57 protein-coding genes, 1 tRNA gene and 1 other RNA gene (1 of these 59 cut by a window edge) are annotated in these 55338 nt (G+C 67.4%); 31 read left to right on the forward strand and 28 right to left on the reverse strand.

All coding sequences use genetic code 11. The annotated features are described in order from the left end of the window. Positions 1-22: 22 nt before the first annotated feature. Genes MRBLWO12_RS06680 through MRBLWO12_RS06690 form a run of 3 tightly spaced genes read right to left on the reverse strand, consistent with a single transcriptional unit; the run spans position 23 to position 1159 of the window. Positions 23-349 carry an SHOCT domain-containing protein gene (locus MRBLWO12_RS06680; protein ID WP_363553880.1) on the reverse strand — a complete coding sequence of 109 codons (327 nt, stop codon included), beginning with the start codon at positions 347-349 and terminating at the stop codon, positions 23-25. A gap of 1 nt (position 350) precedes the next feature. Beyond that, on the reverse strand, positions 351-788 hold the full coding sequence (locus MRBLWO12_RS06685) for a DUF6325 family protein (protein ID WP_363553882.1): 438 nt from the start codon (positions 786-788) through the stop codon (positions 351-353). After that, positions 785-1159 carry a PLDc N-terminal domain-containing protein gene (locus MRBLWO12_RS06690; RefSeq protein WP_363553884.1) on the reverse strand — a complete coding sequence of 125 codons (375 nt, stop codon included), beginning with the start codon at positions 1157-1159 and terminating at the stop codon, positions 785-787. Before MRBLWO12_RS06690 ends, MRBLWO12_RS06685 begins: the two co-directional genes overlap by 4 nt. A 190-nt stretch (positions 1160-1349) precedes the next feature. Here MRBLWO12_RS06690 and MRBLWO12_RS06695 point away from each other — a divergent pair, with 190 nt between their 5' ends. Then, positions 1350-2828: a LuxR C-terminal-related transcriptional regulator gene (locus MRBLWO12_RS06695; protein ID WP_363553886.1), complete on the forward strand. Its 1479-nt coding sequence runs from the start codon at positions 1350-1352 to the stop codon at positions 2826-2828. Between the two features lie 107 nt (positions 2829-2935). After that, positions 2936-3424, forward strand: a complete 489-nt coding sequence (locus MRBLWO12_RS06700; protein ID WP_363553888.1) for a pyridoxamine 5'-phosphate oxidase family protein — start codon at positions 2936-2938, stop codon at positions 3422-3424. 68 nt (positions 3425-3492) lie between these two features. Here the strand turns inward: MRBLWO12_RS06700 and MRBLWO12_RS06705 are convergent, their stop codons facing one another. Then, positions 3493-4161 (reverse strand): hypothetical protein, encoded by a 669-nt coding sequence (locus tag MRBLWO12_RS06705; RefSeq protein ID WP_363553890.1) that lies wholly within the window; start codon positions 4159-4161, stop codon positions 3493-3495. 231 nt (positions 4162-4392) lie between these two features. Beyond that, on the reverse strand, positions 4393-5049 hold the full coding sequence (locus MRBLWO12_RS06710; RefSeq protein WP_363553892.1) for a helix-turn-helix domain-containing protein: 657 nt from the start codon (positions 5047-5049) through the stop codon (positions 4393-4395). Between the two features lie 532 nt (positions 5050-5581). Between MRBLWO12_RS06710 and MRBLWO12_RS06715 the strand changes: the two genes are divergently transcribed. Continuing rightward, positions 5582-6730, forward strand: a complete 1149-nt coding sequence (locus MRBLWO12_RS06715; RefSeq protein ID WP_363553894.1) for an AI-2E family transporter — start codon at positions 5582-5584, stop codon at positions 6728-6730. Between the two features lie 19 nt (positions 6731-6749). On the opposite strand, the gene MRBLWO12_RS06720 is transcribed toward MRBLWO12_RS06715, so the two are convergent. The 4 genes from MRBLWO12_RS06720 to MRBLWO12_RS06735 are packed head-to-tail and all read right to left on the reverse strand — an operon-like array spanning position 6750 to position 12259. Next, complete coding sequence (locus tag MRBLWO12_RS06720) at positions 6750-7670, reverse strand: diacylglycerol/lipid kinase family protein (protein ID WP_363553896.1); 921 nt, start codon at positions 7668-7670, stop codon at positions 6750-6752. Positions 7671-7720: 50 nt separating this feature from the next. Continuing rightward, a complete protein-coding gene (locus MRBLWO12_RS06725) occupies positions 7721-10699 on the reverse strand; it encodes a bifunctional [glutamine synthetase] adenylyltransferase/[glutamine synthetase]-adenylyl-L-tyrosine phosphorylase (RefSeq protein WP_363553898.1) in 2979 nt (992 codons plus the stop codon). A gap of 7 nt (positions 10700-10706) precedes the next feature. Continuing rightward, the gene (locus tag MRBLWO12_RS06730; RefSeq protein ID WP_363553900.1) at positions 10707-12044 is read right to left on the reverse strand and encodes a glutamine synthetase family protein; all 1338 of its coding nucleotides are present in this window, start codon (positions 12042-12044) and stop codon (positions 10707-10709) included. A 2-nt stretch (positions 12045-12046) separates the two neighbouring features. Next, positions 12047-12259, reverse strand: a complete 213-nt coding sequence (locus MRBLWO12_RS06735; RefSeq protein WP_363553902.1) for an SPOR domain-containing protein — start codon at positions 12257-12259, stop codon at positions 12047-12049. A gap of 69 nt (positions 12260-12328) precedes the next feature. On the opposite strand from MRBLWO12_RS06735, the gene ppgK reads away from it, so the two are divergent. Continuing rightward, positions 12329-13075, forward strand: a complete 747-nt coding sequence (gene ppgK / locus MRBLWO12_RS06740; RefSeq protein ID WP_363553904.1) for a polyphosphate--glucose phosphotransferase — start codon at positions 12329-12331, stop codon at positions 13073-13075. A gap of 105 nt (positions 13076-13180) precedes the next feature. Here ppgK and MRBLWO12_RS06745 read toward each other — a convergent pair whose 3' ends face one another. The 6 genes from MRBLWO12_RS06745 to MRBLWO12_RS06770 form a co-directional block, all read right to left on the reverse strand. Next, complete coding sequence (locus MRBLWO12_RS06745; protein WP_363553906.1) at positions 13181-13405, reverse strand: hypothetical protein; 225 nt, start codon at positions 13403-13405, stop codon at positions 13181-13183. A gap of 277 nt (positions 13406-13682) precedes the next feature. Next, positions 13683-14084 carry a GNAT family N-acetyltransferase gene (locus MRBLWO12_RS06750; RefSeq protein ID WP_363553908.1) on the reverse strand — a complete coding sequence of 134 codons (402 nt, stop codon included), beginning with the start codon at positions 14082-14084 and terminating at the stop codon, positions 13683-13685. Between the two features lie 434 nt (positions 14085-14518). Next, an RNA gene (gene rnpB / locus MRBLWO12_RS06755) (RNase P RNA component class A) lies at positions 14519-14901 on the reverse strand. A gap of 25 nt (positions 14902-14926) precedes the next feature. Beyond that, positions 14927-16624, reverse strand: a complete 1698-nt coding sequence (locus MRBLWO12_RS06760; protein WP_363553910.1) for a bifunctional 3'-5' exonuclease/DNA polymerase — start codon at positions 16622-16624, stop codon at positions 14927-14929. A 22-nt stretch (positions 16625-16646) separates the two neighbouring features. Beyond that, the gene (locus MRBLWO12_RS06765; RefSeq protein ID WP_363553912.1) at positions 16647-17384 is read right to left on the reverse strand and encodes a zinc ribbon domain-containing protein; all 738 of its coding nucleotides are present in this window, start codon (positions 17382-17384) and stop codon (positions 16647-16649) included. A 35-nt stretch (positions 17385-17419) separates the two neighbouring features. Then, positions 17420-17842 carry a YchJ family protein gene (locus MRBLWO12_RS06770; protein WP_363553914.1) on the reverse strand — a complete coding sequence of 141 codons (423 nt, stop codon included), beginning with the start codon at positions 17840-17842 and terminating at the stop codon, positions 17420-17422. A gap of 41 nt (positions 17843-17883) precedes the next feature. On the opposite strand from MRBLWO12_RS06770, the gene MRBLWO12_RS06775 reads away from it, so the two are divergent. Continuing rightward, the gene (locus tag MRBLWO12_RS06775; RefSeq protein WP_363553916.1) at positions 17884-18732 is read left to right on the forward strand and encodes an aldo/keto reductase; all 849 of its coding nucleotides are present in this window, start codon (positions 17884-17886) and stop codon (positions 18730-18732) included. Positions 18733-18744: 12 nt separating this feature from the next. Here the strand turns inward: MRBLWO12_RS06775 and MRBLWO12_RS06780 are convergent, their stop codons facing one another. After that, on the reverse strand, positions 18745-19581 hold the full coding sequence (locus tag MRBLWO12_RS06780) for a helix-turn-helix transcriptional regulator (RefSeq protein WP_363553918.1): 837 nt from the start codon (positions 19579-19581) through the stop codon (positions 18745-18747). 100 nt (positions 19582-19681) lie between these two features. Between MRBLWO12_RS06780 and MRBLWO12_RS06785 the strand changes: the two genes are divergently transcribed. After that, positions 19682-20446, forward strand: coding sequence for an SDR family oxidoreductase (locus tag MRBLWO12_RS06785; protein WP_363553920.1), 765 nt, complete (start codon positions 19682-19684; stop codon positions 20444-20446). 25 nt (positions 20447-20471) lie between these two features. Here the strand turns inward: MRBLWO12_RS06785 and MRBLWO12_RS06790 are convergent, their stop codons facing one another. Together MRBLWO12_RS06790 and MRBLWO12_RS06795 are read right to left on the reverse strand one after the other, a co-directional pair. Further along, positions 20472-21425 (reverse strand): L-lactate dehydrogenase, encoded by a 954-nt coding sequence (locus MRBLWO12_RS06790; RefSeq protein WP_363553922.1) that lies wholly within the window; start codon positions 21423-21425, stop codon positions 20472-20474. A 49-nt stretch (positions 21426-21474) separates the two neighbouring features. After that, positions 21475-21720 carry a hypothetical protein gene (locus MRBLWO12_RS06795; RefSeq protein ID WP_363553924.1) on the reverse strand — a complete coding sequence of 82 codons (246 nt, stop codon included), beginning with the start codon at positions 21718-21720 and terminating at the stop codon, positions 21475-21477. A 610-nt stretch (positions 21721-22330) separates the two neighbouring features. Between MRBLWO12_RS06795 and MRBLWO12_RS06800 the strand changes: the two genes are divergently transcribed. The 6 genes from MRBLWO12_RS06800 to MRBLWO12_RS06825 all read left to right on the forward strand — a co-directional run bounded on the left by MRBLWO12_RS06800 (position 22331) and on the right by MRBLWO12_RS06825 (position 28033). Then, positions 22331-22954, forward strand: coding sequence for an ABC transporter ATP-binding protein (locus tag MRBLWO12_RS06800; protein WP_363553926.1), 624 nt, complete (start codon positions 22331-22333; stop codon positions 22952-22954). Beyond that, complete coding sequence (locus MRBLWO12_RS06805) at positions 22942-24291, forward strand: FtsX-like permease family protein (RefSeq protein WP_363553928.1); 1350 nt, start codon at positions 22942-22944, stop codon at positions 24289-24291. The genes MRBLWO12_RS06800 and MRBLWO12_RS06805 overlap by 13 nt, the downstream gene beginning before the upstream one ends. Positions 24292-24419: 128 nt before the next feature. After that, the gene (locus MRBLWO12_RS06810; RefSeq protein WP_363553930.1) at positions 24420-25328 is read left to right on the forward strand and encodes an ABC transporter ATP-binding protein; all 909 of its coding nucleotides are present in this window, start codon (positions 24420-24422) and stop codon (positions 25326-25328) included. A 26-nt stretch (positions 25329-25354) separates the two neighbouring features. Continuing rightward, positions 25355-26161, forward strand: coding sequence for an ABC transporter permease (locus MRBLWO12_RS06815; protein ID WP_363553932.1), 807 nt, complete (start codon positions 25355-25357; stop codon positions 26159-26161). A 16-nt stretch (positions 26162-26177) separates the two neighbouring features. Further along, positions 26178-27371 carry a sensor histidine kinase gene (locus MRBLWO12_RS06820; RefSeq protein ID WP_363553934.1) on the forward strand — a complete coding sequence of 398 codons (1194 nt, stop codon included), beginning with the start codon at positions 26178-26180 and terminating at the stop codon, positions 27369-27371. After that, on the forward strand, positions 27368-28033 hold the full coding sequence (locus MRBLWO12_RS06825; RefSeq protein ID WP_363553936.1) for a response regulator transcription factor: 666 nt from the start codon (positions 27368-27370) through the stop codon (positions 28031-28033). The genes MRBLWO12_RS06820 and MRBLWO12_RS06825 overlap by 4 nt, the downstream gene beginning before the upstream one ends. 43 nt (positions 28034-28076) lie before the next feature. Here the strand turns inward: MRBLWO12_RS06825 and MRBLWO12_RS06830 are convergent. After that, positions 28077-28149 (reverse strand) — tRNA-Val (locus MRBLWO12_RS06830). A 154-nt stretch (positions 28150-28303) separates the two neighbouring features. Between MRBLWO12_RS06830 and aceE the strand changes: the two genes are divergently transcribed. The 6 genes from aceE (at position 28304) to MRBLWO12_RS06860 (ending at position 35929) form a co-directional block, all read left to right on the forward strand. After that, entirely contained in the window at positions 28304-31030 is a 2727-nt protein-coding gene (aceE, locus tag MRBLWO12_RS06835) for a pyruvate dehydrogenase (acetyl-transferring), homodimeric type (RefSeq protein ID WP_363553938.1), read from the forward strand. Positions 31031-31061: 31 nt separating this feature from the next. Beyond that, positions 31062-32264: a PucR family transcriptional regulator gene (locus tag MRBLWO12_RS06840; RefSeq protein WP_141871838.1), complete on the forward strand. Its 1203-nt coding sequence runs from the start codon at positions 31062-31064 to the stop codon at positions 32262-32264. Positions 32265-32361: 97 nt separating this feature from the next. Next, positions 32362-33282 (forward strand): ACP S-malonyltransferase, encoded by a 921-nt coding sequence (locus tag MRBLWO12_RS06845; protein WP_363553940.1) that lies wholly within the window; start codon positions 32362-32364, stop codon positions 33280-33282. Continuing rightward, a complete protein-coding gene (locus MRBLWO12_RS06850) occupies positions 33279-34280 on the forward strand; it encodes a beta-ketoacyl-ACP synthase III (RefSeq protein ID WP_363553942.1) in 1002 nt (333 codons plus the stop codon). Before MRBLWO12_RS06845 ends, MRBLWO12_RS06850 begins: the two co-directional genes overlap by 4 nt. Before the next feature lie 68 nt (positions 34281-34348). After that, complete coding sequence (locus tag MRBLWO12_RS06855) at positions 34349-34597, forward strand: acyl carrier protein (RefSeq protein WP_017202249.1); 249 nt, start codon at positions 34349-34351, stop codon at positions 34595-34597. 93 nt (positions 34598-34690) lie between these two features. After that, positions 34691-35929: a beta-ketoacyl-[acyl-carrier-protein] synthase family protein gene (locus MRBLWO12_RS06860; RefSeq protein ID WP_363553944.1), complete on the forward strand. Its 1239-nt coding sequence runs from the start codon at positions 34691-34693 to the stop codon at positions 35927-35929. A gap of 63 nt (positions 35930-35992) precedes the next feature. Here MRBLWO12_RS06860 and MRBLWO12_RS06865 read toward each other — a convergent pair whose 3' ends face one another. Continuing rightward, on the reverse strand, positions 35993-36658 hold the full coding sequence (locus tag MRBLWO12_RS06865) for a YczE/YyaS/YitT family protein (RefSeq protein WP_363553946.1): 666 nt from the start codon (positions 36656-36658) through the stop codon (positions 35993-35995). 95 nt (positions 36659-36753) lie between these two features. On the opposite strand from MRBLWO12_RS06865, the gene MRBLWO12_RS06870 reads away from it, so the two are divergent. After that, on the forward strand, positions 36754-38157 hold the full coding sequence (locus tag MRBLWO12_RS06870) for a PLP-dependent aminotransferase family protein (protein WP_363553948.1): 1404 nt from the start codon (positions 36754-36756) through the stop codon (positions 38155-38157). A gap of 162 nt (positions 38158-38319) precedes the next feature. Here MRBLWO12_RS06870 and MRBLWO12_RS06875 read toward each other — a convergent pair whose 3' ends face one another. Both MRBLWO12_RS06875 and MRBLWO12_RS06880 read right to left on the reverse strand, forming a co-directional pair. Next, complete coding sequence (locus MRBLWO12_RS06875) at positions 38320-38823, reverse strand: DUF3145 domain-containing protein (protein WP_363553950.1); 504 nt, start codon at positions 38821-38823, stop codon at positions 38320-38322. Positions 38824-39030: 207 nt separating this feature from the next. Further along, entirely contained in the window at positions 39031-39804 is a 774-nt protein-coding gene (locus MRBLWO12_RS06880; protein WP_363553952.1) for a hypothetical protein, read from the reverse strand. 176 nt (positions 39805-39980) lie between these two features. Between MRBLWO12_RS06880 and MRBLWO12_RS06885 the strand changes: the two genes are divergently transcribed. The 3 genes from MRBLWO12_RS06885 to MRBLWO12_RS06895 are packed head-to-tail and all read left to right on the forward strand — an operon-like array spanning position 39981 to position 43617. Further along, on the forward strand, positions 39981-41981 hold the full coding sequence (locus tag MRBLWO12_RS06885; protein ID WP_363553954.1) for a DUF262 domain-containing protein: 2001 nt from the start codon (positions 39981-39983) through the stop codon (positions 41979-41981). Positions 41982-42027: 46 nt separating this feature from the next. Beyond that, a complete protein-coding gene (locus tag MRBLWO12_RS06890; RefSeq protein ID WP_363553956.1) occupies positions 42028-43275 on the forward strand; it encodes an alpha/beta fold hydrolase in 1248 nt (415 codons plus the stop codon). A gap of 57 nt (positions 43276-43332) precedes the next feature. Continuing rightward, complete coding sequence (locus MRBLWO12_RS06895; protein WP_363553958.1) at positions 43333-43617, forward strand: hypothetical protein; 285 nt, start codon at positions 43333-43335, stop codon at positions 43615-43617. Between the two features lie 55 nt (positions 43618-43672). On the opposite strand, the gene MRBLWO12_RS06900 is transcribed toward MRBLWO12_RS06895, so the two are convergent. The 3 genes from MRBLWO12_RS06900 to glgA all read right to left on the reverse strand — a co-directional run bounded on the left by MRBLWO12_RS06900 (position 43673) and on the right by glgA (position 46009). Next, entirely contained in the window at positions 43673-43930 is a 258-nt protein-coding gene (locus MRBLWO12_RS06900) for a type B 50S ribosomal protein L31 (protein ID WP_141871829.1), read from the reverse strand. Positions 43931-44021: 91 nt separating this feature from the next. Further along, positions 44022-44807 (reverse strand): ABC transporter ATP-binding protein, encoded by a 786-nt coding sequence (locus MRBLWO12_RS06905; RefSeq protein WP_363553960.1) that lies wholly within the window; start codon positions 44805-44807, stop codon positions 44022-44024. Between the two features lie 17 nt (positions 44808-44824). Further along, positions 44825-46009 (reverse strand): glycogen synthase, encoded by a 1185-nt coding sequence (gene glgA / locus MRBLWO12_RS06910; RefSeq protein WP_363553962.1) that lies wholly within the window; start codon positions 46007-46009, stop codon positions 44825-44827. Positions 46010-46055: 46 nt separating this feature from the next. Here glgA and MRBLWO12_RS06915 point away from each other — a divergent pair, with 46 nt between their 5' ends. The 4 genes from MRBLWO12_RS06915 to MRBLWO12_RS06930 all read left to right on the forward strand — a co-directional run bounded on the left by MRBLWO12_RS06915 (position 46056) and on the right by MRBLWO12_RS06930 (position 49707). Further along, positions 46056-47297, forward strand: coding sequence for a glucose-1-phosphate adenylyltransferase (locus MRBLWO12_RS06915; RefSeq protein ID WP_363553964.1), 1242 nt, complete (start codon positions 46056-46058; stop codon positions 47295-47297). Positions 47298-47361: 64 nt separating this feature from the next. Continuing rightward, the gene (gene serB, locus MRBLWO12_RS06920; RefSeq protein ID WP_363553966.1) at positions 47362-47997 is read left to right on the forward strand and encodes a phosphoserine phosphatase SerB; all 636 of its coding nucleotides are present in this window, start codon (positions 47362-47364) and stop codon (positions 47995-47997) included. Between the two features lie 68 nt (positions 47998-48065). Then, positions 48066-48893: a MerR family transcriptional regulator gene (locus tag MRBLWO12_RS06925; protein WP_363553968.1), complete on the forward strand. Its 828-nt coding sequence runs from the start codon at positions 48066-48068 to the stop codon at positions 48891-48893. 118 nt (positions 48894-49011) lie between these two features. Continuing rightward, positions 49012-49707 (forward strand): alpha/beta fold hydrolase, encoded by a 696-nt coding sequence (locus MRBLWO12_RS06930; RefSeq protein WP_363553970.1) that lies wholly within the window; start codon positions 49012-49014, stop codon positions 49705-49707. Positions 49708-49731: 24 nt separating this feature from the next. On the opposite strand, the gene MRBLWO12_RS06935 is transcribed toward MRBLWO12_RS06930, so the two are convergent. Continuing rightward, on the reverse strand, positions 49732-50442 hold the full coding sequence (locus tag MRBLWO12_RS06935; RefSeq protein ID WP_141871822.1) for a beta-ketoacyl-ACP reductase: 711 nt from the start codon (positions 50440-50442) through the stop codon (positions 49732-49734). Positions 50443-50584: 142 nt separating this feature from the next. Here MRBLWO12_RS06935 and MRBLWO12_RS06940 point away from each other — a divergent pair, with 142 nt between their 5' ends. From MRBLWO12_RS06940 to MRBLWO12_RS06955, 4 genes are read left to right on the forward strand one after another with little or no spacing between them, the layout of a single operon-like run. Then, entirely contained in the window at positions 50585-51265 is a 681-nt protein-coding gene (locus MRBLWO12_RS06940) for a DUF4190 domain-containing protein (protein ID WP_363553972.1), read from the forward strand. Between the two features lie 52 nt (positions 51266-51317). Continuing rightward, entirely contained in the window at positions 51318-51668 is a 351-nt protein-coding gene (locus tag MRBLWO12_RS06945; RefSeq protein ID WP_363553974.1) for a DUF3099 domain-containing protein, read from the forward strand. Then, positions 51665-51859, forward strand: a complete 195-nt coding sequence (locus tag MRBLWO12_RS06950) for a hypothetical protein (protein WP_363553976.1) — start codon at positions 51665-51667, stop codon at positions 51857-51859. The genes MRBLWO12_RS06945 and MRBLWO12_RS06950 overlap by 4 nt, the downstream gene beginning before the upstream one ends. After that, positions 51856-52671 (forward strand): SURF1 family protein, encoded by an 816-nt coding sequence (locus MRBLWO12_RS06955; protein ID WP_363553978.1) that lies wholly within the window; start codon positions 51856-51858, stop codon positions 52669-52671. The genes MRBLWO12_RS06950 and MRBLWO12_RS06955 overlap by 4 nt, the downstream gene beginning before the upstream one ends. Before the next feature lie 25 nt (positions 52672-52696). On the opposite strand, the gene MRBLWO12_RS06960 is transcribed toward MRBLWO12_RS06955, so the two are convergent. Together MRBLWO12_RS06960 and MRBLWO12_RS06965 are read right to left on the reverse strand one after the other, a co-directional pair. After that, a complete protein-coding gene (locus MRBLWO12_RS06960; RefSeq protein WP_363553980.1) occupies positions 52697-53281 on the reverse strand; it encodes a pyridoxamine 5'-phosphate oxidase family protein in 585 nt (194 codons plus the stop codon). Positions 53282-53312: 31 nt separating this feature from the next. Then, a complete protein-coding gene (locus MRBLWO12_RS06965; protein WP_363553982.1) occupies positions 53313-54911 on the reverse strand; it encodes an ABC-F family ATP-binding cassette domain-containing protein in 1599 nt (532 codons plus the stop codon). 172 nt (positions 54912-55083) lie between these two features. Between MRBLWO12_RS06965 and MRBLWO12_RS06970 the strand changes: the two genes are divergently transcribed. Continuing rightward, positions 55084-55338: the beginning of a DedA family protein gene (locus tag MRBLWO12_RS06970; RefSeq protein WP_363553984.1), read on the forward strand. 363 nt of this gene lie beyond the right edge of the window; only the first 255 of its 618 coding nucleotides appear in the window; its start codon is at positions 55084-55086; its stop codon lies off the right edge, out of view.

Genomic DNA, 55338 nt, shown 5'->3' on the forward strand with positions numbered 1-55338 from the left:
GGCGGACGGGATCGGCCGGTGCTCACGAGAGAAGTCGCGCTTTCGCGGCCGCGAACTCGGCATCGGTCAGAATCCCCTGCGACCGGAGCTGCCCGAGGTTCTGGAGCTCGGCGACGAGACCAGAAGAGGCTGGTGCCGGGGGGAGAGCTTCGGCGGCCGCGGCGGGCGGCGGCGCTGCCTCGCGGAGGTCGCGTGCCTCGTACTGCGCTGCCTCGTACTGCGTCTGCTCCCTGTTCTGACGATGCGCGGCGACAGCACCGCTCACGGCGGTCGCCGTGCCCGCGACGACCGCCGTGCGCGCGGCGAGGCCCAGCAGGCCGGGGCGGCCGATCCTCGGGATGAAAGGCATGTCAGATCTCCGTTCTCAGGAGCGAGGAATCCATCAGGGCGTTGACGACCTGCGCGGGGATGCGCTCGTGGCCGAGGAGCACCGCACCTGCCTGGACGGTCCGTGCCGACAGCTCGCGCTGGTAGACGAGCTCGACGGCGATCAGAAGAGCCGCAGTGCCGACGGGAACGGCCACGGCGAAGGCAGCGATGTCATCATGCCCCGCGAGGCCGGACACACCGAGCTGGTGCGCCTCGACTCCGTATGCGGGAGAGAGATCATCCACCTCCGTGACCGCGACCTCCCCGTCGTGCGACCGCGAGATGTGGACGAGGTCGAGCAGCCGCAACACGTCCGTCTCGACGAGGTCGAGAAGAGCCTGAAGCGCCGCCTGGTCGGGCTGACCGTCGGGGAGCCCGACCAGGTAGAGATCGACCGGTCCGTAACCGGCCAGCGTCACGACAGCGCCTTGGCCTTCAGCTGTTCGAACTCCGCCGTGCTGATGGATCCGGCTTCGAGGAGGGCGGCCGCTGCAGCGATCTCCTCGCTCGGCGACGTTCCCGCGATCTCGCGGAAGTAGGTCTGCGCGGCGTCCTCCGCTTCCCGGGCGGCACGACCACTGCGCTCGGCCATCCCCTGCCCCCGGGCGATCAGGTAGACCAACGCCGTGAGGAAGGGCAGGAAGATCAGGAAGACCACCCAGAGCGCCTTCCACCAGCCGCTGAGCTCACGATCGCGGAACAGGTCCGTGATGATCGCGAACAGCGCGAACAGATAGCCGATGAAGACCGTCGCCCAGAGCATCCAGACGAGAATTTCCCAGAAGAGCATGTCGGTGTGTTTCCGTTTCTTTCGTCGCTCTGCCGCGGCGGGACACGGCATCCGGATCCGGTCCGGCGAGAGGCATATCGCTGACAGTCTGGCGAGCACGCGGACCCCGCGGCGGCGAACTCATCCTCCGCGGATGACATCGGACGTCAGCAGCGCGCCCCGCCTGGCCCGACGCCGATATTCTGGAGCCGTGATCGAAGCCTTGCGCCAGGAGCTCGCATCCGGCGATCCGGAACAGGCTCGGCGCGCCCTGCGGCGCAACTGGCTCCGCCTCATCCTCGAATCCCACACCGCCGAACTCGAGCGGCTGTGCCTCGAAGCGCCCGATCCGCACGACCCCCATGTGCTCCTGATCCGCGCCTGCTGTCGCGACCTGCTGGGCGATACGTTCGGTGCGACCTTCCTGCGCGGCCAGGGGATGCGTGTGGCATCCGACGACTTCGTCGCCTGCTTCACGGAGCTGCTGCTTGCACCGGACACGCCCACCAAGGCCGCGCTCGCCGACCGTGCGCGTGAGGCTCTCTCACAGTGCGGCCCCGACGACGACTACCCCTCGGCACTGTTCCTGTTGGGATGGACAGAGGTGCGATTGCGCCGCGACCCCGCCGGAGCGATCGGGATGCTCCGATCGGCCGCAGACGAGGCTCGCCTACGCGGACATGCCGAAACCCTCCGCCTCGCGCAGTCCAACCTGGCCTTCGCCCTCACCCATGCCGGCCTCTTCACCGAAGCCGAACAGGTCCTCGATGCGCTCCCGGCATCGGCACCACCCTCCGATTGGGACCGATTCGAGGGCGGCCTGCCCCAGGCGAACCGCGGATGCATCGCCTACTGGCGGGGCGACTTCGAGGAGGCGATCGTCCATCTCGACGCGGTCATCGCCGACGGAGCGCCGGGCAACAACTTCGAGGCACTCGCCCGCCTCTATCTCGCGATGAGCCTCATCGCCCTCCGCCGTCAGGATCGCTACTACAACGCGAGTACCCTCCTGCAGGGTGTGAGCAGAGCCGACAAGCACGGTGTCCCCTGGGACACCCTTCGCCGGGTCGTGTCGGCATGGCTCTTCCACGCCGAAGGCAAGGACGACCATGCGCTCGGCGTCGCCGCACCGGTGCTCGCCGCCCGGACGGGCGCACCCGTGGCGCACGCGCGACTCGCCGAGCTCTACCGCGTGCTGGCGGAACCCGCGCTCGCCGCTCAGGCGCTCCGGCTCGCGAGCACCACAGCGCTCCCCCGGTACGCACTGGTCAATACCCTGGTCACGTCGGCGGCGCTCAACGCGGAGGCCGGCCGCGGACCTCAGGCTCACGAGCAGCTCGACCGCGCCCTCGAGGCAGCGACCGCAGAGAAGATCCTCGCGCCGTTCCTGGCGGACGACGAGGTGATCGGCGACCTGCTCGGAGCTCACGTACATCGAGGCTCACGCCATCGCGCACTCCTGCGGAGCATCCTGGAGCGCCGCGGGCGACTCGCCGGCCAGCTCGACGGCGTGCTCACCCGACGAGAGAACGAGATCCTCGCCTGCCTGCGCACCGAGATGACTGCCGAAGAGATCGCGACGCATCTGGGAATCTCCTACCCGACGGTGAAGACGCACATCCAGTCCGTCTATCGCAAGCTCGGCGTCACCAGTCGCCGTGCCGCCGTGCACTCCGTCGATGCACGCTAGCCCGTAACGCGGGTCCCGCAGAATCGCAACCCCCTGGGAGGCGTCGCACCACGCGGTGATGATGGGATCTCCGCCCGCACCGGGCCCGCGCGAAAGGGACGATTCTCATGACCGACACCACCCCCACCCAGCGTCTCGCGGAGCTGATCAAGGACTTCCGCTTCGCGATGTTCACCACGCGCAATGCACAAGGCCGTCTGGTCGCGCATCCGCTCACCGTGCAGGAGACAGAGTTTGACGGCGACCTGTGGTTCCTCGTCTCGCGTAGCGCATCATTCGTCGAAGACCTCCGGCGAGACGACCGAGCTGGCGTCTCTCTCAGTTCCAACGGCTCCTGGGTATCGCTGTCCGGCACGGCCGCTCTCGTCGAAGATGCCGCGAAGGTACGTGAGTTGTGGAGCCCGATGGTGGAGGCATGGTTCACGGATGGTCCGAACGATCCCGATGTGGGTCTGCTCCAGTTCTCCGCCGAGTCCGCAGAGTACTGGGACAGCCCCGGCGGCAAGCTCGCTTCCCTCTTCAGCTTCGTGAAGGCCAAGGTCACCGGCGAACCGTACGATGCCGAGAACGAGAAGGTCGATCTCCCTGACAGCTGAATCACCCCGACGCACGAGAGCCCGCCCCGCAGACGCGGGGCGGGCTCTCGTGCAGAGAGGATGCGGGTTTACGGAACGCGCGCGCCCGAGTTCTTCTCGCTCAGGTACTCCGCAGACAGGGTCGTGTTGACATAGGTCGGCGTGAGCGCGCCTCCCGCGGTCGGGTAGAGCCATACGACGGGAAGCGAGACGACGTTCGCTGCGCCGTTCAAGATGCCGGTGTACACGTACTGCACCGATCCGCTCGTGCCCGGCTCGGGCAGCTCGCCGACGCGGACCCAGCCGTTCAGAGTGCGCTCCTCGAGCCGGTAGCTCGCGGGGTTGGAGACGCCGCTGCCTGCGCCCCATTGCACGGTGACCGTCACCGCACCGGACGAGTACTGACCCGCCGGGGCGACATCACCGGTATCCGGGTCGAGCACGTTGAACCCGACGCTCTGACCGGTGTTGACCTGCACGCGGTTCGGCTGCACCACCGTCACTGTTCCGACAGATGTGCTGCCCTGCCACTCGGAGAGCCCACCGCCCGGCGCGGGGCGCGGATTGTCGATGCTCGCGGCGGCCAGCGGCGTGGCGATTGCGATGGCGACGACCGGGGCGGACCAGGCGGCCGCCTTGATCACTGTGCGGCGGTTCGGCCCCGCGCTGGTGTTCTCGTTGGCGTTCATATCGCTGTTCTCCTCAGGGTTGGATCCCGGCACTGTGACGCCACACACCGCGCGCACCAGCAGCGCCATGCCACGAGACTCGAGAGCGGGCACACGGAGGCGCGCATGCACGGACGGCACGCGCTGAAGTGCGGAGGGTTCCGCAGGGTGACGGGCGGGTCACGAGCCGGGTGGAGCGACCCGCCATGTGCCATGCTGGCGTCGATGATCACGCCGGGGACGCACAGCGGGCTTCCTTGTCGCTAGCGGATCATGGATTGTCGCTCTGGGTATCGCGAGCGGAGTAGGCGTCGCCGATGATCAGGCCTGCGCGGCGCGCCGGATCGCCGATGGCGATTCTTTGCCTTCTTGCGACATCGCTCTGGCCAGGCTGGAGCCGCCCGAGAAGCCCGAGTACTGACCGACCTGGGCGATACTCAGTCCGTCGTACGTGCGATCGACCAGTAGTTCGAGCGCGTGCTCGACGCGAGCGCGGCGAATGGCGCGTTCCACCGTCATGTCCCTGGCGCGGAAAGCTCGCTGCAGCTGCCTCAGCGAGATCTTCAGCTGGTCGGCGATACCGCGCGGGCTGAGGTGCGGGTCGGACCGCTGCGCGATGATCGTGCTCATCGCGTCCCGATAGACATCAGCCGTCATCCCCACGCGCGGCGCGCGAGTTCCCTCCACCGCCACGCCCAGCACCATCTCCTGCAGCAATCGCTCGAAGTAGTAGTTCCCGAACCCGCTCACCGGATGGGAATCAGTGACCGCCGCCTGCTCTGCGAAAGCCACGGCGGGGGCGAGCAGAGCGCTCGCCGCGACTACCGGACGCACCTCCCCCGGGGCAGGGGCAGCGAACCCGGCGAGAGCCTCGGCGGGAATCACTATCGACAGCAGTCGCAGGTCGTCATGAGGAGCCGTGGCCAGAAGTGCATCGTGATTGGCCAGGAACGCATCGTCCTCCCTGAGTCTCAACACGCCCGAGGCTGAACTGATATCGATCCCGCCGGATCTGACGCTGTGCAGGCCGATCAGGCCCGACACTCGATCGAGGCGTGACCGGGCGTCATCGCGTCCCACGACGAACTCACGAATACGCACGCTGCCGAACATCGCGAGCGTGCGGGCTCGCGCTACCGGCACGTCATCCCCGCATCCCGACGGGGCTCCGCGGACGCACAGGCGTGGTCCGGCTCTGAGCGGTTCTTCATCGACATCGTCAGTGTCGTGGAGAAGCGCCAGGGGCGAAGCCCGCGCGCAACCGACATGCTGACATATCGCGACGTCGTGATCGCACGAACGGTACGACGAAGACAGCTCCCCAGAGTTCCACAAACACCCTTCCCCACACGGTTCCCCACCGTGCCCCATCCCAGATGCAGGACGCTTCCGAGCCTAGCGCTCTCGGAAGTTCTATTACGACGCATGCATGTAAGCACCAGTGCGGCGGCTTGACCGCACTGCGAGCGGGTGATCAACTGAAGGGTCGGACAGTCGAGTGGGGGACATCATGCGTCGGAAGTCGAACAACGAGCACGTCGAGCCGGTGAAGCCCGCGCACTCGTCCGCCCGCCCTTCGGCGGCGGTCGCTTCACTCGCACGAGCCAATCCCTTCATGCTGGGACTGCTCGGCGCACTCGGTGTGCTGGTGGCGCTGGTGATCGGTGGCATCGTCGATCAGCTCGCCACGGTCCTCGTCTACATCGGCGTGGCGATCTTCCTGGCGCTCGGGCTCGACCCGATCGTCCGATTCATCGAGCGCAAGCTTCCCCGCCCCGCCGCCGTCGCCATCGTGGTGACCGGCGTGGTCCTGGCGTTCGCCGGCATCATCCTCGCGATCGTCCCGATCCTGGTCCAGCAGATCACCAACCTGATCGAGGACGGACCGCAGATGGTCAAGGACATCCAGTCATCCGGTTGGTTCAAGGATCTGAACAACCAGTTCGGATCGACGTTCGAGGACGCTGCGAACGGCATCCTCTCCTTCCTGAAGGACCCTGGCAACCTCGCCGACATCGGCGGAGGCGTGTTCGCCGTGGGGGCCGGTATCGCCGGCGGATTCACCGGCGTCACGATCGTCCTGATCCTCACGCTCTACTTCATGGCATCGCTGCACGGCATCAAGCGCACCGCGGCGCGCTTCGTGCCCGCCTACCAGCGCGACACGTTCAGCGAGCTGCTGGAGGACGTGTCGGGCGCCGTCGGACGGTACGTGATCGGACAGGCGAGCCTCGCACTGATCAACGGCGTACTGAGTCTGATCGTGCTCAGCATCATCGGAGCGCCGGTGCCTGCGCTTCTCGCGCTGATCGCCTTCATCGGATCGATGATCCCGCTGGTGGGAACCCTCTCGGCGTCGATCATCAACTCGTTGATCTGCCTCTTCATCAGTCCGGTGACCGCGTTGATCGCGATCATCTACTACCTCGTCTACATGCAGATCGAGGCGTACGTCCTCTCGCCGCGCATCATGAGCAAGGCTGTCGCGGTTCCCGGAGCGCTCGTCGTCATCGCCGCCGTCGCCGGTGGAGCACTCGGCGGGATCCTCGGCGCGCTGGTGGCCATCCCGGTCGCCGCGAGCATCATCATCATTGTCCAGAAGGTGCTGTTCCCCGCGCAGGACCGCAAGACGGCTCCCCCGGTCCTCACCGCCCCCTGACCGGGCCGGGCTGAGAGGATCAGCGAACGAGCAGAGCACCCGCATCGACACGCACATCGAATGAGGTGACCTCGCCCATCTCCTCGCCGTCGATCTCGAACACGAGCGGGGTCTCCAGCTCCACTGAGATCGCCTCGACGGCGATGTGCTGAGCCGACTCCGTGCTGACGGCCTCATCGTCTCCGGCGAAGAACCGGCGGATGCCGTTGTCCCAGACGAACGACCGGAAGGTGTCGAGCCACTGCAGGGGACCGTCGGCGCTGACCATCAGCACATCGAGCTTGCCGTCGTCGAGCACCGCGTCCGGCAGCAGGCGGATGCCGCCCTGCACCATGCCGCAGTTGCCGATCAACATGGTGTGACCGCGCACCGCGACGGGGTTCTCACCGTCGACCGACACCGTGATGTCGGTCATCTCCGTGCCCGCCAGTGCTCGGCCCATGGCCTCGACATAGGCGAGCCAGCCGGCCTTGGACTTCAGATCGTCATCGGTCTCGACGAGCATCTGCGCGTCGATCCCGAACCCCACCATCACGGCGAAGGCGTGCTCGGCGCCGTCATACGACACCCACCCCAGGTCGATCCGCCGCGGCTCCCCGTCGCGCACGCGCTCGAGCGCCGCTGTGACGTTGTTCAACGGCACCTCGAGGTTACGGGCGAGAAGGTTGCCTGTGCCCTGCGGCACGATGCCGAGAGCGGTGGCCGAGCCCGCGAGCGACTCCGCCACCGCACGGACTGTCCCGTCACCGCCCACGGCGATCACGATGTCACGACCGTCATCCAACGCCTCTTTGGCCATCCCTCGGCCGGGATCCTCCGGAGTGGTCTCCCACCAGCGGATGTCCTGCTCATCGCCGAAGACACCGCTCACGGCATCCTTCAGAACGTCCTGTTCGACCTTCGATGGATTCCAGACGATGCCGATGCGCGCGTGGGTCATAGCGCCAGCTTGGGCGACGACGACTGATACTGCAACTCGACCCGCGATGGTCACCCGTAGAACAGGTGCTCGAACGCCTTGCGCGCCCGTCGGGTGACACCGAGGTAGTCCTCTTCCAACTCGGTGGCCGACCGATCCGGGTAGCCGAGGAGACGCCCGATCGCGTCGAGCTCACGGCGATCTGAGGGCAGCACATCCGTCGTCTGCCCCGTGAGCAGGGTGATCGCCGACCGCAGTCTGCTCGCCAGCCGCCACGCGTCGCGCAATCGCTCGGCCGAGGCCTCATCGACCAGATCCGCCGCCACTGCCGCGTCCAATGCCGCGATCGTGGAGGTCGTCCGCATCCCCGGGATGTCGTGGGCATGCTGCAGCTGCAAGAGCTGGACCAGCCACTCGACATCGCTCAGCGTTCCCGGGCCGAGCTTGAGGTGCCTTCTCGGATCCGCACCCTGGGGCAGCCGCTCCCCCTCGACACGGGCTTTGATGCGCTTGATCTCGCGCAGTCCCTGCTGGTCGACGGTCTCGGGGTAGCGGATCGAATCGGCGAGCTCCGTGAACTTCTCGATCAGCTTGCCGCTGCCGGCAACGCCGCGTCCGCGCAGCAGCGCCTGCGCCTCCCACGAGAGCGACCATCGGCGGTAATAGGCCGTATACGCCTCGATCGATCGCACCACGGGGCCGCTGCGCCCCTCCGGCCGTAGATCGGCGTCGAGGTCGAGCGGAAGACGATGGTCGGTCAGGTGCTCGCGAAGGCGCGTGACGATCTGGGTGGCCAGTGTCTGTGCGCGCTGCGGATCCACGCCGTTCGCGTCGTACACGTAGAGGATGTCGGCATCCGATCCGAATCCGAGCTCGGCACCACCGAAACGCCCCATGCCGATGACGGCGAAGTCCAGCGCCTCGTCCTCGGGCGGGACGACTTCGCGGAAGACGGCCCTCAGCGCCGCCTGGATCGTCGTCTCGGTGATCTCCGTGAGGGCGGTCGCGATCTCCTCGATGGTCACCACGTCGAGAACGGCCCCCATCGCGGTGCGCAGGAGCTCACGGCGCCGGTTCGCCCTGACCGCTCGGAGCGCGTCGCCGACGGTCTCGTGCCGCGTCTGGATGGCACGTGCCTCTTCATCGAGCGCGACTGCGCCGCGAGGGCGGAGCAGATCGGTGCTGTCCAGCCAGGCGACCGACTCCGGGATCCACTCCATCAGCTCGCCGATGTAGCGAGACGATGACAGCAGGCGGGTCAGGCTCTCGGCGGCCCCGGAGGAGTCCCGCAGCATGCGCAGGAACCAGGGAGTGTCGCCGAGGCGTTCACTGATGCGACGGAACGCGATCAGTCCGTAGTCAGGGTCGCTGCCATCGGCGAACCAGCGCACCATGATCGGCATCAGATGCCGCTGGATGGTCGCCTTGCGACTGAGTCCCGTCGTGAGGGCGCCGATGTGACGCAGCGCGCCGGCCGGGTCACGGAAACCGATCGCGGCGAGACGGTCGTGCGCCTGAGCTGCCGAGAGCGTGCGCTCTTCCTCGGGCAATGCCGCCACGGCGCTGAGCAGCGGACGGTAGAAGAGGCGGGTATGTATCTCGCGGACCTCGCGGCGAACCGTCTCCCACCGCGCCCAGATACCGTCGCCTGTGTCGGCCAGTCCGGTGCTGCGAGCGAGCACCCGAAGCCCCGCGGGCGTGCGCGGCATCAGGTGGGTCCGGCTGAGTTCGCGCAGCTGCAGCCGGTGCTCCATCAGGCGCAGGATGCAGTAGTCCTGCGCGAACGCCGCCGCCTCCACACGACCGATGTAGCCACCGGCGACCAGCGCATCCAGGCTCTCCAGGGTGCCGCGCGTGCGCAGCGTGGGGTCGGTGAGCCCGTGCACGAGCTGCAGCAGCTGCACGGTGAACTCGATGTCGCGGATCCCGCCGGCGCCGAGCTTGATCTGGTACGGGACGTCCTCCGGGTCGATGTGCTCCATCACGCGCTCTCGCATGCGCTGGACGCTGTCGACGAAGTCCGTGCGGGCGGCGCTCGACCAGATCTTCGGCTGTACCGCAGCGATGTAGTCGTCGCCGAGTTCGGGGTCGCCGGCGAGAGGGCGCGCCTTCAGCAGCGCCTGGAACTCCCAGCTCTTCGCCCAGCGGTCGTAGTACGCCAGATGCGATGTGAGCGAACGCACCAGCGCTCCCTGCTTGCCCTCGGGCCGGAGCGCCGCATCGACCTCCCACAGCGGCGGTTCCACTTCGATCCCACTGAGCCCGCGCATGGTCTCGCGCGCCAGGCGGGTCGCGATGTCGATCGCCCGTGCTTCGCTGACCACCTCTTCGTCGGCCGTGCCACCGACGAAGATGACGTCGACGTCGCTCACGTAGTTCAACTCGCGGGCGCCGGACTTGCCCATGCCGATGATCGAGAGCCGCGTCGCCGCGACCTGCTCCCGCGGGGCCGAGCCCTCCAGCCGAGCACGTGCGACCGCGAGAGAGGCCTCGAGCGCCGCTCCCGCCGCATCCGCGAGGGCTGCCGCCACCGGGCCGACGACCGTGGTGGGCGACGGGTGCGTCAGGTCGAAGGCGGCGATCCGAGCCAGGCTCGCCCGATAGGCGACGCGCAGCGCGACGACCGCGGAGTCCTCGCCGGAGGACGCGAACCCGTCGACAGTGCCGACGGCCGAGAGCATGCTCTCGCGCAGATCTGCCGAGGACGGCAGCGTGTCGATCGGCCCACTCAGCACCGACAACCGGTCAGGGTGACGCAGGAAGAAGTCCGCCAGGCCCTCTGATGCCCCGAGGACACGCCACACCCGTCGTCGCTCCTCCTCGACGGTGAGCAGCCGCTTCAGGGGCAGCGGGTCACGACGCGCGACGCGCAGCATTCCGCGCACCGCCGCATCGGCATCCGGCGCCCCCGCCGCACCATCGAGGATCTCGGAGCGCGAGACGTCGAGGATCGCGGAGAGCTCGGCGAGTTCTGCGGCCGCCTCGCTCAGCTCCGAGAAACCGAGCCTGGCCAGCGCGGAAAGCGAGACGGAGTCGTCCGGACGGGCCATGCGCGACTCAGAGCAGCTCGAGGTTGTTCTTCAGCTCCAGCGGAGTGACCTGACCACGGTAGGCCTCCCACTCCTTGCGCTTGTTGAGCAGCACATAGTTGAACACCTGCTCCCCCAGCGTCTCGGCGACGAGCTCCGACTCCTCCATGTACTCGAGGGCGTGATCGAGGCTCGCCGGGAGCGAGGAGTATCCGAGCGCACGACGTTCTGCGTCGCTGAGCGACCACACGTTGTCCTCGGCTTCGGGGGGAAGCTCGTAGCCTTCCTCGATGCCCTTGAGACCGGCGGCGAGCATGAGGGCGTAGGCGAGGTACGGGTTCGCTGCGGAGTCCAGGGCGCGGTACTCGACACGCGAGGACTGCCCCTTGTTCGGCTTGTACATCGGAACGCGCACGAGTGCCGAGCGGTTGTTGTGGCCCCACGTGACGAAGCTGGGAGCCTCGTCGCCGCCCCAGAGACGCTTGTAGGAGTTGACGAACTGATTCGTCACCGCGGAGATCTCGTTCGCGTGCTTGAGCAGCCCCGCGATGAAGTGCCGTCCCGTCTTGGAGAGCTGGTACTTGGCACCCTCTTCGTAGAAGGCGTTCTGATCGCCCTCGAAGAGCGACATGTGCGTGTGCATCCCGCTGCCGGGGTGACCGCTGAGCGGCTTCGGCATGAACGTCGCGTAGACACCCTGCTCGATCGCCACCTCCTTGATCACGGTGCGGAAGGTCATGACGTTGTCCGCCGTCGTCAGAGCGTCGGCGTAACGCAGATCGATCTCGTTCTGACCCGGACCGCCCTCGTGGTGACTGAACTCAACCGAGATGCCGAGGTCCTCGAGCATGCGCACCGAGCGCCGACGGAAGTCGTGAGCCGTGCCACCAGGGACGTTGTCGAAGTAGCCGGCGGAGTCCACCGGGATCGGGCCCTCGGGGCCGTACGACGACGACTTCAGGAGGTAGAACTCGATCTCGGGATGCGTGTAGAAGGTGAATCCGGCGTCTGCGGCCTTCGCCAGCGTGCGCTTGAGCACATGGCGCGGGTCTGCGACCGCTGGCTGGCCGTCGGGCGTCGTCAGATCGCAGAACATGCGTGCGGTCGGATCGATCTCACCGCGCCACGGGAGCGTCTGGAATGTCGTGGGGTCGGGCTGCGCCAACAGGTCCGACTCGTAGCTGCGCGTCAGTCCCTCGATCGCTGAACCGTCGAAACCGATGCCCTCTGCGAAGGCACCCTCCACCTCGGCCGGCGCGATCGCGACCGACTTGAGGGTTCCGATCACATCGGTGAACCACAGTCGCACGAACTTGACGCCGCGCTCTTCGATCGTCCGGAGGACGAAATCCCTCTGCTTGTCCATGGCTACTCTGTGCCCTGGCCCTTCGCGTCCCAGCCCTGTTCGACTGCTTCTTCCTCTGCCCAGGCGCGCGCACGCTCCTTCAAGACCTCGGGCGCACGGGCGGCCTCGGCTGCCGTGTCGAACGGACCGACTCGGTCGGCGGACGGCGAGATCATGCCGAACTCGACCTGCCCGGTCTCCGAGTTGTACCAGTACTTGTCATCACCGTCAGACATGTTCCGTCCCTCCTTCACGTGGTGACTCCGATCCTACTGGCGTACGCCGTGGTCGCTAAGCTATCGCCCATGGCAAAAGCGATCGGCGTCGACATCGGCGGTACGGGAATCAAGGCTGGAATCGTCGACCTCACGCACGGCACGATGGAATCGGATCGTGTGCGTGTCCCTACTCCCACGGGCGCATCCCCTCAGGACGTGCTCGAGGCCGTGAAGACGGTGCTCAAGACCCTCGACGTGCACGACTCGACCCTTCCGCTCGGCGTCGCCTTCCCGGCGATCGTCAAGCGCGGCAAGACGCTGTCGGCCGCGAACGTGTCGAAGGAGTGGGTGGACTTTGACGCCGAGCGCTTCTTCCGCGACGGCCTCGGTCGCAACATCGTCTTCGTGAACGATGCGGATGCCGCCGGAGTCGCGGAGTCGCGTCACGGTGCCGCCAGGGATGTCCGCGGTCTCACGCTGCTGACCACGCTCGGCACCGGCATCGGCTCCGCCTTCCTCTATGACGGCGTGCTGCTGCCCAACACGGAGCTCGGTCACCTGCAGTACGGCACCTATGAGTCCGTCGAGCAGTGGGCCGCGACCTCGGCGCGCGAGCGCGAGGGCCTCAGCTGGGCCGCATGGGCAGAGCGTCTGCAGGCGTTCTACTCGCACATCGAGTTCCTCTTCAGCCCCGACCTGTTCGTGGTCGGTGGCGGCGTGTCGAAGAACGCCGGCGACTTCCTCCCGCTGCTCGAGCTCAAGACGCCGATCGTCCCGGCGATCCACCGCAACAACTCGGGGATCATCGGCGCGGCGTCCCTCGCCGGCGACTGACACCCACGACGCTCAGGGCCCTTCGACCGGTCCAGAGACCCGTACAAGAGAAGGACCCGACGACTCTGCGGTCGTCGGGTCCTTCGTCGTCTGAGGCGAGGCTGGCTACGCCAGCGACGCCTCAGGATCAGTTTTGCCTGTGACTTCGTCTCGAAGATTCACGAGAGAGTTGTCGTCCTCACCAACGGCGATACGCGCCGCCCGCCGCTCGAGCAAGTCTGCCGCGACCGTGTTGAGCTGAGAATCGACCCCACCCTCGGCTTTCTGGCGAAACTCCTCCGCCGAATCACGAAGTATCTGCGCCTTGGCGGCCCGATCGACTTGAGCCATGCGTGTTGCCCCCGGATCGAATAGCGACACTGGCGACTCGAAATCCCTAGCCTGCCTAGTTACCCCTCATTCTAGGGAAATAGACGCCGTGCAGGAAACGGCAGGGATATCGGACACGGGGCCGATCGATACGGATGCCGGGCACAGCGGCCTGTTGGTTGCACCCCGCATGATGAGAGCACGTCGTGCTGTGGGACCACGACGAGTCGGCTGAGTCCCCAGCGATACCGACGGTGGCCCTGATCCTCGCCGACGACTAGTGAGAGAGTCTGGCGATCTACTCGATATCCGATAGGTCCATACCTGGCCCATCGGCAGGGCGACGGATGAAACCGTTTCTTTCATAGAATCCAGTGCGGCCGCGAGCGGCGAACAGCTGAATGTCGTTCACGCCTCGCGCTTTCGCCTCTGCGATGAGCGTTTCAAGGATCCGGGCTCCAGCGCCGTGACCGCGTGCTCGCTCGGTGACCAACATTTCTGCCACGAAAGCATGGAGGGCGCCGTCGCTGATCAGTCGTCCCATACCGATCACCGCTCCATCGCTATCGCGTGCCGTGCTGACGATCCAGGATCCGGCGAGGGCGGATTCGAACTTCGACAGCGGGAAGTCCGCCCACCCTGTCTCGTCGTAGAGCGCCTTGAACTCCGCTGCTGAAGGCGGGCTGAGCGACAGGATCACGTCAGGAGCCTAGCGTTTCCCTCGATCGAGAGAGATCGAAGACATGGACGTGCTCCACGGACGAAACTAGGTGCGCCTCCGCCTGGCATCATCATGGATGTCACTGGGCTAGAGGTCGCTCCATCACCACCCGAACGCGCCTCACCATCCCGACGCAAGTTCCTCTCAGCTGCCGCCAACGCGGCCATCGTAGCCGTAGCCGCGGGGCCGGTGATCGGGCAGGCGCCTCCGGCATTGGCCGGCTGGAGCCGCACCCTGTCAACGACGGGTACCGCGATCTTGCGGGCCAGTAGCGGGCATAGGGCGCCTACCAGGCGGGTGGCAACCTGGCCGAACGAGTGGGCCATTCAAAGCACGTCTGGGCGATCGCGGTTGACACCCCGCGGACCAAGACGAGCGGCTGACCAAGGAATCCCTGATCAGCCGCCCTATTGCGAATGGGCCGACCTGTACGCCGGGTTCTGTTCCGGGGTTCTTCGCCCCTTCGACGGCCATCTCTCTCGGCGACACGTTGCCGTGCCGCTCCAGCGGTCTACCCGAGGACTCGGCGAGCCGCGTCAACATCCTCTGTCTGACCTTGCTCCGGACGAGGTTTACCTGGCGGGTCATGTCACCATGACCCCCGGTGGTCTCTTACACCACCCTTTCACCCTTACCCTTCGGGCCCTTCGACAAGCTCAGGGAACCGAAGGGCGGTCTACTCTCTGTGGCACTGTCTCGCGGATTGCTCCGGGTGGGTGTTACCCACCGCCCTGCCCTGTGGAGCCCGGACGTTCCTCGGTGCGGTTGCCCGCCACGCGACCGTCCAGTCGACCCATTCGCGGGTCCAGTCTACGGCGCGACTACTTGTCGGCGGACATCGCGATTCGCAGATCGAGCGGCACATCGATCGGGAAGTTGCCGAACAGTCGCCGTGTCGCGGTGGCAGCGGCCTCCGTCACCGCGTCGGCCGCCGCCTCCGCGTGCTGCTCCGGAACATGCAGGATCACCTCGTCGTGCAGGAAGAAGGCGAGATGCGGCATTCGGGCGAAGGGTCCCGACGCCTCCGCGGCGGCGAACGTCTCATCGAACTGCCGCAGCCGATGACGGATCTCCGCCAGCCAGATGAGCGACCACTCCGCGGCGGTTCCCTGCACGACGAAGTTACGCGTGAACCGCCCCCAGTCCCTGGCCCGCCGCCGCGCGAGCGCGACCACAGCAGGGTCGGCATCTGCCGAGGTCGCCTCGGACTGCAGCCGCATCCACTCATCCGACGGGCGCGGCGACGAGCGACCGAGCCAGGTCGACACGATCCCGCCGTCCTCCCCCGTACGCGCTGCCGCATCGACGAGCGCCATGGCGCGCGGGTACACCTTGCGCAGCCGCGGCACCAGGCGTCCGCTGTCGCCGGTCGTCGCCCCGTACATCGCGCCGAGGACCGCATACTTCGCCTCCTCGCGCGTGCCCACTGCTCCGGACTCGACGACTCCCTCGTAAAGGTCACGGCCCTGCGCGGCGCGCGCCATGGCCTCATCCGCGGCCATGGCCGCAAGCATGCGCGGCTCGAGCTGTGCGACGTCAGCGACCACGAGCGTCCATCCCGGATCCGCGTGCACAGCCGGGCGGAGACTGCGCGGCAGCTGCAGCGCTCCCCCGCCGGCCGAAGCCCAGCGCCCCGTGACGACCCCGCCGGGGATGTACACCGGCCGGAAGCGGCCATCGTGCACCCACTCCGCAAGCCACGCCCAGCCGTTCGCACTCAGCAGCCGCGACAGCTTCTTGTAGGCAAGAAGCGGCTCGACGACCGGATGCTCGTGCTGAGCCAGCTCCCACTTGCTCGTGGACTCGACCTGCACCCCGACGCGATGCAGGGCCCGCAGCAGCTTCTGTTGGCTGTCCAAGTAGAGGTTCGGGTCGCCGAGGACCTCCCTCACCTGATCGCCGAGCTCGACCATCCGGCGTGGGAGGCCTCCGGCCATCGGCCGTGTGCCGAGCGTGTCGGTGAGGATCCGATCGTGCACCTGCTCATTCCACGGGAGCCCGGCGGCCCTCATCTCCTCCGCGATCAGGCCGCCCGCGGATTCCGCGGCGCAGAGCAGGGTGAGCCGACCGTCAGCGGCGGCGCTCATCACGCGTCGCTGCGCTCGGAACTGCTCGAGTACGTCAGCGACCGGATCTTCACCCCGCTCGTCGTCGAATACATCGAACAAGGCGGGTGCGGCATCGGTCGGCTCTTTCCGTTCCCAGGCGGCCGATGGCGCGAGCGGCGAGGCGACGGCTGCGGTGTCGCGCAGGATCGCGTGACACAGAAGCAGATCATGCGAGCGGGCGATGTGGACGTTCTCGGCGAGCAGGAACGCATAGATCTCCCGCGCACTTCGGATGATCCACCGCGGGGTGTCGGATGCTTCGGCTTCGCCTACCCACGCGGCGAGCTCGGCCCCGGTGAGTGTGATCCTGGACAGTTCCCCGTCGGCGTCATCGAGCTCGACGGCGACGTGGTGGCCTGCGCCGATCGAGATGAGGGCGATGCGCCGCTCAGAGGGCGACGGTGCACTCATCGTCGTCGTGCGCGTGCCCCGCTCATGCGGAGATGCCAGACTCCTCGGTGCGCACGAGGATGCAGCCGCACTCCGGGCAGAAGAGGACTGCGTCCTCGGCCGCGCGGCGGATGTCGTTCAGATCGGTCCCGGGCAGCACGATGCGGCAGCCCTCACACGTGCCTCGGGTGAGGAGCGCGGCGCCGGCGCTGTTGGCCGCGCGGCGGATGTACTCGGCGAGCAGGTCGTCCGGAACGCCCGCGCTGATGGCGGCGCGGTCACGCCCGAGCTGCGCGATGAGGTCGGTCGCGGCGGCGACGTCGGCCTTCGCCTGCGTGGTGAGCGCTGTGCCTTCCGCCGTGGTGGTGTCGATCAGCGCCTGCTGCGCGGCGACGGCGGCATCCGCCTCTTCCAGACGGCCCATGATGTCGAGCTCCGCGTCTTCCAGGTCGCTCTGACGTTTCGCGAGGCTTGCCAGCTCGTGCTCGAGAGCCTGCGCCTCCTTCGCGTTGGTCGCTGTTGCGAGGCGTGCGGCATCACGTGCGCGGCGCTGCTCCACGAGCGACACGTCGGACTCCAGCCGGGTGAGCTCGGTGCGCGCATCGTCACGCGTTCCGGTCAGGGCGGTCAGCTCGCGGAGCTGGTCCTGACGCTGAGCGACGAGCTCGGTGATGCGCGGTCCCTGCGGAGGGGTGGTGCGGGCACGCTCCGCCTGCGCGATCCGCCGATCCAGGTCGGCGATGTCGAGCAGGATGCGCTGTTTCTCAGGGCTGGAGTTCACTGTCCCAATCTATCCTCTGGGATGCCTCTGGCCCATCACTCCACATCGCCGTCGAGATAGAGCCAGTGCCGATCCTCCCGCACGAAGCGGCTGCGCTCGCGCAGCGACCCGCGATTCTCTCCCTGTCGCCAGTGCGCCTCGAACTCCACGACGCCTTCCTGGTCGAACGGTCCGCCGCCCTCACGGTCGAGGATCACCAGTCGTCGCCACTCGAGGTCAGGCTCGAGATCGAGGGTTCGAGGCCGCGTCGAGGGATGCCAGGAGGCTCGCAGATAGCCCGCATCCGCGACCGCGAACGCGGTGTAGCGCGAGCGCATCAGCCGTTCTGCGGTCGGCGCAGCGGCTCCGCGCAGCAGCGGAGCGCAGCAGGTGCCGAACAGATCGCCCGAGTCGCACGGGCAGCGCGCAGCATCGTCCGGGGCCTCGTCATGTGCCGCAACGCGGCCGTTCGTCGTCACCGCCCCAGCGTACGCTGAGGGCACACGTCAGAAGGAGCATCGTGAGCACTCAGCCCGTCATCCCCTCGTTCACCGCCCACAACGGCTTCGCCCTCCCGGCGATCGGTCTGGGCACGTACGCCCTGAATGGCGATGCCGGCGCGGCCGCCGTCGCCGGCGCGATCGGCGCGGGCTACCGACTGGTCGACTCCGCCTTCAACTACGAGAACGAGGGCTCCGTCGGGCGCGGCGTCGCCGAGTCCGACATCGCCCGTGACGAGATCATCGTGACGACCAAGCTGCCCGGTCGCCACCACCCCTCCGAGAAGGCACGCACGAGCATCGAGGAGAGCCGTTCCCGCCTCGGGCTCGACATCACCGATCTGCATCTGATCCATTGGCCGAACCCGAGCCAGGACGAGTACGTGCAGGCGTGGGCGGCGCTGGTCGACGCGCAAGCTCGGGGAGTCGTGCGGCAGATCGGCGTCTCGAACTTCCTGCCTGAGCACCTGGAGCGCATCGAGGAGGAGACGGGCGTGCGACCGGTCGTGAACCAGATCGAGGTCCACCCGTTCTTCCCGCAGGAGGAGCAGATCGCCTATCACCGTGAACAGGGCATCCTCACCGAGGCGTGGAGCCCGCTCGGTCGCGCGCGGGCGCTGCTGGACGAATCCGTGATCATCGAGGTAGCCGCGTCGCACGACATCACGCCGGCGCAGACCGTACTGGCGTGGCACGTCGCCCGAGGCACCGTGTCGATCCCGAAGGCATCGTCACTCGAGCATCAGATCGCCAACCTGGCCGCCGCCGAAGTGGTGCTCGACGACGCAGAGGTCGCGGCGATCACCGCGCTCGGTCGTGCGGATGGACGCCTGTTCGGGGCCGATCCCCGCACGCACGAGGAGTCCTGAGACGGGAAGCGCTCACACGACCTGGGTTCCGATCACACGCAGGAGCTCGAGCTTGCTCGCCGCCTCGCTTCCCGGGGCCGCAGTGAGGACGATGAGCGCCTGGGACTCATCTTCCGTGAAGAGCGCCTGACAGTCGACCTCGATCGCCCCGAGCTCGGGGTGGATCATCACCTTGTGCTGCTCGAACCGACGGGCGACCTCGTGGATGCTCCACAGCTCGGCGAACTCCGCGCTGCGCGCGGCGAGCTCCTTCGCGATCTCCCCTGCGCGCGAGCGGGCGCCGAGGACGCCGTGCGCCGCACGCAGGGAGGCGACCAGCGCACGGCTCTGACGCGCGTGATCCTCCTCCGGGTACCGACGGCGTTCCTGCTCCGGGTGCGCGAACCAGCGGTAGATGCCGCTCCGCTCGAGACCGGCGAGCCCACTGGCATCGCCGAGCAGAGCACGTGCGGCGTCGTTCTGCACCAGCACCTCATCGAGCACCGAGACCACGAAGGCAGGGGTGTCGTGCAGCCGGTCGAGCACCCGGAGGATGCCGGGACGCACGTAGTCGGTGGCGCCGGCGCGGTCGGGGGCGCTGTGGCCGCAGACGCGATACAGGTAGTCGCGTTCGTCGGCTGTCAGTCGCAATGCGCGCGCGATCGAGGCCAGGATCTGACCGCTCGGCTGGGGCCCGCGCCGCTGCTCGAGGCGCGTATAGTAGTCGGTCGACATCGCGGCCAGCTGTGCGACCTCCTCTCGGCGCAACCCGACCGTGCGACGCCGAGCGCCGGCGCCCAGACCCACGTCGGACGGACTAAGCGCCTCACGACGCCGGAGCAGGAACTCGGCCAGTGCTTCTCGATCCATTCCTGCAGTATCTCCCGGGCCGCGCGGTCGATCCAGGGACGGCCGGTCCCGGGATCGGTGCTCTCTGGAGCGATGCACACCGTCGCCACAGAGTGGATGCATGAACATCAGCGGAAACACCATCTTCATCCCGGGGGCGACCAGCGGAATCGGACTCGCCCTGGCTCGTCAGCTCCGCACGAAGGGCAACACCGTCATCGTGGGCGGACGCCGTACCGAGCTGCTCGAGACGATCGCCACGGAGGGCTCCGGCCTGCTCACGGTGCAGATCGACACGACCGATGCCGCCAGCATCGCGACCGCCGCCCGCGAGGTGATCGACGCGCATCCGGACCTGAACGTGATCATCACGATGGCGGGCATCATGCGCGTCGAGGACTGGTCGTCTCCATCCGGCTTCCTCGACACGGCGGAGCAGACCATCGTCACCAACGTGCTGGGGCCGATCCGGCTCATCGGCGCCTTCATCGAGCATCTGCGCAGCGTCCCGGATGCCACGATCATGACCGTCTCCTCCGGCCTCGCCTTCGCACCGTTGCGCGCCACGCCCAGCTACAACGCCAGCAAGGCCGCGATCCACATGCTGAGCGACTCGCTCCGTCTCCAGCTCGCCGGATCCAGCGTGAAGGTGGTCGAGCTCGAACCGCCGGCAGTGCGCACGTCATTGCTGCCAGGACAGGAGGAAAGTGCGTTCGCGATGCCGCTCGACGACTTCGTCGGCGAGGTCGTCGAGTTGATCGAGACGCAACCGGACGCCACCGAGATCCAGGTCGAGAACGTCAAGTTCCTCCGGTACGGGGAAGCCCGTGGCGACTACGCACAGGTGGTGGCGACGCTGAACCGCCTCGACCCGCACAGGAGCTGACCGTTCCGTCGCACCCTGGGCGGACTCAGCTGCGCAATGACGCGGCGACGCCGGCCAGGGCATCGGCGGAACGACGCAGGAGCCCCAGCTCCTCGTCGGAGAAGGTCGTGTTCCGGATCGGGATGGCACCGGTCGCGCTGACGATCGACGGCACGGAGAGCGCCACACCGTCGAGCCCATGGAAGTCGTGCAGGACCGTGCTGACGGGCATCACCGCGTGCTCATCGCGCAGGATCGCCTCGACGATGCGCGCGCTCGACAGTCCGATGGCGTAGTTCGTCGCCCCCTTGCCCAGGATCACCTTGTACGCGGCATCACGCACGTCGATGGCGATCGCGTCGAGCTCGTCACGGCTGATCCGCGGATAGCCCGGCATCTCCCAATCCAGGATCGGCACGGTCCCGATCGTGGCGCGCGACCACAGCGGGAACTCGGTGTCGCCGTGCTCGCCGATGATGTGCGCATGCACGCTGGCCGTGGACACTCCGGCACGCTCTGCGAGCTTCCACCGCAAACGCGACGTGTCGAGCACCGTGCCTGAGGCGAAGATCCGCTCGGGCGGAAGCCCGGTCTCCTCCTGCGCCAGGACCGTCAGCACGTCGCACGGATTCGTGACGATGACATACACGGCGTGAGGTGCGACCTCGAGCAGCTGCGGCATCATCGAGCGGATGATGCCGGCGTTGACCTCGGCGAGCTCGATGCGCGTCTGCCCAGGGCGCTGCTTCGCTCCCGCCGTGATGACGACAACGTGCGAACCGGCCACCACCGAGATGTCGCTGCCGCCGATGATGTCGCTCGATCCTGTGAACTGGGTGCCGTGGGCGAGGTCGAGCACCTCGGCTTCGACCTTCGCGGTCGCGATGTCGTACAGCGCGACGTGGCGGGCGGAACCACGGATCAACGCGGCGTACGCGACGCTGGACCCCACACTTCCCGCGCCGACGACGGTGAGCTTCGAGTTCTCGATGATCTCCATGCCCACAGTCTCGCAGTCGTGCGCGTTCCGACTCCAGCGCGCAGCAGGATCAGTCCGCGCTCACGCCTTCATCCGGCCGTCGGCACTCGCTGCGTGCTTCAGCGTCGATCTCCCGGGTGGAGACGCGGGAGTGATCATCCTCCCCCGCCGCGATTCGCGCGGCGCGCTGCTCCAGCAGGTCAGCGGCCAGGAGGTTCGATTCCGGATCTCGACCGGCCGCAGCTGCTCGACGGAACTCATCGGCCGCAATGCGGAGAACTTCCGCCTTGGTCGTGCGGATGTCGTCGTCGTGCACTGTTGGTTACCAACCTCGGGTTCAGGGGGTCCAGTTACTCATCGGACCCGGCCCCTGATCCACGCATCGTGCTGTTCTGCTCTTCGCGCACCGTCACATCTCGCGACGGCGCACCGAGTAGCGCTCCCGGAATGTACGCGACCCCTCCGCCGCGCGCATCCCCGGTCGTTCGGAGTCGAGGCGACGACGGATCTGCGTGTTCCGATCGCTCGTGAGCGCCGGAACAGACGCAGAGCACCGCAATTCGACGACGCTCCCCAGACATGCAGCTACATGGCTTCGACCCTCTGTGCAGAGTCTCCGCAGAAAAAGCGTACGTCAAGAAAGTGTCTGAGACCAGCCAGAATCCGGTCTTCAACCTTCCTTGAGGTGAGTCACCCCTGGTACTCCCCGACCGAGGAGGCGGCCACGGATGAAGACCATGAGAATCGCCTCCGACGCCGCGTCAACATCAACCCCTGGTTGGTGGCGCGCTGTCGGAGCCGTTTCTACCGTGGACAGCATGGAGGGAATCAGCGAGAGAAGTGCACACGACCGACTGAGCGATCACGCGCGGATAGTGGGCACCGGCCTCTCGCACCGGTACGGTTCGGCCGTTGCATTGCAGGATGTGACGTTATCGATCCGCGACGGCGAGTCCGTGGCGATCATGGGACCGTCGGGGTCAGGCAAGAGCACGCTCCTTCACGTGCTCGCCGGGATCGTTCGCCCTGACTCCGGCAGGGTGATGCTGCGCACCGCACGGGGCGCAGTGGATGTGGCGTCGATGAACGACCGCGAGCGCTCGGCGCTGAGGTTGACGGAGTTCGGCTTCGTCTTCCAACAGGGGATGCTCATTCCGGAGCTGACCGCTGCGGAGAATGTCGCTCTGCCCTTGCTGTTGAACGGTGAGAGCCGAACAGAGGCCACTCGGACCGCGGAGAACCTGCTCATCGAGCTGGGCCTCGACGGGATGGGCGGCCGGCGGATCGGACAGCTCTCCGGGGGCCAGGCTCAGCGCGTGGCTGTCGCCCGAGCACGGGCGACCCAGGCTCGTGTGATCTTCGCGGATGAGCCGACCGGAGCCCTTGATTCGCGGACGGCGTCGGACGTTCTCGGTGTGCTTCTCGCCGCTACCACCGACGAGGGGCGCTCGTTGGTCGTGGTGACACACGATGAGGACGTGGCTGCGCGCTGCGATCGGGTGGTGCGGCTTCGCGACGGTCGGATCGACAGTGGTCGGTGGTCCCGGTGAGATCTCCGGTGTTCCCCGTGCTGTGGCGTCCCTTCGTCGGCGACGCCTCCACATGGGTGTTGCCCGTGGTCGCTTTCACGATCATCGGGGCGGCGACATATCTGGTTGCGGCGTTGGCGAGGCTGTTCTGGCTCGCACCCGATGCCGGCTTCGGCCAGTACAAGATCCTGGCGGTGGCACTGCTGGCCGTGCTGGTGGTTCCGACCGCGTCCTTGGGAACGGCGGCGGCTCGATTGTCCGCACGCCGCCGGGAAGACCGACTGGCGGTGCTCCGTCTGCTCGGAGCATCATCGGGTCAGGTGCGCGGGATCGCGGTGGCCGAAGCATCGCTGCTCGCGGCGGCAGGGGCGATCCTCGGTCTGTTCGGGTACGCCGCGCTGGCACCAGCACTCGTCTGGATTCCGGTGGCTGGGCACGCGCCTCTTCTCGATGCGGTGTGGCTCCCCGTCTGCGTGCTCGGACTGTTGGTCTGCGCCCTGACGGTCGTGTCTGCCCTCAGCGCTGCCGCGAGTCTGCGCCGGGTGATCATCTCGCCGCTGGGCGTCCGGATGCGGGTGAACGCACCGCGACTTCATCGGGCTCGGCTTCTCGCGGGCGCCACTGTGCTCGCCGGGGCGATCATCCTGCTGCAGTTCATGTCCGTGAGCTGGGGTGCGGTGGGGATCACCGTGGCGATCGTCGTCGTACTCGTGGCGGTGATGGCGGTGCTCAACCTCGTCGGGCCGTTCCTGATCGGAAGAGTCGCCCGCAGACGACTCGCTCGTGCCCGAACGGCGGAGGACGTGATCGGCGCCCGGGGTGCACTCGAGTCCCCTGCGGACGCCTGGCGACAGCTCTCCGGGGTCGGACTGGCGAGCTTCATCGCCGTTCCGGCCGGGTCGGTGCTCGGGTTCCTGGACATGGTGCAGAACGGGTCGGCGGCCCTGGCACCTGAACAGCTGGTCTTCTTCGGGGACATCCGCACGGTCGTCGTCGCCGCGGTCGCCTCGTCTTTTCTGTTGGTGGCGACCTCCGTCGGCCTCACGCAAGCAGCATCCGTGCTCGAGCGCCGCGCTCTGTACATCGCTCTCGACCGGGTGGGCATGCCCACCCGGGTGATGCAACGCGCTCGCAGGGCAGCCGTCTCCGTTCCACTGCTCGTGGCCGCGGTCTTTCCCGCTGTGGCCGCCTCGTTGCTGGTCGCACCCATCGTGGGGGTGTCGGTCTTCACCGCACCCTTGTTCATCGTGACCGTCATCGTGTGCATCGTTCTCGGCGTCGTGCTGGTGCTGCTGGGAGTCACCGCGACGCGTCCCGTACTGCGACGTGTACTCAGTGAACCGGACCGAGCGCTCTAGCGCTTGCCGTCGTGGAAGCGGCATCTGCTCGCGAACCCGAAACATCAACCCCTGGTTGGTGGGAGCGCGCTCCACGGATTTCTAACGTGGGAGCAGGCCACCAGACAGGGCAACGCGAAGGAGACGAAGTGACGATCGAAGTTCAGAATCTGACCAAGCGGTATGGGGATCGCTACGCCGTGCGAGATGTGTCGTTCACGGTTCACCCCGGCAGAGTCACCGGCTTTCTCGGACCGAACGGCGCGGGAAAGTCGACCACGATGCGCTCGATCGTCGGCCTCGACCGGCCGACCTCGGGTCAGGCGCTCATCGACGGGAAGACGTACGCCTCATACCGGGCTCCCCTGCAGCGGGTGGGCGCACTGCTGGACGCGAAAGCAGCACACAAGTCCCGCACGGCGGCGAACTATCTGTACTCGATCGCCGCCACCCACCACATCCCGAGGTCGAGGGTCGATGAAGTGCTCGACGCGACGGGACTGACAACGGTCGCGAGGAAGAAAGTGGGCGGGTTCTCGTTGGGCATGGGTCAGCGGCTGGGCATCGCCGCTGCACTTCTGGGCGATCCGTCGACGCTGATCCTCGACGAGCCGGTGAACGGACTCGACCCGGAAGGCGTCACCTGGGTGCGCACCCTGCTGGACCGGCTCGCGACCGAGGGCCGCACCGTCTTCCTGTCCTCGCACCTGCTCGGCGAACTCGCGCTGATCGCGGACCATGTCGTCATCATCGGACGCGGCGAGATCATCGCGGACTCACCGATAGACGCCCTCACGGAAGGCGGTCACCGCAGAGTCCGCGTCCGTACCACGGACACGACGGCGCTGAGCAATCGCATCGCGAACGCGGCAGTGACCATCACCTCTTCCGAGAAGGAGATCCTGGAGATCGACGGGCTCACCACGGAGGAGATCGCCCTGGCCGCCCGAGAGGTCGACATCCTCTTGACGGAGTTGACCCCTCTGCGCCAGACCCTCGAGGACGCCTACAACGCGCTGACTCGCGACGCCGTGGAGTACGCCTCCGCCGGGCGTTGACTCAGAAACTGCGAAAGGAACAGACCATGATGACCACTCTCACCGCGCCAATGACAGCCTCCGGAAGAGATGCCGACCTCCTCGGGACGATCCGTTCCGAATGGATCAAGTTCCGAGGACTCACCTCGAACGTCGTACTTGCCGGATTCGCGCTGCTGCTGCTCATCGCGAACGGGGTCGCGATGCCATGGGCGTATGTGTTCCGCGACCGCGGTTCACCTCAGGCCGACTACGACGCCTACGCGGAGATGATCGTCGACAAGACCGGCTACGTCGGTGTCATCCTCGCGGTCCTCGCCGCACTTCTGGTGACCAACGAGTACAGGTCCGGCCAGATCAGAACGACGCTGCTGTCGACACCCACGCGCATTCCGGCCCTGGTATCGAAGGCGACGATCATCGCCGCGGTGTCGTTCATCATCGGTGTGATCAGTTCGAGCATCGGTTTCGCGATCGCCCCCGCGATCCTCGCCGGAGGTGGATACAGCTACCAGCTGGAGGGGGCCGAAGCCCTCCGTCTGATCGGAGGTTCCGGGCTTTACCTTGCCACGCTGAGCATCATCGGTATCGCGGCCGGCTCACTCATCAGAAACGTTGTCGGGTCAGTCCTGACGACGGTCGTGTTCCTGATCATCGTCCCGGTGATCCCCCAGATGTTCTCGGAGTATGGCACCGAGATCACCCGCTTCTTCCCGATCCAGGCGGGATCGCTCCTGCTGGCGCCCCAGGGGACGGATCCGATGGGGCCGTGGGGCGGATATCTCGTACTCGCGGCGTGGGCGGTCCTCCTGTTCACCGCCGCCGCGATCGCGCTCAAGCGGCGCGACGCGTGACAGGTAGGGTGGCACGGTGATCGATGCCTCCGACCTCGGCAGGCCGCAGAACGCCGTGATGCGCTGGGTCAGAGAACGCCCGGTCATCATCGACGTGCTGGTGGTCATCGCCAGCCTCTCGTCATCGCTGCTCTCGGTCTCGCTGGCCGCGCAGCGCACTCCCTGGCCCAGCATCCTGATCGCGTGCGCCGCCTCCGCACCGTTGCTCTGGCGCCGTCGAGCGCCCTTCGTCACGGTCTGCGCCACCGCGTTGATCGGTGCCGTCGGCGTGTGGATCTCACCCGGGGTCGGGGCACTGAGCTTCCCGCTCGCGTTCGCGCTCTACAGCCTCGCCGCCACTCGCTCCTTCCCACGCACCGTGCTCGGATATGCGATCGGCGTCTGTGCTCCCGCTCTGAGCGCACTGGGGCTGTGGCTGACAGACGGGCAGACCTTCTCGCCGTTGCTGCTCGACCCTGTGGCACTCGTCGGGCTGTCGCTCGGACTGGCCGTGAAGAACCGCCGGCAGCGCCAGGAAGCAGTCGCAGCGCTCCTCGAGCAGCAGCTCGAAAACGCGCGGGTCACCGAGCGCAGCCGGATCACCGCCGAGATGCACGACGTCGTCGCCCACTCGATCTCGATCATGATCGCCCTCGCAGACGGGGCGTCGACGGGGTGGGAGAAGCATCCCGAACGGTCCGCAACCGCTCTGCGGAATCTGGGCGGGGTGGGAAGGACTGCGCTCATCGACATGCGCCGCATCCTCCACCTGCTCCGAGACAACGACGCAGACCTCGCGGAAGCGCTGCACCGTTCCGGCCACAATCTCCCCACACTGGACGAGCTTGTCGACGTCTTCCGCAGTGCCGGGCTTCCCGTGCGCCTCATCCGCGTCGGGAACGCGCTACCGGACGATCCCACTCTGGCAACCTCGATCTACCGCATCTCCCAAGAAGCGCTCACGAATGCGCTGCGATACGCCGCAGGAGCCACGCGAGTCGACGTACGACTCGAATCCGACGGGGCAGCGGTCTCGCTCACGGTCACCGACGACGGGCACCCGCCGACCTCAGGAGCGCCGAGCCAGGGCAGTGGCAGAGGACTGCAGGGCATCGCAGAGCGCGCCGCCGCGTACGAAGGCACCACCAGCAGCGGACAGCTCCCCACCGGCGGGTGGCGCACGACAGCAACCCTCTACCTCGACCACGGAAGCAGGGTCGATCCCTCATGAGTCCGACCCAGGTCCGCGTCCTCGTCGCCGACGACCAGCCCCTCGTGCGCATGGGCAACGCCCTCGTGCTCGACAGTGCCGATGACGTCGACGTCATCGGTGAAGCCGCCAGCGGCGAAGAGGCCGTCGCCCTGGCGGCGATGCTGTTGCCGGACGTCGTGCTCATGGACGTGCGGATGCCGGGCATCGGAGGTATCGAGGCCACCCGACTGATCACCACCGCTCATCCTGGCATCAAGGTCATCGTCTTCACGACCTTCGATATCGACGAGTACGCCTTCGGTGGCCTGAACGCGGGTGCGAGCGCATTCCTGCTCAAGAGCACCCCTCCCGAGACGCTCACGGCAGCCGTCCGTACGGTCGCCGCCGGCGACGGCGTCGTCGAGCCGCGCATCACCAAGATACTCATCGACCACTACGCGCAACGCCGCCCCTCCTCAGGAGGAGTCAGACAGCCGCCGCCACCGCTGGACCGTCTCACGCCACGCGAATACGACATCTTCCTCGCGATGGCGACGGGCCTGTCCAACCCCGAGATCAGCGCGCAGCTGCATCTCACGCCTGCGACGGTGAAGACACATATCAACCGCGTCTTCGCGAAGCTGGACGTCCGAGACCGCGTCCACGCGGTCATCCTCGCCCACACGCTCAAGGTTCTCTGACGTCGCTACGCAGGCGTCGCACACCGCAGGATCGAAGATGAAGTGGGCCCTGCCGGGATCGAACCGACGACATCCACGGTGTAAACGTGGCGCTCTACCAGCTGAGCTAAAGGCCCTGGTGCGTCTTAGTCTATCGGGCAGCCGGTGCGCGACGGTGTCGTGGAAGAGGGCTAGGCTGAGGGCGGCACGCGTTGTGCACAGCCGACAAGGCTGCCCGCGTCGCTTCCCGTTTCATTGGCATGACCTGCCAGCTTGACGAAAGGCTCCCCCGTGACTGTGCACGACCAGGATCCGTATTCCCAGGGCCCCCAAGACAGCGATCCGGAAGAGACCGGCGAGTGGCAGCAGTCGCTCGATGAGCTGGTGGATGCCAAGGGCCACGGCCGTGGCCGCGAGATCATGCTCAGCCTGCTCAAGCGCTCCAAGGAGCTGCACCTGGGCGTGCCGATGGTCCCGACAACGGACTACATCAACACCATCGCGAGCGAGAACGAGCCGGAGTTCCCCGGTGACGAGGAGATCGAGCGCCGCTACCGCGCCTGGATCCGCTGGAATGCCGCGATCACGGTCCACCGTGCGCAGCGCCCCGGCATCGGTGTCGGCGGTCACATCTCCACCTACGCGTCCTCAGCCGCGCTCTACGAGGTCGGCTTCAACCACTTCTTCAAGGGCGCGGACAACCCCGGTGGCGGCGACCAGATCTTCATCCAGGGTCACGCCTCCCCCGGCACCTACGCGCGCTCCTTCCTCGAAGGACGCCTGAGCGAGGACCAGCTCGACGGATTCCGCCAGGAGAAGTCGCACGCCCCATACGGCATCCCGTCGTACCCGCACCCGCGCCTCATGCCGGACTACTGGCAGTTCCCGACCGTGTCGATGGGCCTCGGCCCGATCAACGCCATCTACCAGGCGATGTCGAACAAGTACGTCGAGAACCGCGGCATCAAGGACACCTCCGCATCGCACGTCTGGGCCTTCCTCGGCGATGGCGAGATGGACGAGGTCGAGAGCCGCGGGCAGCTCCAGGTCGCTGCCAACGAGGGTCTCGACAACCTCACCTTCGTGGTCAACTGCAACCTGCAGCGCCTCGACGGTCCCGTGCGCGGAAACGGCAAGATCGTCCAGGAGCTGGAGTCGTTCTTCCGCGGTGCCGGCTGGAACGTCATCAAGGTGATCTGGGGCCGCGAGTGGGACGACCTGCTCGCCCGCGACACCGAGGGAGCACTGCTCAACCTCATGAACGTCACCCCCGACGGTGACTACCAGACGTACAAGGCCGAGTCCGGTGCGTACGTGCGCGAGCACTTCTTCGGCCGCGACGAGCGTGCAGCAGCACTGGTCAAGGACTACTCAGACGACGAGATCTGGAACCTCAAGCGCGGCGGCCACGACTACCGCAAGGTCTACGCCGCCTTCAAGGCTGCGACCGAGCACAAGGGCAAGCCCACCGTCATCCTCGCGAAGACCGTCAAGGGCTACGGCCTCGGTCCGCACTTCGAGGGCCGCAACGCGACCCACCAGATGAAGAAGATGACGCTGGACAACCTCAAGACGTTCCGCGACGCCATGCACATCCCGATCACGGATGCGCAGCTCGAGGAGAACCCGTACCTGCCCCCGTACTACAACCCGGGCCCCCAGGACGAGACGATCCAGTACATGCTCGAGCGTCGTCAGGCGCTGGGCGGCTTCCTCCCGGAGCGCCGCTCGACCCACGTCGGGCTCTCGCTGCCGGACGACACGGCCTACGCGCTGCCCAAGAAGGGCTCAGGCACGCAGGAGATCGCCACGACCATGGCGTTCGTCCGTCTGCTGAAGGATCTGCTGCGCTCGAAGGACTTCGGCCACCGCATCGTGCCGATCATCCCCGACGAGGCTCGCACGTTCGGCATGGACGCGTACTTCCCGTCCGCGAAGATCTACAACCCGAACGGCCAGCACTACACCTCGGTCGACCGTGAGCTCCTCCTCGCATACAAGGAGAGCCCGCAAGGCCAGATCGTGCACGTCGGGATCAACGAGGCCGGCGCTCTCGCTGCCTTCACCGCCGCCGGCACCTCCTACGCCACGCACGGCGAGCCGCTGATCCCGATCTACCTCTTCTACTCGATGTTCGGCTTCCAGCGCACCGGCGACGCCCAGTGGGCCGCCGGCGACCAGATGGCCCGCGGGTTCATCATGGGCGCCACCGCCGGCCGCACCACTCTCACGGGTGAGGGCCTGCAGCACGCCGACGGTCACTCGCACCTGCTCGCCGCCACCAACCCGGCGACGATCTCGTACGACCCGGCCTACGGCTACGAGATCGCGCACATCGTGCGTTCGGGTCTCGAGCGCATGTACGGCGGACAGCACGAGGACCCGAACGTGATGTACTACATCACGCTCTACAACGAGCCTCTCGTGATGCCCGCCGAACCGGCGGATGTCGATGTCGACGGCATCGTCCGCGGCATCCACCGCATCTCCGTCGGCGAGGGCGAGGGCCCCCGCGCCCAGCTGTTCGCTTCCGGCGTCGGTGTGCCGTGGACTCTCGAGGCCCAGCAGCTGCTGAAGGACGACTGGGGCGTCGTCGCCGACGTGTGGTCGGTCACCTCGTGGACCGAGCTGCGCCGCGATGGCCTGGCCGCCGACGAACACAACTTCCTGCACCCCGAGGCCGAGCCGCGCACGGCGTACCTGACGCAGAAGCTCCAGGGCGCCGAAGGTCCGGTCGTCGCCGTGAGCGACTACATGCACGCGGTGCAGGACCAGATCCGTCCGTGGGTGCCGCAGCGCTTCGCGACGCTGGGAGCGGATGGCTTCGGCTTCTCCGACACCCGTGCGGCCGCACGTCGCTTCTTCAAGATCGACGGCCCCTCGGTCGTCGTGCGCACCCTGCAGTCGCTCGCCGAAGATGGCGTCGTGGACCGTTCGCTCGCCGCACAGGCGATCGAGAAGTACCGTCTGCTCGACGTGAACGCCGGCACCAGCGGCAACGCAGGTGGCGAAAGCTGAGTCCTCGGTGACAGGTTCTTCTCCACGCGGAATGGACAAGACCGCGACGCTCACCTGGCTGCGCCGGATCTCCGGCGACATCGCCTCGGTGACGATCAAGCGGTTGGAGGACACCCTCCCGTGGTATGCCGACATGCCACCGGCCCGACGCTCTGCCGTCGGGCTGGTGGCTCAGGCCGGCATCACGTCGTTCATCCAGTGGTACGAGGACCCCACCTCCACCCCGTGGATCGCAGCGGACATCTTCGCTGCGGCTCCTCGGGAGCTGTTGCGCAGCGTCAGCCTCCAGCAGACGCTGCAGCTGATCCGCGTCACGGTCGAGGTCACAGAGGAGCGCGTCGCCGGACGCGGTGACGACCTGCGCGAGGCGATCCTGCTCTACTCGCGCGACGTCGCCTTCGCCGCCGCCGATGTCTACGCCCGTGCCGCCGAGGCGCGCGGCCTCTGGGATGCACGACTGGAAGCACTGGTCGTCGACTCGATCCTCACCGGTGAAGCCGACGAGGAGCTCCCCAGCCGCATCGCCGCCCTCGGGTGGCACGGCCACGGCGAGGTCGCGGTGCTGGTCGGCACGACTCCCCCGCAGTTCGACGTGGATCAGGTGCGACGCACCGCCCGCAAACTCGCGGTCGACGTGCTCATCGGCGTGCAGGGGTCCCGCCTCGTGCTGGTGCTCGGACGCGCCAGGATCGCCGGGCAGGAAGACGAAGAGGACGAGGACGAGCTCGGCTTCCTCGAGATCGCGACCCGCCTCGAGCCGTCGTTCGGTCCCGGGTACGTCGTGCTCGGACCTGCCGTCGCCGCGCTGGTGGATGCGAGCCAGAGCGCGCGTGCCGCCCTCGCCGGGTTCGCCGTCGCTCGTGCATGGCGCAGTGCTCCGCGTCCGGTCGAAGCGGATGATCTGCTGCCCGAGCGCGCTCTCGCCGGAGACCCGCTCGCGAAACAGACCCTCATCGAGCGGATCTTCCGGCCTCTCCAGGCGCACTCGACCGATCTGGTGACCACGCTGTGGAGCTACCTCGACAACGGCCGCTCTCTCGAGGCCACGGCTCGGGAGCTGTTCGTGCATCCCAACACGGTGCGCTACCGGCTCAAGCGCGTCAGCGAGGTCATCGGCTGGGACGCCACCGGTCCCCGCGAAGCGCTCATTCTGCAGACTGCGCTGATCCTCGGATCGATCGGCGCGGCCGAGCAGGGGCGCCGTCGCCCGGCGCTGCGCCGCCCTCCGCGCTGATCCTCCGCGCGGCTGCTGTGCGCCACACACAAGGGTTTCGCGCAATCTTGTGATGGATCATCCACCGCTCACGCGGAAAGGTTGGCAGACTGGACTGGTGATTGTCGTCGTCTGCCCTGGTCAGGGCTCGCAGACCCCCGGTTTCCTCTCCCCTTGGCTGGAGCTCGACGGTGTGGCTGATCGCCTCGCCGCCTACTCCGAGGCCGCAGAGGTCGATCTCCATGCGCACGGGACGGTGTCGGATGCCGACACGATCCGCGACACGCGGGTGGCTCAGCCCCTGATCGTCGCCGCCTCCCTGATCGCCGCGGACGCTCTCCGCGCTCACGGAGGTCGCACCGCCGACGGCATGGCGGGGCACTCGGTCGGCGAGATCGCCGCCCTCGTCGGCAGCGGTGTCATCGACGCTGAGACCGGCATGCGCCTCGTCGGCATCCGTGGACGCGCGATGGCGGATGCCGCCGCACAGACCCCCACCGGCATGAGCGCAGTGCTGGGCGGTGATGAGGAACTCATCCTCGCCCGCCTCGCCGAGCTCGAGCTCTCCCCCGCCAATTACAACGGCGGCGGCCAGCTGGTCGTGGCAGGCTCCCTCCCCGCACTGGCCGCTCTCGCCGAGGAGCCGGTCAAGGGAACCCGTGTGATCCCCCTGCAGGTCGCCGGCGCCTTCCACACCGGCTACATGGCCTCAGCGGTCGCCGCCCTGCGCGATGCCGTCGCCACCGTGACCCCGCTCGACCCGCAGGTCACCCTGTGGACGAACCGTGACGGCTCCGTCGTCTCCGACGGTGCGCAGGCGCTTTCGTATCTGGTCGATCAGGTCTCCTCGCCCGTGCGCTGGGACAAGTGCATGACCTCCTTCGCCGACCACGGCATCACCGGACTCATCGAGCTGGCTCCGGCCGGTGCGCTGACCGGCCTCGCCAAGCGCGGACTGCGGGGCGTGCCCACGGTCGCAGTGAAGACCCCCGAGGATCTCGATGCGGCCGTCGCGCTGCTGAACGGAGAAGCCGCATGAGCGCCATCCTGACCCAGATCACGGGCCCCGCCTACACGCGCATCTACTCCTACGGTGCGGCGCGCGGCGAGAACGCCGTGCCGAATGAGGATCTGATCGGACCGATCGACTCGAGCGATGAGTGGATCCGCCAGCGCACCGGCATCATCACCCGCGTCCGTGCCGACAAGGGCACCGATGCGATCGACCTCGCCGCCATCGCCGGTGCAGAGGCCATCGAGAAGTCCGGCGTGCCCGCGGACCAGATCGACCTGGTGATCGTGGCCACCATCAGCAACCCGAAGCAGTCGCCGTCGGTGTCGGCCATCGTCGCGGACCGCGTCGGCGCCAACCCCGCCGCTGCGTACGACATCAACGCCGCGTGCGCGGGCTACTCCTATGCCGTCGCTCAGGCGGACGCTCTGATCCGCGCCGGCGCTGCCCACTACGCGCTCGTGATCGGCGCAGAGAAGCTGTCCGATGTGGTCGACCCCGCCGACCGCAGCATCTCCTTCCTGCTCGGTGACGGCGCGGGCGCCGCCGTGATCGGCCCGAGCGACACGCCCGGCATCTCGCCCGCCGTGTGGGGCTCCGACGGGTCGAAGGCCGATGCCGTCGGCATGAACGGCACCCTGACGCAGTTCCGCGACGGAGAGGTGCCGTGGCCCACGCTCCGCCAGGAGGGTCAGACCGTCTTCCGCTGGGCGGTGTGGGAGATGGCGAAGGTCGCCCGCGAAGCGCTCGACAGGGCCGGCGTCGAGCCGTCCGACATCGCTGCGTTCATCCCGCACCAGGCGAACATGCGCATCATCGACGAGTTCGCCAAGCAGCTCAAGCTGCCCGAGACCACGGTGATCGCACGTGACATCGAGACGACGGGCAACACCTCGGCAGCGTCCATCCCGCTCGCCAGCCATCGCCTGATGGCCGAGCACCCCGAGCTCTCGGGGGGCCTCGCGCTGCAGATCGGCTTCGGCGCCGGTCTCGTGTTCGCCGCTCAGGTCGTCGTCCTCCCCTGAGAACGACCCGACCTTCTCTAGACTGTTCCACGGTTCCGAAAACAACCCGTAAGAAAGAGGAAGACCACATGGCTTTCACCAACGATGAGGTCCTCGCAGGCCTCGCAGAGCTGATCACCGATGAGACCGGCATCAACGCTTCCGAGGTCGCCCTCGAGAAGTCGTTCACGGATGACCTCGACATCGACTCGATCTCCATGATGACGATCGTCGTCAACGCCGAGGAGAAGTTCGGCGTCACCATCCCCGACGACGAGGTCAAGAACCTCAAGACCGTCGGCGACGCCGTCAACTTCATCGTCGCAGGCCAGGAGTAATCCACGCAGGATGCCACCCCCGCTCCTGCGGGGCGTGGCATCCTCCGCCTTGCCCGCACTCCGCTCGCAACACCGCCCGACAGGAACCACACCATGACCAAGCGCATCGTCGTCACCGGCATCGGCGCCACTTCCGCCATCGGCGGTACCGCTCCGGAGAACTGGACCAACCTGCTCGCAGGCATGTCCGGAACCCGCACACTCGAGCACGACTGGGTGAAGCAGTACGAGCTGCCCGTCACCTTCGCCGCCGAGGCGATGGTACGCCCCGAAGAGGTCCTGCCCCGCCACGAGGCGAAGCGGCTCGACCCCTCCTCGCAGTTCGCTCTGATCGCCGCACGTGAGGCGTGGGCGGATGCCGGCTCCCCCGAGGTCGCTCCCGAGCGGCTCGGGGTCGATTTCGCCACCGGCATCGGTGGCCTCTGGACGCTCCTCGACGCCTGGGACACACTGCGCGAGAAGGGCCCGCGGCGCGTCATGCCGCTGACCGTGCCGATGCTGATGGCCAACGCCGCAGCCGGCAACCTGTCGCTGCAGTTCGAGGCGCGTGCCTATGCGCAGACCGTCGTGAGCGCTTGTGCCTCGAGCACCGAGTCGCTCATCCACGCTTTCCATCACCTGCAGGACGGTCTCGCCGACGTCGTGATCGCCGGTGGCACCGAGTCCGCGATCCACCCCATCACCATGGCCTCGTTCTCGTCGGCGCAGGCGCTCTCGCGCCGCAACGACGATCCGGCCATGGCCTCCCGCCCCGGTGCGATCGACCGTGACGGCTTCGTCATGGGCGAGGGAGCCGCTGTTCTGATCCTCGAGACCGAGGAGCACGCCAAGGCTCGCGGCGCGAAGATCTACGCCTACCTGATCGGCGGCGGCATCACCGCAGATTCCTACCACATCACCGGCAATGACCCCGAAGGTGCCGGTGCTGCGCGTGCCGTGACCCAGGCCCTGGAAGAAGCGGGTGTCACGCCCGATCAGGTCACGCACATCAACGCGCACGCCACCTCGACTCCGGTCGGCGACCCCAACGAATACGTCGCCCTCAAGCGCGTGTTCGGTGAGCGTCTCAGCGAGATCCCGGTTTCGGCGACCAAGGCCTCCACCGGCCACCTGCTGGGAGGCACCGGCGCGCTCGAGGCGATCTTCTCGATCCTCGCCCTGCGCGACCGTGTCGCCCCGCCGACCATCAACATGACCGAGCCGGACCCGGCCGTGCCGTTCCGCCTCTCGGGCGAGCCCACACCTCTCGGAGACGGCCCGCAGATCGCGATCAGCAACTCATTCGGCTTCGGCGGGCACAACGCCGTCGTGGCCTTCGCCAGCGTCGACTGACGATCCTATGAAAAGAGGCCCTCGGATCATCTCCGGGGGCCTCTTTCGTACCATCGCGCCGCTCTATGCGACGGGCTCCCGCAGGAGACGGTGCGAGCGCGCGTTCCGGAGCGCCGTGATCCGCGGGAGGAACCATCCGACGAGCGGCCCGATGCCCAGGGCGAAGAGCACGGTGCCGACTCCCACGGGACCCCCGAGCACGAACCCGACGACGAGGACGCTGCCTTCGATGAGCGTGCGCACGATCCAGACGGACCATCCGGTGCGACGTACGAGTCCGGTCATCAGCCCGTCGCGCGGGCCGGGCCCGAAGTTCGCCGAGATGTAGAGACCTGTCGCAAACGCCAGGAGCACCAGGCCGAGCAGGAACATCGGCGCCCCCACCCAGATCGACGGAGGCGCCGGGATGACCGCCAGCGTCAGATCGGCGCTCGGACCGATCAGCAGAGCGTTGAGGAGTGTGCCCAGCCCGACGCGCTGACGCAGCGGGATCCAGAGCAGCAGCACCACGACCGCGACGAGGTTGGTCACGATGCCGTACCCGAGCCCCGACTGTCCTGCGACGCCGAGCGCGAGCACGTCCCAAGGCGAGACACCGATTCCGCCACGCACCATCAATCCCAGCGCGACTCCGTAGAGGAAGAGACCGACGACGAGCTGCAGGCCGCGTTCGGCCAGGTCCCCGCGGCTGGTCGCGGTGATGGGGAGGAAGAGCGAACGAAGGTGCATCCCTCCATGGTGGATGCCGACACAGGGCTGCGACCGAGACCACTCCACGAGAAGTGGCCTCACTATTCGAGTCCACTTTGCGGCATCCTGGAGACATGACCTCTCGACTCGTGGAACACCTCGGAGCGCAGAACGTCGCCGGCGCGACGGCCACGGCGCTGGCCGGACACGTGCGAGCCCTGATCCTCGACGGCCGCCTCACGGTCGGAGAGCGACTGCCCAGCGAGCGCTCCCTCGCTCTCGAGCTGCGCCGTTCGCGGTCGACGATCACGCGCGTGTACGGGCTGCTCGAACAAGACGGCTACGTCAGCCGTCTGCACGGCGGGAATACGCGCGTGGCACTCCCCCGGGTCTCCGTCTCGCCGAGCACCCCAGAGCAGGAATCGGCGATAGACCTGTCGATCGCCTCGATGGACTCGACCCCGGGACTGTACGACGCGACCGTGCGGTCGCTCCCCCGTCTCGCCGCACTGCGCGGCACCAGCGGCTACTCACCGCGCGGCCTGCCTGAGCTCCGCGACGCCGTCGCCCGGCGATTCACACAGCGGGGCGTCGATACCTCGGCCGATGAGATCATCATCACCTCCGGAGCCCTGAACGCCTTCAACCTCGTGCTCGCGACGATCGGTCGGCGCGGAGAGCACGCGCTCGTCGAGCAGCCCACGTTCCCCCATGCGCTGGAGGCGATGCACCGGCACGGGTACCGGATGCTGCCGACCCCGGTCGATGTCGATGGATGGGACCCACGACACCTGACCGAGGTACTGCTCTCCTATCGGCCGCACCTGGCCTACCTGATCCCTGACTTCCACAACCCGACGGGCGCCACCCTGCCGGACACCGATCGGGAACGCATCGCGACCACAGCCCGCAGCGCCGGCACGCTCCTGATCGTCGACGAGACGACCGCCGAGCTCGACATCGATCGTGGATGGGCTCCGCTCCCAATGGCGGCCTACAACCCCCACGTGATCACGGTCGGGTCGATGTCGAAGATCGCCTGGGGCGGCATGCGACTCGGGTGGATCCGCGCCGAACGCTCGCTCATCACCCGGCTGCTCGCCGCGCGTCTCAGCTTCGAACTCGGCACGGCACTCCTCGAGCAGTGCATCGCCGTGGAACTGCTCGCCGAGATGTCGGCGCTCACCGCACACGTCCGAGAACGCCTGAGTGCGGGCCGAGCCGCGGTCAGCGCCGGCCTGGACGCCATCGATGGGATCCGCATGCCGCAGACCGCGGGAGGACTGTCCGCGTGGGTCGATCTCGGCGCGCCGGTGTCCACGCAGCTGTCCCTCGCGGCACGCGAGCGCGAGCTCATCCTGCCGCCCGGGCCGCGATTCACAACCGGCGGCGTGCTGGAGCGACGTCTGCGTATCCCGATCACGCTGCCGCCTGAGCGCACGGCCGCTGCGATGGAACGGCTCCGGCTCGCCTGGGACGACCTGCATGGCGGAGCAGTCCCGCGGCCGGGGGAGCTCCCGCGGGCGGCAGTGATCTGAGACGGCGCCGTCCCGCCCGCGCAGACGAAGACCCCGTCGCTGTCTCCAGGGGCGGGGTCCTCGTCATGTGGAGCGGGGAAACGTCTTCTCAGCGTCCGGGATGAATCACCGGCATCCGATACTCACGCCTCCCCCGCTCCAGGTCTGTGTCGTGGTCGCGAACTAGCCGACCTTGTGCAGCCAGACGACACGAGCGTCGTCGCTGGCGTGGCGGAACGGCTCCAGCTCTTCGTCCCAGGCGGATCCGAGCGCGATGTCCAGCTCGCGCTGCAGCTCGATCGCACTCCCGGCCGCGATCTCCATCGCGTAGCGGATGCGGTCTTCACCGATCACGATGTTGCCGGCCGCATCGGTCTGCGCGTAGTGGATGCCGAGGTCCGGGGTGTGCAGCCAGCGTCCACCGTCGCTGCGGGGCGTCGGATCCTCCGTCACTTCGAAACGGAGGTGCTCCCAGCCGCGGATCGCGGTCGCGAGAGCGGCGCCGGTGCCGACCGGACCGTCCCAGTAGAACTCCGCACGGCGAGCACCGTCGAGCACCGGCTGGTCAGTCCAGTCGAAATTCACCGCACGCCCGATAGCGCGACCCACCGCCCATTCCAGGTGCGGGCAGAGCGCGCGAGGCGCAGAGTGGACGTACACCACTCCGCGTGCGTAAGCCGTCGCCATGATCTCTCCGTTTCATCAGGTGCGTCTTCCCCAACGACCTGAACCACGAAGTGGCGAGAATATGCGGTTGTGGGCCCATTCTCGCCCACTGCGGGCGAAATCACAAGCATGTAGTTCCGACGACGAAGGCCCCGGTCGCGAGACCGGGGCCTTCGTACTGCAGTGGGCTCAGCGACCGAGAGGTCTGAGCCGGCGAATCGGCGAGGCTCAGGCCTCGCTCATCGCCTGCTTCACCTGCTGGCCCTTGGCCGCGTAGTAGGCAGCGCGTGCGGCATCCTTGCGGGCCTGCTCTGCGTAGCCGTGCTCCAGCACGTCCTGAGCGACCTCGTAGTTGGGGACGTCGTCGGTGCCGTTGTACTTCTCGATGTACGCGTCGAGCTCAGGGCCCGATGTCCACGAGGTGATCAGGCAGTAGCGCGGCTCGTCGCCGTTGTGCGTGGCGGCGTGCCACAGGCGCTGCGTGTCGACGATGAGCTGAGCACCGGCCGGAAGCGCGATGCGGTACTCGATGCTCGGGTCGGTGCGGTTCTCGCGCAGGACGAAGTAGCTGTCCTTGTCGTCGGTCAGGTTGAAGAACCCGCGCACGACCCAGCCGGTGCCGTCCGGGTTGAGACGGTTGTTGTCGTCCTGGTGCAGGTTGTAGAGGCAGTCGCCGTACGGCGTGGGCTGCAGCTCGATCACGCGGCAGCGGCCGACGTTCGCACCCGGCTCCTGCGCGCGACGCGTCAGGTTCGGAGCCTTCGCGGTCTGCGAGTCGATCCAAACGCCGTCCTTGTCGGTGCGCGGCGGCTTGTGGTTCCAGAAGCCGTTGCACTCGATGTCGCCGAAGGCACTGGCGAGCGGAGCGAAGCGGGTGTCACCCGACGACTTCCAGTCGTTGTACTCGATGTCGAGCCACTCCTTGGGGTCGAGCTCCTGGTTGTAGCTGTCGAGGACGACGAAGCCCTTTTCCTCGAGTGCAGCGGATTTGATGTATCCCATGATCTAGGTCATGTCCTTTCATCGGGGGCCAGCACGTTTTAACAGGCCCTGATAAGGCAAGCCTAACAGCGAGGCCCGTACGGCCCTCCGAGGGCCGCCGTGAATAACCGAATAGACTGAATCGGGCGCCCGGCGAGTCCTCGGCGCCGCGCGCTACGGGAGGACGAGACACCAGCATGAGCACCGCCACCAACGTCGAGGCGACAGCAGTCAGCACGATCGAGTGGCTCGCAGCCGGTTCCACCACCATCGTCGTTCCCGTGTACCAGCGTCAGTATCGCTGGGACATCGGCGGATGCGAACGCCTGCTCTCCGACGTGCGCGCCGTCGCCGCAGAAGACGACGCGCACCGGCACTTCATCGGGTCGATCCTCTCCGCCCACGACTCCGCAGGCGACAGCGACCTGATCCTCATCGACGGCCAGCAGCGCATCACCACGCTGATGCTCTTGATCGCCGCCCTCCACCACTCGGTGAAGGAGGTGGACCCCGCACTGGCTTCCGAACTCGAACGCGTGCTGATCCGACAGGACGATCCGACCCGCACCAAGCTGCGCCCGCACGACGCCTGGGCGGAGCTGTACGAGTCCGTGGTGCTGGATCGCCGCGGGGACGCGGACCGCGAGTCGCGGTTCGACGACAACTACGCGTTCTTCCGGAGCCAGATCCACGCGGAGGAAGCGCCGTCGGTCTGGCGCGGCCTGCAGAAGCTCGAGCATGTGTCGATCACGCTCGGCGCGGAGGCGAACGCGCAGCAGATCTTCGAGAGCCTCAACTCCACGGGCGAACCACTGCGCGATCATGAGCTGATCCACAACTACATCCTGATGGGTCTCACCCACACCGAGCAGCTCGACGTCGAGGGACGGTTCTGGCTGCCGATCGAGCAGTACACCGGCGAGGCGATCGGTGCCTTCTGGCGCCACTACCTTGTCATGACGACGGGTCGCGAGGTGGCCGCGAACGGCGAGCACGGCGTGTACAGCGCCTTCCGTCACTCGTTCCCGCACGTCGACGTCGAACATCTCCAGGCGCACGCCGAGGTCTGGCGCCACTACGCGGAGATCTACGGCATCCTGCTCGACCCGTCGCAGGAGGGCGATCCGGAGATCGCGCGTCAACTCCGTCACGTCAACACCTTCGGGCGCGCTGCCTACCCGTTGGTGCTGAGCGTGTACAGCGACTATTCCCGCGGCATCGTCGGGCGCGAAGAACTCCTCGAGACGCTGGACTGGATCCAGGCGCTCTACCTCCGCCGCACGCTGGTGAACCTCCCCACGGAGCGGCTGATCGCACGCCTCTGCCGAGCCCGGGAGCAGGGTCGCGACGCCCTGGCGCGCGCGCTCGCCCGCATCACCCCGTCGGACGAACGCGTGAGCGCCGTGCTGAAGTACAGCGAGCTGCCCCACGCCGCCTATGTGCTCGGCCGGCTGCAGGGCGTCGATGACACGGAGGGCTTCGAAATCGAGCACATCGTTCCCCCTGTTCCCGGCGACGCCTGGTCCGGCGATGGCGAACGGGCATGGAGCGAGTACAGCGACGACGAGCAGAACAGTCACCGCGCCCTCGCCCCGACTCTGGGAAACCTGACGCTTCTCGAACAGCCGCTGACCGAGCGCGTCTTCGGGGCCTCCTATCCGGTCAAGCGCGCGGACGCGTACTCCCGCAGCGCCGTCCCCGCAACGCGCGACCTCGAGGGCATCCCCGCGTGGGACACGGCCGCGATCACGAGCCGCACCGTCCGTCTCACGGCGGACCTGCTGCGTATCTGGGCCCGCCCTGCTCTCCCCGAGATCGACGATGACGGCCTGACCCCGATCCTGGATGCCGTGCGCCGGCGCGGGTGGCCGGCCGGGTGGGAGCGCGAGTTCGACTACGTGGAGTACCGCGGCGAGCGGTGGGAGGTGTACGACGTCAAGCACCTCTTCAACCGCGTGTTCCGGCGGGCGTGGACCGACACACGCCCCGCCGCCATCCGCTACTGCGCCCAGCACGGCGGCCCCATCTACGACGCGATGGCGTGGAAGGGCCAATGGGATGCCCTGGACGACACGCACTTCCTCTACATGGGGTGGGACTCCAACTACATGATGAACGCCGTGCAGGGAGTCCTGGACGAGTCCGGCATCGCCGCCGAGGTGTTCGTCAAGTACTCCTACATCGGGAACGTGATGTAGTCGAGACGACCTGCAGGCACCGTATCGAGGGCGCTAGGCTCGATGGGTGAGCACCGTTGTCCGTCACCTGCTGGATCTGACCGTCGAAGAGCACACGCTCACCGTCCCGCTGGTCTGGGGTGATCCCTCGGATGGCCGCACGATCGACATCTTCGCCGCCGTCGTCTCCCGCGAGGGCGGAGAGACTCTCCCCTACCTGGTGTTCCTGCAGGGAGGGCCTGGCCATGAGGCGCCCCGGCCGTTCCACCGCTCCACCGCCCCTGCCTGGCTCGACGAGGCACTCGCGCACTACCGGCTGGTGTTGCTCGACCAGCGCGGCACGGGACGCTCCACCCCGGTCGGCGACACCGACCTGGAACGTGGTTCCGCTGCGGTCGCCGAGCACCTGACCCACCTGCGCGCCGATGCCATCGTCCGCGACTGCGAGGCGATGCGCGCGCACCTGGGAGCCGACACCTGGAGTGTGCTCGGACAGTCGTTCGGCGGCTTCACGACGCTGGCCTATCTCTCGACGGACAGCTCCTCGCTCGCTGACGTCTACATCACGGGCGGACTCAGCGCGGTCGGCAGGAACCCGGACGACGTGTACGCCCTCTGCTACGACAAAATGCGCACCGCGTCGGAGCGGTACTACCGGCGCTTCCCCGAGCACCGGGACGTGATGCGTGGCCTCGTCGACCTCGCTGCGGCCGGCAAGATCGTGCTCCCGGACGGTGAGGTCGTGTCGCCCTCGCGGTTGCGGTCGGTCGGCTCCGCGCTCGGCACCGACGACGGCTGGCAGACCGTGTGGTCGCTGCTGGAGCGCGATCCCGCCTCGAACGCCTTCCGCCATGACCTCATGCATGCGATGCCGTACGACGGTCGCAACCCCCTGTACTTCGCGTTCCACGAGTCGAGCTACGCCGACGGCCACGCGACACGCTGGTCGGCGGAGCGCACGGAACCGGCGGACTTCCGCGACGACACCACCCTGTTCACCGGCGAGCACATCCGCCGCGAATGGACCGAGAGCGTGCCGGCGTTCCAGCCCTGGCGCGAGGTAGCGCTCGAACTGGCCGAGTTCGAGTGGCCGAAGATCTACGATGCGGCTGCCATCGCCGCGTCGGGCGCGACCGGTGCGGCTGCGGTCTACGTGAACGACGTCTACGTACCGATGGAGTACTCGCTGGAGACGGCGCGCCTGCTGCCCGGGGTGCAGCTGTGGGTGACCAGCGAGCACGAGCACAACGGCCTCCGCTCCGGACCGGTGCTGAGCAGGCTCATCGACCTCGCGCAGGGCCGCCGCATCCGCTGAGCACAGATCCTCCGCGAGGAGGATGTCGCGCGCAGAACGGCGGCCTATCCTGGCCACATGCGCGATGTGCTGGGCTGGGCGACCGTTATCGGTGTGCTGATCGCCGGTCCCGCGCTGCTCATCTTCGGGATGATGCACACGTTCTCACGCAAGCCGGTGGAGGAGAAGTACGAGGGGCTCAGCGCCGGCGGGCTCGGCGGCGCCTTCGACGCCATCTGGTCTCCTTCGGCGCATGAAGCGGGGATGGAACGAGACCGCCAGACACAGCGCACCGCACCGGCGCCCGCTCCCGGCGACCCGCCGAGTCCGATCGCCGAAGGACGCATCACCCTCGACCTCTGAGCGACGACGAAGGCCCCGCCACTCCGAAGAGTGCGGGGCCTTCGTGTGACGGACCTCAGTTGGAGGAGCCGCCGAAGCCCTTGAAGCGCTGGTTGAACTTCTCGACGCGACCGGCCGAGTCCATGATGCGCTGCTTTCCCGTGTAGAACGGGTGCGAGGCGGAGGAGATCTCGACGTCGATGACGGGGTACTCCACGCCGTCCAGCTCGATGGTCTTGTCGCTCGTGACGGTGGAGCGGGTGAGGAAGGTCTCGCCCGAACCGAGGTCACGGAAAACGATGGCCCGGTACTCGGGGTGGATGTCAGTCTTCATGGGATTCCTTAGTTGCTGCCCTGGATTGTGCCAGGGACGAGGGAAGTCTGCGGTGCAGAGAGCACCAAGGATCGATTCTAACAGATCCTCGTCAGGATGCCGCGCGAGCGGCGTAGCGGCCGTCCTCGCTGCTGAGCACGATCGGCATGCCGAACGCCTCGGTGAGCGCCTCTGCCGTCAGAGTCTCCGCGATCGGACCGGCGGCGACCACGCGTCCCTCGCGCAGCAGCATCACGTGCGTGAACCCGACCGGGATCTCCTCCACGTGATGCGTGACCATGAGCATCGCCGGCGTGCTCGGAGACGAGGCGTATCCGCTGAGCAGTGCGAGCAGTTCCTCTCGCGAACCCAGATCGAGCGAAGCGGTCGGCTCGTCCAACAGCAGCAGCTCGGGATCGGTCATCACGGCGCGCGCGATCTGCACCCGCTTCTGCTCGCCGTCGCTGAGGGTGCCGAACGTGCGGTCCGCCAGGTGCTCGAGGCGCCAATCCCCCAGCACGCGCAGCGCGCGGCGCTCGTCGATGTCCTCGTAGCTCTCGTTCCAGCGCCCCAGCACGGAATATGCGGCAGTGAGGACCGTGTTGAGCACGGTCTCGTCGCGGGGAACACGCTTGGCCATGGCGGACGAGGCAAATCCGATGCGGGGACGCACTTCGAAGACGTCCGTACGACCCAGGGTCTCCCCCAGTACCGTGACCGTACCGGCGGTCGGGTGCATCAGCGTATCCGCGAGCTGCAGCAGCGTGGTCTTCCCGGCACCGTTCGGTCCGAGGATCACCCACCGCTGATCGTCCGAGACCTGCCAGGTCACGTGATCGATGATGTTGCGGCCCTCGCGGCGCACGACGACGTCGGTGAATTCCAGGGCGCTCGACATGCCTCCAGCCTATCGGCTCAGCCGGTGAGCTCTGCGTACAGCGCGCGCGTCGTGTCGGCGATCGCGCCCCAGCTGAAGTCCCGACGCGCACGCTCGCGTCCCGCCGCGCCGTACTCGCGCGCCCGCGCCGGATCGGAGGTCACCTCGGTGAGCACGGCAGCGAGATCGGCGACGTATCGTTCGGGATCCACGGGCGTTCCCGTGCCGTCCTGCACCTGCTCGATCGGCACCAGACGACCGGTGACGTGATCGTCGACGACCTCGGGGATACCGCCGGTCGCGGTGCCGACGACTGCCGCTCCGCACGCCATGGCCTCGAGGTTCACGATGCCCAGCGGCTCGTACACCGAGGGGCACACGAACGTCGTGGCAGCGGTCAGGATCGCCGACAGCTCATCACGTGGCAGCATCTTCTCGATCCAGATGACGCCGTCGCGCGTCTGCTGCAGAAGTCGCACACCCTCCTGCACTTCGGCCATGATCTCCGGAGTGTCAGGAGCACCGGCGCAGAGGACGAGCTGGACCTCGGGCGGGAGGAGCCGCGCGGCCTGGAGCAGGTAGGGCAGCCCCTTCTGCCGGGTGATGCGGCCAACGAAGACGACGGACGGACGCTGCGGATCCATGCCGACGGACTGCAGGAAGGCCTCGTCGTGCACCGGACGCCAGCGTTCGACGTCGATGCCATTGTGGATCACGCGGACCTTGGCCGGGTCGACTTGCGGATAGCTGCGCAGGATGTCGGCGCGCATGCCCGCACTGACCGCGATCACGGCAGCCGCGTTCTCATACGCGAGCTTCTCGATGCCGCTCGAGACCGCGTACCCGCCGCCGAGCTGCTCGGCCTTCCACGGTCGCAGGGGCTCCAGACTGTGCGCGGTGAGCACGTGCGGGATGCCGTGCAGCTGCGAAGCGAGGTGCCCGGCGAAGTTCGCGTACCAGGTGTGGCTGTGCACGATGTCCGCATCCGAGATCGCCGAGACGATCTCCAGATCTGTACCCAGGGTCTGCAGCGCGGCGTTCGCGGAGGCGAGTTCGGCAGGTGCCCGATACGCGAAGGTGCCCACCTCGTCGCGGGGGGCCCCGAAGGCGCGGACACGCACGTCGATGCTCTCGCGCAGCGCCGTGACCAGCTCCGCGACGTGCACTCCGGCACCACCGTAGATCTCCGGCGGATACTCCTTCGTGATCATTTCAACTCGCATGTCTGAACGCTAGTACAGCGAGCCGGATCGCATCTATGGTGGAGCCATGTCCGCTCCAAAGAAGGTCTTCGGGATCATCCTCGCCGGCGGCGAGGGCAAGCGCCTCATGCCGCTCACGGCCGACCGCGCCAAACCTGCAGTGCCGTTCGGCGGACAGTACCGATTGATCGATTTCGCCATCTCGAACCTCATCAACTCCGGCCTCCGCCAGGTCGTCGTGCTGACGCAGTACAAGTCGCACAGCCTCGACCGTCACATCTCGCAGACCTGGCGCATGTCCGCCCTGCTCGACTCCTACGTGACGTCGGTGCCGGCTCAGCAGCGCCTCGGAAAGCGCTGGTTCTCCGGATCCGCCGACGCGATCCTGCAGAGCATGAACCTGATCAACGACGAGAAGCCCGACATCGTCGTGGTCATCGGCGCCGATCACGTCTACCGCATGGACTTCCGCCAGATGCTCGAGGCACACATCGAATCCGGCGCGAAGGCCACTGTGGCCGGAATCCGCCAGCCGCTCGCGCTCGCCTCGCAGTTCGGCGTGATCGATGCCGACCCCAGCACCGGCCTGATCAAGCAGTTCCTCGAGAAGCCGACGGATGCCGCCGGGCTCGAGGACTCCCCGCACGAGGTTCTCGCCTCGATGGGTAACTACATCTTCGACGCGGATGCGCTGATCGCCGCGGTCGAGGCAGATGGCGAGTCCCCCACGTCGGGTCACGACATGGGTGGCGACATCGTCCCCTACTTCGTCGACCGCGGCGAGGCCGGCTATTACGACATGAAGCAGAACGAGGTCCCGGGGTCGTCCCCGCGCGACCGTTCCTACTGGCGCGACGTGGGGACGATCGATTCGTTCTACGACGCCCACCGCGACCTGATCTCGACGTTGCCGATCTTCAACCTCTACAACATGGAGTGGCCCATCCACTCGCAGGCGGTCAACTCGCCGCCCGCGAAGTTCGTGCGCGACTCGGTCGGCCGGATCGGCAACGCGATCGATTCGATCGTGTCCCTCGGCTCGGTCCTCTCCGGCACGCATCTGGAGCGCAGTGTCGTCGGCCCCTGGACCCTCGCGGGCGGCGGCTCGACGATCACCGAATCCGTGGTCTTCGATCACGTGCAGGTGGGCGCCGGGTCGCGAGTGCATCGTGCGATCCTCGACAAGAATGTCGTACTGGCCGACGGGGCGACCGTCGGTGTCGACCGTGAACGCGATCTGGCTCGGGGTTTCACGGTGACGGAGTCCGGGATCACGGTCGTCGGCAAGGGCGTCTTCATCGAGCGCTGAGGAATCGAGCACTGACGCGTCTCGCGGTCGATCGAGGGCCTGCACGGTCGCTAGGCTCGTTCGCGTGACTGCTGCGCGCTTCCTCGTCGTCCTCGATGCCGATTCCACCCTCATCCGCAACGAGGTGATCGAGTTGCTCGCCGACGAGGCGGGACGGCGTGACGAAGTGCAGGCCGCAACGGAGGCCGCGATGCGCGGAGAAGTCGACTTCTCGGAGAGCCTGCGCTCCCGGGTCGCGGCGCTGCACGGCGTGCCGGTCGACGCGTTCTCGCGGGTGCTCGCCCGGATCGAGCCTACCCCCGGCGTCCGAGAGCTCACTGCCGCCGTGCACGAGCGCGGCGGCGTCGTGGGCGTGGTGTCCGGCGGCTTCCACGAGATCCTCGATTCCGTGGCACCGGACCTCGGTGTCGACCGGTGGCGGGCGAACCGCCTCCGGGTGACGGACGGCGCACTGAGCGGCGAGGTCGACGGACCGATCGTCGATGGAGCGGCCAAGGCGGCATCGCTGCAGGAATGGGCGGCAGAATTGGGCGTCGCCCCACACGCCACGATCGCGATCGGCGACGGAGCGAACGACCTCGCCATGATGGCCGTCGCAGGTCTGGGACTGGCGTTCAACGCGAAGCCCGCCGTGCGCGCGGCTGCGAGCCTCGTGATCGGTCCGCAGGACCTCGCCCAGGTCATCCCGCTGCTCCCCTAGCAGTATCGGACAGGACTCGCCCTGTCCGGAGTTGACTCTCACATGGTGTCAGGCGCGAGCATGGGTGCATGGCCGAGACCACGAACCTCATGACGATCGGTCGATTCAGTTCTCTGAGTCGACTGTCGGTGCGGATGCTGCGCCACTACGACACGCACGGCGTGTTGGTGCCCGCCGACATCGATGCCTCCAGCGGGTACCGGAGATACTCCGCGCGCCAGTTGGTCGATGCGATCGACATCCGGAACCTCCGCGATGTCGGGTTCGGCGTCTCCGCCATCGGCGCGCTCCTCGCCGCCCGTGGCACCCCGGCCTGGCCTCATGCGCTGCGGTTGCAGCGCGAGAGCCTGGTCGAAGAGCAACGCGCGGCCCAGGGACGGGTAACCCTCATCAATCGACTACTCGACTCAGGAGACAAACCCATGTCCATCACCATCAGCCGCACGACCATCCCCGCCATGACCGTCGTCGCCCTTCGCGGAACCGTCCCGACCTACTCGGATGAGCGTCTGCTGTGGGACCGGATGCTGCCGATGCTCGAGGCCAGCGCGCTCACCCCCGCCCAGACCTGCGGTGTGATCGAGCACGACGACCAGTTCACCGACCGTGACGTGGATCTCTCGATCTTCTTCCCGGTGGCTCCGGGAACCCGTGTCGATTCGCCGCTCGAGGTCCATGAGTTCCCCGAACGCGACTGCCTCGTCGCTCGCGTGGAGGGATCCTACGATCAGATCACTGAAGCGCACGATCTGATCAGCGCCCGTATCGTCGCGGAGGGAGTGTCCGCTGGCAGCGACGGGACTCTCGCAGGCAAAGCCTTCAACCGGTACCTCGTCACTCCCTCGGATGCCGACGAGGACGGCCTCGTGACCGAGGTCTGCGTCCCCGTCGCCTGACCGTGCGTCCACACGTAGCGGGATGACACGCAGGGCCGACCGTCGTGACACGGTCGGCCCTTTCCGGCGCTCGTCGAACGCGGTCGCGAATGTCGGAGGGCGGCGCTAGCGTCGATTCATGGACATCATCCTGATCCCCGGACTCTGGCTCGACGCATCCAGTTGGGACGACGTGACCCCTGGGCTCGAAGCGGCGGGGCATCACGTGCATCCGCTGACGATGCCGGGAGTCGGCGCCGCTGCATCCGACTCCGCCGAGATCGGCATCGCCGAATGGGTCGACGCCGTGGTTCAGGTCGTCGATGCCCTGCCTGATCGGTGCGTCGTCGTCGGGCACAGCGGCGGAGGGAATGTGGCCTGGGGCGTCGTGGATGCGCGCCCCGATCGCGTCTCACGTGTGATCTTCGTCGACACGGTGCCTCCGCCTTCCGGGTCCGGCATCAGCGAGTTCCCGGTGCACGACGGCGTCATCCCGTTCCCGGGCTGGGATCATTTCCCCGACGAAGACGTGCATGATCTCGACGAGAAGACCAGAGAACGCACGCTGCCTCTGACCTCGAGCGTGCCCGCGCGCGTGCCGACCGATGAGATCGCTCTCGAGAACCGCGCTCGCTACGACGTTCCCGTGACACTGCTGATGGGCGGACTGGACCAGCAGGGATTCGAGGCCGAGATCGATCAGTGGGGACCGTACGCCGAAGAGTTCCACGCCATCGCCGACGCCGAGGTCGTGCGCATCGGCTCCGCGCACTGGCCGCAGTTCTCCGTCCCCGCGCGCCTGACCGAGCTTCTCAACGCTGCTGTCGCGCGCTGACAAGAGGCAACCCGTGATGCGGGCTCAGTGGCCCATCCCGAGACCGCCGTCGACGGGGATGACCGCACCCGAGATGTAGCCGGCGTCGTCGCCGGCCAGCCAGGTCACGACACCCGCGACCTCGTCCGGAGTGGCGAAGCGTCCGGCCGGGATGTTCGCCTTGTACTGCTTCTGCGTCTCCTCCGGGAGCTCCGCCGTCATGTCGGTCTCGATGAAGCCGGGAGCCACCACGTTGGCGGTGATCCCGCGGCTGCCCAGCTCGCGCGTGAGCGACCGGGCGAAACCGACCAGAGCGCTCTTGGAGGCCGAGTAGTTGACCTGGCCGGCGGAGCCGTAGAGTCCGACGACGCTCGAGATGAGGATGACGCGACCGAAGCGTGCGCGCAGCATGCCCTTCGATGCGCGCTTGACCACGCGGAACGTGCCGCCGAGGTTGGTCGCGACCACGCTGTCGAAGTCATCCTCGGTCATCCGGAGGAGGAGCGTGTCCTTGGTGATGCCGGCGTTCGCCACCACGATCTCGACCGGCCCGAGCTGCTGCTCCACCTCCGTGAACGCGGCATCGAGCGCGGCCGCGTCGGTGACATCAGCGCGCACCGTCAGAGTGCCCTCCGGCCCTTCACCGCTGCGGGCAGTGACGGCGACACGATACCCGTCCCGCACGAAACGCTCGGCGATCGCACGGCCGATGCCGCGGTTGCCTCCGGTGACGAGGACGACGCGCTGAGCACTCATGGGTAACACTCCTGATCTGGCTTGCGGTGCGGCTGAAGAGCCGACCTCGATCCTATCGATCATGCCCGCACTCGTTGCTCTGATGGACGTTTGACAGATACCGGCCGTGCTGAAACGCTGAACGGGACGAAAGGGCACCACCATGAGCGACGACAGCACTCCCTCCTCCGCAGGCGAGCAGCCGCTCACGCCGCCGCCCGCACCCCCGGCTCCTCCCGCTGCGTATCCGGCCGCACCACCCGCGTACCCGGCGGCTCCGACCTACCCGGCCGCGGCTCCGGCGTACCCGACCACCGCGCCGCCGGCACCGCCCGCGCCCACACAGGCATACCCAGGTGCCGCCCCTGCGTACGGCCAGGCGCCCGTCGCACCGACGTACAACGCCCCGGCACAGCCCACGCACGACGCCCCGGCGCAGCCAGGGTATGCGACCGGATACCCTGCGGCCCCGCAGCAGCAGGTCTACGGAGCGCCCGCCGCGCAGCCCGCACCGTATCCGGTGTACGGGGCACCGGCATATCCTCTCGCCGCGCCGCGCCCCACGAGCGGGCTCGCGATCACCTCACTCATCTGTGCGATCGCCAGCGTGGTCTTCAGCTGGCTCCTGCTGCCGATCCTCGCCGCCATCGTCGCTGTCATCACGGGGCATATGGCGCTGAAGCAGACCCGGAACAATCCGGCGATCGGTGGGCGCGGGGTCGCCTTCGCCGGCCTCATCATCGGCTACGTCATGCTCGGGTTCCTGGCTCTGGGGCTCATCATGATGATCATCAGCTTCGTGGCCTTCGGGGCCTTCACACTGCCCTTCCTCTTCAACGCCTGAACATCCTCATCGGCACGCCGCGAGGCCTGCACCGGCGTAGGCTGGAGGCATCGTGAAGAGCAAGCGCGCCGTACCCGCCGTCACCTCCCTGCCGCAGTCGCCGCAGGCCGAGGGCGACCACCGCGTGCGCCGCTACGCCCTCACGATGACGGTCCGCATCGTCTGCTTCGGGCTGATGGTGTTCGTCCAGCCCTACGGCTGGTACACCTGGGTCTTCGCGATCGCCGCCGCTGTGCTCCCGTACATCGCCGTGGTGTTCGCGAACGCCGGCAGCGACAGCACTGAGACCACGGCGGAGTCCCCCGTTCTGGAGGTCGAGGCGCCGCGCCCGTATGTCACGCCGCTCGATGAGGCAGGTCCCGCGGTGTTCCGCATCGACGAAAGCCGGCGGGACGAGTCGTGACCGAGTTCGAATGCTCGCGTGCCGGTTGCCGGAACGCGGCGACGCACCACGTCGTGTGGCGCAATCCCCGCATCCATCCTGTCGACCGTGAGAAGATCTGGCTCGCGTGCGATGAGCATGTCACTTTCCTGCATGACTACCTCGCCGCACGAGACTTCCCCGTCACCGTACGAGAAGGCGTTCCTGCATGAGTCGACGGATGATGCGGTGGTGCGTGTACGTGCTCATCGCGATCGGTTTCGCCATCGCATGCGTGTTCCTGTCGAATTGGCAGTTCGACCGCAATGAGACACGCTCCGAGCAGATCGCGCTCGTGGAGCAGAACTACGACGCCGATCCCGTCCCCCTCGCCGATCTGATCGGCGCCGACGGACAGCTCTCCCCCGGTGACGAATGGCACCCGGTGATCCTGCGTGGCGAGTACCTCGCCGACCAGCAGCTCCTGGTGCGGAACCGACCGCACGGCGGCACGAGCGCGTTCGAGGTGCTGGTGCCCTTCCAGGATGCCGATGGACGCCTGTTCATCGTCGATCGCGGTTGGGTGCCACCCGGCGACGGCGACGCTCCCGACTCCGTGGCCAGCCCTCCCTCCGGTGAGGTCGAGGTCATCGTCCGGCTGCGCCCCGGCGAGCAGCTCCCCGCGTCCGGCCGCGGTGCTCCGGAAGGCCAGGTGCCGACGATCAACCTGCCGTCGATCGCGAAACTCGTCGATGGCGATGTGATCACCGGCGCGTACGGACAGCTGGTCAGCGAGGACCCCGCCGCGAAGAACGCGCTGGGCGGATTCTCCTCGCCCACCGACGACCCCGGCCCTCATCTGTCCTACGCGATCCAGTGGATCCTGTTCGCCATCATGGGCTTCGTCTTCATCGGCTACATCATCCGCACCGAGATCGTGAAGCATCGCGAAGAGGTCGAGGGCGTGCCGACACCGGTGAAGAAGTCCCGTCGCCGTGACAAGGACGCCGATGTCGAGGACGAGCTCCTCGATGCGAAAGCCTGAAACCGCCCCGCCGCAGGTTCGGTGATCAGTCGCGGGCTACCGTATGCGTCCATCCGTCGCCGTGAGGCGCATAGACCACTCGCGTGTGTCGGCGATCCCTCGACCCCTGCCAGAACTCGATACGGCTCGGCACGATCCGCCACAGCACCCAGTCGCCGTCGGTCACGTCCGCACGCGCCGCGGCCGAGCGTGCGGCGAGGTCGGCGGCGCTCTCCTCGGCCGTCGCCTCCACCACTCGCCCCCGCACGCGCACCGCGCGCACCTGCGGCTGCCACCAGAAGTTCAGGGCCGCCGCCGGTGCGTCGGCGAGCTGCTGTCCCTTGCGAGATGACCTCGTACTCGCGAATGCCCAGCCCCGCTCGTCGATCCGCTTCAGGATGAGCGTGCGCGCATCGGGAACGCCCGCGGCGTCCACGGTCGCCAGAGTGACGGTGTGCGGCTCTGCGACACCTCCGGCTGCCGCACTCCGCACCCAGGTCGTGAACAGGGCGGCGGGATCATCCGGCAGCGCGTCGAGGTCCCACTCCGGGGCGACACCCGTGAGAGCGTGTCTGCCGCGCAGCCACTCGTCGAGGGGGCGAGCGTCCAGATCCGGTTCGTCGTTCGTCACCCTCTCGACTATGCCACGAGAGGGCGAGCGGTCAGGCGAGCTCGATGAGGTCCTGGTACTCCTGGCTCCAGATGTCTTCGACACCGTCGGGCAGGATCAGCACCCGCTCCGGGTTGAGCGACTGCACCGCACCGGGGTCGTGAGAGACCAGCACGACGGCACCCTCGTAGTGCGCCAGGGCACCGAGGATCTCTTCGCGGGACGCGGGGTCCAGGTTGTTCGTGGGCTCATCGAGGAGCAGGAGGTTCGCGGACGAGACGACCAGCGTGGCGAGCGACAGGCGCGTCTTCTCCCCGCCGGAGAGCACCCCAGCGGGCTTGAGCACGTCATCGCCGGTGAACAGGAACGAACCGAGCACCTTGCGGGCTTCGGTCTCGGTGATGTGCGGGGCTGCGGAGACCATGTTCTCCAGCACCGAGCGGTTCACGTCGAGATTCTCGTGCTCCTGGGCGTAGTACCCGACCTTGAGGCCGTGCCCTGGTTCGAGCTGCCCCGTGTCCGGCTGATCGACGCCGGCGAGCATGCGCAGCAGCGTCGTCTTTCCGGCACCGTTGAGTCCGAGCACCACGACCTTGGAACCGCGGTCGATCGCGAGGTCCACGTCGGTGAAGATCTCCAGAGAGCCGTAGGACTTCGACAGACCGGACGCCATCATCGGCGTCTTGCCGCACGGAGCGGGCTTCGGGAACCGCAGCTTCGCGACGCGGTCTTCCTGACGCACGTCATCGAGGCCGGCGAGCATCTTCTCCGCACGGGCGACCATCTGGTGGGCAGCGGCCGCCTTCGAGGCCTTCGCACCGAAGCGTGCGGCCTGCAGCTGCAGAGTCGTCGCCTTCTTCTCGACGTTGGCGCGCTCCTTCTTGCGACGCTCCTCGTCGGCCACCCGCTGACGCAGGTAGTTCTTCCAGTTCATGTTGTAGGTGTCGATGATCTGGCGGTTGGCGTCGAGGTAGAACACCCGGTTCACGGTCTCGCCGACGAGCTCGACATCGTGGCTGATCACGATCAGCCCACCCTTGTAACCCTTCAGGAACTCACGCAGCCACACCACGCTGTCCGCGTCGAGGTGGTTGGTCGGCTCATCGAGGATCATCGTCTGCGCATCCGAGAACAGGATGCGTGCGAGCTCGATCCGGCGACGCTGTCCACCAGAGAGGGTGGAGAGCGGCTGGTCGAGGATGCGGTCGGGCAGCGAGAGGTTGTGCGCGATCGAGGCCGCCTGCGCCTCCGCGGCGTAGCCGCCCTGCGCCTCGAACTGCTCGGTCAGCTGCGCATAGCGCTTCATCGCCTTCGCGGCGACAGCGGGGTCATCCGATCCCATGTCGAGCGAGGCCTCGGTCATGCCGAGGTTCAGCTGCCCCAGGCCACGGGCGTCGAGGATGCGGGTGCGGGCGAGGTCTTCCGGGTTGCCTGAGCGCGGGTCCTGCGGCAGGTAACCCAGCTCGCCGGAGCGGGTGACCGTGCCATCGGCCGGGAGCAGATCACCGGCCAGTACCTTGGTGAGAGTCGTCTTCCCGGCGCCGTTGCGACCGACGAGCCCGATCTTGTCGCCATCGGCGACGCGGAACGAGACGTTCTCCATGAGCAGGCGTGCGCCCACGCGGATCTCGAGGTCGTGCACGGCGAGCACAGCGGATGTCCGTTCTTTCGGGTGGAAGTCGGCCGAGGGGCCAGCCTCCCAGTATAAGCGGGTCGGGCCGGGCGCGGACCGACCGTGCACTCAGGAAGATCAACCCCGAGAGTGAGGAGGACGATACCGGAGAGGGATGCTCCCTCCGGTGCCCTCTCCGTAACGTTCAGGGGTGGATGTCATCAATGAGCTCATCATGCAGGCCGTCGCCTCCCCCTGGCTGTACCTGGTCCTGTTCGGGGTGACGATCCTCGATGGCTTCTTTCCCCCGGTCCCGAGTGAGACCGTTCTGGTCGCGGCCGCTGCCGTCGCGGCTTCCACCGGGGGCGCTGACCTGCTCCTGCTCGGCATGGTCGCCGCGCTCGGAGCCGCGATCGGCGACAACATCGCCTTCCTGATCGGACGCAGAACGGGCACCACACGGTTC

Source organism: Microbacterium sp. LWO12-1.2 (assembly GCF_040675875.1).
GTDB lineage: Bacteria > Actinomycetota > Actinomycetes > Actinomycetales > Microbacteriaceae > Microbacterium.

What these genes read in the sequence shown, in the direction of transcription:
- MRBLWO12_RS06895 (WP_363553958.1), top strand. Translation starts at nt 43,333, where the DNA reads ATGCGCGATGTGCTGGGCTGGGCGACCGTTATCGGTGTGCTGATCGCC.
- MRBLWO12_RS06730 (WP_363553900.1), bottom strand. Translation starts at nt 12,044, where the DNA reads ATGGACAAGCAGAGGGATTTCGTCCTCCGGACGATCGAAGAGCGCGGC.
- ppgK (WP_363553904.1), top strand. Translation starts at nt 12,329, where the DNA reads ATGGCAAAAGCGATCGGCGTCGACATCGGCGGTACGGGAATCAAGGCT.
- MRBLWO12_RS06815 (WP_363553932.1), top strand. Translation starts at nt 25,355, where the DNA reads ATGATGACCACTCTCACCGCGCCAATGACAGCCTCCGGAAGAGATGCC.
- MRBLWO12_RS06915 (WP_363553964.1), top strand. Translation starts at nt 46,056, where the DNA reads ATGTCCGCTCCAAAGAAGGTCTTCGGGATCATCCTCGCCGGCGGCGAG.
- MRBLWO12_RS06760 (WP_363553910.1), bottom strand. Translation starts at nt 16,624, where the DNA reads ATGAGTGCACCGTCGCCCTCTGAGCGGCGCATCGCCCTCATCTCGATC.
- MRBLWO12_RS06865 (WP_363553946.1), bottom strand. Translation starts at nt 36,658, where the DNA reads ATGCACCTTCGTTCGCTCTTCCTCCCCATCACCGCGACCAGCCGCGGG.
- MRBLWO12_RS06850 (WP_363553942.1), top strand. Translation starts at nt 33,279, where the DNA reads ATGAGCGCCATCCTGACCCAGATCACGGGCCCCGCCTACACGCGCATC.
- MRBLWO12_RS06725 (WP_363553898.1), bottom strand. Translation starts at nt 10,699, where the DNA reads ATGGCCCGTCCGGACGACTCCGTCTCGCTTTCCGCGCTGGCCAGGCTC.
- MRBLWO12_RS06720 (WP_363553896.1), bottom strand. Translation starts at nt 7,670, where the DNA reads ATGACCCACGCGCGCATCGGCATCGTCTGGAATCCATCGAAGGTCGAA.
- MRBLWO12_RS06840 (WP_141871838.1), top strand. Translation starts at nt 31,062, where the DNA reads ATGGACAAGACCGCGACGCTCACCTGGCTGCGCCGGATCTCCGGCGAC.
- MRBLWO12_RS06780 (WP_363553918.1), bottom strand. Translation starts at nt 19,581, where the DNA reads ATGGATCGAGAAGCACTGGCCGAGTTCCTGCTCCGGCGTCGTGAGGCG.
- MRBLWO12_RS06785 (WP_363553920.1), top strand. Translation starts at nt 19,682, where the DNA reads ATGAACATCAGCGGAAACACCATCTTCATCCCGGGGGCGACCAGCGGA.
- MRBLWO12_RS06925 (WP_363553968.1), top strand. Translation starts at nt 48,066, where the DNA reads ATGGCCGAGACCACGAACCTCATGACGATCGGTCGATTCAGTTCTCTG.
- MRBLWO12_RS06825 (WP_363553936.1), top strand. Translation starts at nt 27,368, where the DNA reads ATGAGTCCGACCCAGGTCCGCGTCCTCGTCGCCGACGACCAGCCCCTC.
- MRBLWO12_RS06905 (WP_363553960.1), bottom strand. Translation starts at nt 44,807, where the DNA reads ATGTCGAGCGCCCTGGAATTCACCGACGTCGTCGTGCGCCGCGAGGGC.
- MRBLWO12_RS06880 (WP_363553952.1), bottom strand. Translation starts at nt 39,804, where the DNA reads ATGGGATACATCAAATCCGCTGCACTCGAGGAAAAGGGCTTCGTCGTC.
- MRBLWO12_RS06790 (WP_363553922.1), bottom strand. Translation starts at nt 21,425, where the DNA reads ATGGAGATCATCGAGAACTCGAAGCTCACCGTCGTCGGCGCGGGAAGT.
- MRBLWO12_RS06885 (WP_363553954.1), top strand. Translation starts at nt 39,981, where the DNA reads ATGAGCACCGCCACCAACGTCGAGGCGACAGCAGTCAGCACGATCGAG.
- MRBLWO12_RS06860 (WP_363553944.1), top strand. Translation starts at nt 34,691, where the DNA reads ATGACCAAGCGCATCGTCGTCACCGGCATCGGCGCCACTTCCGCCATC.
- glgA (WP_363553962.1), bottom strand. Translation starts at nt 46,009, where the DNA reads ATGCGAGTTGAAATGATCACGAAGGAGTATCCGCCGGAGATCTACGGT.
- MRBLWO12_RS06900 (WP_141871829.1), bottom strand. Translation starts at nt 43,930, where the DNA reads ATGAAGACTGACATCCACCCCGAGTACCGGGCCATCGTTTTCCGTGAC.
- MRBLWO12_RS06935 (WP_141871822.1), bottom strand. Translation starts at nt 50,442, where the DNA reads ATGAGTGCTCAGCGCGTCGTCCTCGTCACCGGAGGCAACCGCGGCATC.
- MRBLWO12_RS06690 (WP_363553884.1), bottom strand. Translation starts at nt 1,159, where the DNA reads ATGCTCTTCTGGGAAATTCTCGTCTGGATGCTCTGGGCGACGGTCTTC.
- MRBLWO12_RS06715 (WP_363553894.1), top strand. Translation starts at nt 5,582, where the DNA reads ATGCGTCGGAAGTCGAACAACGAGCACGTCGAGCCGGTGAAGCCCGCG.
- MRBLWO12_RS06680 (WP_363553880.1), bottom strand. Translation starts at nt 349, where the DNA reads ATGCCTTTCATCCCGAGGATCGGCCGCCCCGGCCTGCTGGGCCTCGCC.
- MRBLWO12_RS06940 (WP_363553972.1), top strand. Translation starts at nt 50,585, where the DNA reads ATGAGCGACGACAGCACTCCCTCCTCCGCAGGCGAGCAGCCGCTCACG.
- MRBLWO12_RS06875 (WP_363553950.1), bottom strand. Translation starts at nt 38,823, where the DNA reads ATGGCGACGGCTTACGCACGCGGAGTGGTGTACGTCCACTCTGCGCCT.
- MRBLWO12_RS06955 (WP_363553978.1), top strand. Translation starts at nt 51,856, where the DNA reads ATGAGTCGACGGATGATGCGGTGGTGCGTGTACGTGCTCATCGCGATC.
- MRBLWO12_RS06870 (WP_363553948.1), top strand. Translation starts at nt 36,754, where the DNA reads ATGACCTCTCGACTCGTGGAACACCTCGGAGCGCAGAACGTCGCCGGC.
- MRBLWO12_RS06745 (WP_363553906.1), bottom strand. Translation starts at nt 13,405, where the DNA reads ATGGCTCAAGTCGATCGGGCCGCCAAGGCGCAGATACTTCGTGATTCG.
- MRBLWO12_RS06700 (WP_363553888.1), top strand. Translation starts at nt 2,936, where the DNA reads ATGACCGACACCACCCCCACCCAGCGTCTCGCGGAGCTGATCAAGGAC.
- MRBLWO12_RS06705 (WP_363553890.1), bottom strand. Translation starts at nt 4,161, where the DNA reads ATGGCGCTGCTGGTGCGCGCGGTGTGTGGCGTCACAGTGCCGGGATCC.
- MRBLWO12_RS06735 (WP_363553902.1), bottom strand. Translation starts at nt 12,259, where the DNA reads ATGTCTGACGGTGATGACAAGTACTGGTACAACTCGGAGACCGGGCAG.
- MRBLWO12_RS06930 (WP_363553970.1), top strand. Translation starts at nt 49,012, where the DNA reads ATGGACATCATCCTGATCCCCGGACTCTGGCTCGACGCATCCAGTTGG.
- MRBLWO12_RS06855 (WP_017202249.1), top strand. Translation starts at nt 34,349, where the DNA reads ATGGCTTTCACCAACGATGAGGTCCTCGCAGGCCTCGCAGAGCTGATC.